The organism is Candidatus Abawacabacteria bacterium, from assembly GCA_016207805.1.
Classification (GTDB): Bacteria; Patescibacteriota; Gracilibacteria; order RBG-16-42-10; family RBG-16-42-10; genus JACQZO01.
This window is the reverse complement of record JACQZO010000025.1, coordinates 1-57,671: the sequence shown is the minus strand read 5'-3', so window position 1 is coordinate 57,671 and position 57,671 is coordinate 1. Positions and strand designations below refer to the sequence as shown.

47 protein-coding genes, 2 tRNA genes and 2 rRNA genes (1 of these 51 running past the window's edge) are annotated in these 57,671 nt (G+C 40.0%); 24 read left to right on the top strand and 27 right to left on the bottom strand.

Annotation, left to right across the window (positions count from 1 at the left end; all coding sequences use genetic code 11):
• On the bottom strand, positions 1-338 hold the 5' portion of the coding sequence (locus HY817_05625) for a four helix bundle protein (protein ID MBI4836705.1). Its footprint begins 25 nt before the window's first position; only the first 338 of its 363 coding nucleotides appear in the window; its start codon is at positions 336-338; its stop codon lies off the left edge, out of view.
• 124 nt (positions 339-462) lie between these two features.
• On the opposite strand from HY817_05625, the gene HY817_05620 reads away from it, so the two are divergent.
• Positions 463-537 (top strand) — tRNA-Glu (locus HY817_05620).
• Positions 538-652: 115 nt separating this feature from the next.
• On the opposite strand, the gene HY817_05615 is transcribed toward HY817_05620, so the two are convergent.
• Positions 653-2,386 carry an S-layer homology domain-containing protein gene (locus HY817_05615; protein MBI4836704.1) on the bottom strand — a complete coding sequence of 578 codons (1,734 nt, stop codon included), beginning with the start codon at positions 2,384-2,386 and terminating at the stop codon, positions 653-655.
• Between the two features lie 109 nt (positions 2,387-2,495).
• Between HY817_05615 and HY817_05610 the strand changes: the two genes are divergently transcribed.
• On the top strand, positions 2,496-2,840 hold the full coding sequence (locus HY817_05610) for an HIT domain-containing protein (GenBank protein MBI4836703.1): 345 nt from the start codon (positions 2,496-2,498) through the stop codon (positions 2,838-2,840).
• Here HY817_05610 and HY817_05605 read toward each other — a convergent pair.
• On the bottom strand, positions 2,830-3,453 hold the full coding sequence (locus tag HY817_05605; GenBank protein MBI4836702.1) for a C39 family peptidase: 624 nt from the start codon (positions 3,451-3,453) through the stop codon (positions 2,830-2,832). The genes HY817_05610 and HY817_05605 overlap by 11 nt on opposite strands.
• Positions 3,454-3,612: 159 nt before the next feature.
• Here HY817_05605 and HY817_05600 point away from each other — a divergent pair, with 159 nt between their 5' ends.
• The gene (locus HY817_05600) at positions 3,613-3,957 is read left to right on the top strand and encodes a hypothetical protein (GenBank protein ID MBI4836701.1); all 345 of its coding nucleotides are present in this window, start codon (positions 3,613-3,615) and stop codon (positions 3,955-3,957) included.
• 6 nt (positions 3,958-3,963) lie between these two features.
• Here the strand turns inward: HY817_05600 and HY817_05595 are convergent, their stop codons facing one another.
• The gene (locus HY817_05595) at positions 3,964-5,031 is read right to left on the bottom strand and encodes a class I SAM-dependent methyltransferase (GenBank protein MBI4836700.1); all 1,068 of its coding nucleotides are present in this window, start codon (positions 5,029-5,031) and stop codon (positions 3,964-3,966) included.
• A 31-nt stretch (positions 5,032-5,062) separates the two neighbouring features.
• Here HY817_05595 and HY817_05590 point away from each other — a divergent pair, with 31 nt between their 5' ends.
• Positions 5,063-10,684 (top strand): hypothetical protein, encoded by a 5,622-nt coding sequence (locus HY817_05590; GenBank protein MBI4836699.1) that lies wholly within the window; start codon positions 5,063-5,065, stop codon positions 10,682-10,684.
• Here the strand turns inward: HY817_05590 and HY817_05585 are convergent.
• The 3 genes from HY817_05585 to HY817_05575 form a co-directional block, all read right to left on the bottom strand.
• Positions 10,659-11,936 (bottom strand): Y-family DNA polymerase, encoded by a 1,278-nt coding sequence (locus tag HY817_05585; protein ID MBI4836698.1) that lies wholly within the window; start codon positions 11,934-11,936, stop codon positions 10,659-10,661. The genes HY817_05590 and HY817_05585 overlap by 26 nt on opposite strands.
• A 54-nt stretch (positions 11,937-11,990) precedes the next feature.
• Positions 11,991-12,389, bottom strand: a complete 399-nt coding sequence (gene umuD, locus HY817_05580; GenBank protein MBI4836697.1) for a translesion error-prone DNA polymerase V autoproteolytic subunit — start codon at positions 12,387-12,389, stop codon at positions 11,991-11,993.
• A gap of 67 nt (positions 12,390-12,456) precedes the next feature.
• Entirely contained in the window at positions 12,457-12,987 is a 531-nt protein-coding gene (locus tag HY817_05575; GenBank protein MBI4836696.1) for a hypothetical protein, read from the bottom strand.
• Between the two features lie 191 nt (positions 12,988-13,178).
• Between HY817_05575 and HY817_05570 the strand changes: the two genes are divergently transcribed.
• On the top strand, positions 13,179-16,301 hold the full coding sequence (locus tag HY817_05570) for a DUF11 domain-containing protein (protein MBI4836695.1): 3,123 nt from the start codon (positions 13,179-13,181) through the stop codon (positions 16,299-16,301).
• On the opposite strand, the gene HY817_05565 is transcribed toward HY817_05570, so the two are convergent.
• Positions 16,298-17,125, bottom strand: coding sequence for a YihY/virulence factor BrkB family protein (locus tag HY817_05565; GenBank protein ID MBI4836694.1), 828 nt, complete (start codon positions 17,123-17,125; stop codon positions 16,298-16,300). The two genes, HY817_05570 and HY817_05565, sit on opposite strands and share 4 nt — an antisense overlap.
• A 130-nt stretch (positions 17,126-17,255) precedes the next feature.
• Here HY817_05565 and HY817_05560 point away from each other — a divergent pair, with 130 nt between their 5' ends.
• Positions 17,256-18,146, top strand: coding sequence for a hypothetical protein (locus tag HY817_05560; GenBank protein ID MBI4836693.1), 891 nt, complete (start codon positions 17,256-17,258; stop codon positions 18,144-18,146).
• 9 nt (positions 18,147-18,155) lie between these two features.
• Positions 18,156-18,803, top strand: coding sequence for a hypothetical protein (locus HY817_05555; GenBank protein ID MBI4836692.1), 648 nt, complete (start codon positions 18,156-18,158; stop codon positions 18,801-18,803).
• A gap of 131 nt (positions 18,804-18,934) precedes the next feature.
• On the opposite strand, the gene HY817_05550 is transcribed toward HY817_05555, so the two are convergent.
• The 5 genes from HY817_05550 to HY817_05530 form a co-directional block, all read right to left on the bottom strand.
• A complete protein-coding gene (locus HY817_05550) occupies positions 18,935-19,708 on the bottom strand; it encodes an ABC transporter permease (GenBank protein ID MBI4836691.1) in 774 nt (257 codons plus the stop codon).
• Position 19,709: 1 nt separating this feature from the next.
• Positions 19,710-20,612, bottom strand: coding sequence for an ABC transporter ATP-binding protein (locus HY817_05545; protein MBI4836690.1), 903 nt, complete (start codon positions 20,610-20,612; stop codon positions 19,710-19,712).
• A 136-nt stretch (positions 20,613-20,748) separates the two neighbouring features.
• Positions 20,749-21,633: an NUDIX domain-containing protein gene (locus HY817_05540; protein MBI4836689.1), complete on the bottom strand. Its 885-nt coding sequence runs from the start codon at positions 21,631-21,633 to the stop codon at positions 20,749-20,751.
• A gap of 184 nt (positions 21,634-21,817) precedes the next feature.
• On the bottom strand, positions 21,818-22,393 hold the full coding sequence (locus HY817_05535; protein MBI4836688.1) for a hypothetical protein: 576 nt from the start codon (positions 22,391-22,393) through the stop codon (positions 21,818-21,820).
• Positions 22,394-22,603: 210 nt separating this feature from the next.
• Positions 22,604-23,332, bottom strand: coding sequence for an NUDIX hydrolase (locus HY817_05530; protein ID MBI4836687.1), 729 nt, complete (start codon positions 23,330-23,332; stop codon positions 22,604-22,606).
• Positions 23,333-23,520: 188 nt separating this feature from the next.
• Between HY817_05530 and HY817_05525 the strand changes: the two genes are divergently transcribed.
• Positions 23,521-23,703, top strand: coding sequence for a hypothetical protein (locus HY817_05525; protein MBI4836686.1), 183 nt, complete (start codon positions 23,521-23,523; stop codon positions 23,701-23,703).
• Here HY817_05525 and mscL read toward each other — a convergent pair whose 3' ends face one another.
• Entirely contained in the window at positions 23,704-24,123 is a 420-nt protein-coding gene (mscL, locus tag HY817_05520) for a large-conductance mechanosensitive channel protein MscL (protein MBI4836685.1), read from the bottom strand. It lies immediately after the preceding gene.
• A gap of 5 nt (positions 24,124-24,128) precedes the next feature.
• Complete coding sequence (locus tag HY817_05515) at positions 24,129-25,649, bottom strand: FAD-dependent oxidoreductase (protein MBI4836684.1); 1,521 nt, start codon at positions 25,647-25,649, stop codon at positions 24,129-24,131.
• Positions 25,650-25,824: 175 nt separating this feature from the next.
• On the opposite strand from HY817_05515, the gene HY817_05510 reads away from it, so the two are divergent.
• Positions 25,825-27,192 carry a GIY-YIG nuclease family protein gene (locus HY817_05510; GenBank protein ID MBI4836683.1) on the top strand — a complete coding sequence of 456 codons (1,368 nt, stop codon included), beginning with the start codon at positions 25,825-25,827 and terminating at the stop codon, positions 27,190-27,192.
• Here HY817_05510 and HY817_05505 read toward each other — a convergent pair.
• Positions 27,179-28,219, bottom strand: coding sequence for a hypothetical protein (locus HY817_05505; GenBank protein MBI4836682.1), 1,041 nt, complete (start codon positions 28,217-28,219; stop codon positions 27,179-27,181). The two genes, HY817_05510 and HY817_05505, sit on opposite strands and share 14 nt — an antisense overlap.
• Before the next feature lie 145 nt (positions 28,220-28,364).
• Between HY817_05505 and HY817_05500 the strand changes: the two genes are divergently transcribed.
• The 5 genes from HY817_05500 (at position 28,365) to HY817_05480 (ending at position 30,536) form a co-directional block, all read left to right on the top strand.
• The gene (locus tag HY817_05500) at positions 28,365-28,814 is read left to right on the top strand and encodes a YtxH domain-containing protein (GenBank protein MBI4836681.1); all 450 of its coding nucleotides are present in this window, start codon (positions 28,365-28,367) and stop codon (positions 28,812-28,814) included.
• Between the two features lie 52 nt (positions 28,815-28,866).
• Positions 28,867-29,016 (top strand): lmo0937 family membrane protein, encoded by a 150-nt coding sequence (locus HY817_05495; protein MBI4836680.1) that lies wholly within the window; start codon positions 28,867-28,869, stop codon positions 29,014-29,016.
• A 42-nt stretch (positions 29,017-29,058) separates the two neighbouring features.
• Positions 29,059-29,391: a phage holin family protein gene (locus tag HY817_05490; GenBank protein ID MBI4836679.1), complete on the top strand. Its 333-nt coding sequence runs from the start codon at positions 29,059-29,061 to the stop codon at positions 29,389-29,391.
• Positions 29,392-29,479: 88 nt separating this feature from the next.
• On the top strand, positions 29,480-30,037 hold the full coding sequence (locus HY817_05485; GenBank protein ID MBI4836678.1) for a low temperature-induced protein: 558 nt from the start codon (positions 29,480-29,482) through the stop codon (positions 30,035-30,037).
• Positions 30,038-30,047: 10 nt separating this feature from the next.
• Positions 30,048-30,536 (top strand): hemerythrin domain-containing protein, encoded by a 489-nt coding sequence (locus tag HY817_05480; protein ID MBI4836677.1) that lies wholly within the window; start codon positions 30,048-30,050, stop codon positions 30,534-30,536.
• A 56-nt stretch (positions 30,537-30,592) separates the two neighbouring features.
• On the opposite strand, the gene HY817_05475 is transcribed toward HY817_05480, so the two are convergent.
• Positions 30,593-31,687, bottom strand: a complete 1,095-nt coding sequence (locus HY817_05475; GenBank protein ID MBI4836676.1) for a glycosyltransferase — start codon at positions 31,685-31,687, stop codon at positions 30,593-30,595.
• Between the two features lie 261 nt (positions 31,688-31,948).
• On the opposite strand from HY817_05475, the gene HY817_05470 reads away from it, so the two are divergent.
• Entirely contained in the window at positions 31,949-33,043 is a 1,095-nt protein-coding gene (locus HY817_05470) for an alpha/beta hydrolase (GenBank protein ID MBI4836675.1), read from the top strand.
• Positions 33,044-33,188: 145 nt separating this feature from the next.
• On the opposite strand, the gene HY817_05465 is transcribed toward HY817_05470, so the two are convergent.
• Both HY817_05465 and HY817_05460 read right to left on the bottom strand, forming a co-directional pair.
• A complete protein-coding gene (locus HY817_05465) occupies positions 33,189-33,983 on the bottom strand; it encodes a hypothetical protein (GenBank protein MBI4836674.1) in 795 nt (264 codons plus the stop codon).
• A gap of 93 nt (positions 33,984-34,076) precedes the next feature.
• The gene (locus tag HY817_05460) at positions 34,077-34,832 is read right to left on the bottom strand and encodes a hypothetical protein (GenBank protein ID MBI4836673.1); all 756 of its coding nucleotides are present in this window, start codon (positions 34,830-34,832) and stop codon (positions 34,077-34,079) included.
• A gap of 135 nt (positions 34,833-34,967) precedes the next feature.
• Here HY817_05460 and HY817_05455 point away from each other — a divergent pair, with 135 nt between their 5' ends.
• Positions 34,968-36,863, top strand: a complete 1,896-nt coding sequence (locus tag HY817_05455; protein ID MBI4836672.1) for a radical SAM protein — start codon at positions 34,968-34,970, stop codon at positions 36,861-36,863.
• Between the two features lie 113 nt (positions 36,864-36,976).
• On the opposite strand, the gene rrf is transcribed toward HY817_05455, so the two are convergent.
• Together rrf and HY817_05445 are read right to left on the bottom strand one after the other, a co-directional pair.
• A 5S ribosomal RNA gene (rrf, locus tag HY817_05450) occupies positions 36,977-37,093 on the bottom strand.
• A 117-nt stretch (positions 37,094-37,210) separates the two neighbouring features.
• Positions 37,211-40,205, bottom strand: a 23S ribosomal RNA gene (locus tag HY817_05445).
• 557 nt (positions 40,206-40,762) lie between these two features.
• Here HY817_05445 and HY817_05440 point away from each other — a divergent pair.
• The 5 genes from HY817_05440 (at position 40,763) to HY817_05420 (ending at position 47,350) form a co-directional block, all read left to right on the top strand.
• The gene (locus HY817_05440) at positions 40,763-41,833 is read left to right on the top strand and encodes a hypothetical protein (protein ID MBI4836671.1); all 1,071 of its coding nucleotides are present in this window, start codon (positions 40,763-40,765) and stop codon (positions 41,831-41,833) included.
• Between the two features lie 14 nt (positions 41,834-41,847).
• Entirely contained in the window at positions 41,848-42,663 is an 816-nt protein-coding gene (locus tag HY817_05435) for a methyltransferase domain-containing protein (GenBank protein MBI4836670.1), read from the top strand.
• A gap of 3 nt (positions 42,664-42,666) precedes the next feature.
• On the top strand, positions 42,667-44,832 hold the full coding sequence (locus HY817_05430; protein MBI4836669.1) for a DUF4012 domain-containing protein: 2,166 nt from the start codon (positions 42,667-42,669) through the stop codon (positions 44,830-44,832).
• A gap of 79 nt (positions 44,833-44,911) precedes the next feature.
• The gene (locus HY817_05425; GenBank protein ID MBI4836668.1) at positions 44,912-46,588 is read left to right on the top strand and encodes a hypothetical protein; all 1,677 of its coding nucleotides are present in this window, start codon (positions 44,912-44,914) and stop codon (positions 46,586-46,588) included.
• A gap of 117 nt (positions 46,589-46,705) precedes the next feature.
• A complete protein-coding gene (locus HY817_05420; protein MBI4836667.1) occupies positions 46,706-47,350 on the top strand; it encodes a hypothetical protein in 645 nt (214 codons plus the stop codon).
• A 26-nt stretch (positions 47,351-47,376) separates the two neighbouring features.
• Here HY817_05420 and HY817_05415 read toward each other — a convergent pair whose 3' ends face one another.
• Both HY817_05415 and HY817_05410 read right to left on the bottom strand, forming a co-directional pair.
• On the bottom strand, positions 47,377-48,870 hold the full coding sequence (locus HY817_05415) for a hypothetical protein (GenBank protein MBI4836666.1): 1,494 nt from the start codon (positions 48,868-48,870) through the stop codon (positions 47,377-47,379).
• Entirely contained in the window at positions 48,867-49,517 is a 651-nt protein-coding gene (locus HY817_05410; GenBank protein MBI4836665.1) for a hypothetical protein, read from the bottom strand. The genes HY817_05415 and HY817_05410 overlap by 4 nt, the downstream gene beginning before the upstream one ends.
• Before the next feature lie 79 nt (positions 49,518-49,596).
• Between HY817_05410 and lepB the strand changes: the two genes are divergently transcribed.
• Positions 49,597-50,190 carry a signal peptidase I gene (gene lepB / locus HY817_05405; protein ID MBI4836664.1) on the top strand — a complete coding sequence of 198 codons (594 nt, stop codon included), beginning with the start codon at positions 49,597-49,599 and terminating at the stop codon, positions 50,188-50,190.
• Positions 50,191-50,403: 213 nt separating this feature from the next.
• Here the strand turns inward: lepB and HY817_05400 are convergent, their stop codons facing one another.
• Genes HY817_05400 through HY817_05385 form a run of 4 tightly spaced genes read right to left on the bottom strand, consistent with a single transcriptional unit; the run spans position 50,404 to position 54,852 of the window.
• Positions 50,404-51,084 carry an ATP-binding cassette domain-containing protein gene (locus tag HY817_05400; GenBank protein ID MBI4836663.1) on the bottom strand — a complete coding sequence of 227 codons (681 nt, stop codon included), beginning with the start codon at positions 51,082-51,084 and terminating at the stop codon, positions 50,404-50,406.
• Complete coding sequence (locus HY817_05395) at positions 51,081-51,641, bottom strand: hypothetical protein (protein MBI4836662.1); 561 nt, start codon at positions 51,639-51,641, stop codon at positions 51,081-51,083. The genes HY817_05400 and HY817_05395 overlap by 4 nt, the downstream gene beginning before the upstream one ends.
• 36 nt (positions 51,642-51,677) lie before the next feature.
• Positions 51,678-52,706, bottom strand: coding sequence for a septal ring lytic transglycosylase RlpA family protein (locus HY817_05390; protein MBI4836661.1), 1,029 nt, complete (start codon positions 52,704-52,706; stop codon positions 51,678-51,680).
• A gap of 4 nt (positions 52,707-52,710) precedes the next feature.
• Positions 52,711-54,852: a UvrD-helicase domain-containing protein gene (locus HY817_05385; GenBank protein ID MBI4836660.1), complete on the bottom strand. Its 2,142-nt coding sequence runs from the start codon at positions 54,850-54,852 to the stop codon at positions 52,711-52,713.
• Positions 54,853-54,948: 96 nt separating this feature from the next.
• On the opposite strand from HY817_05385, the gene HY817_05380 reads away from it, so the two are divergent.
• Together HY817_05380 and HY817_05375 are read left to right on the top strand one after the other, a co-directional pair.
• A complete protein-coding gene (locus HY817_05380) occupies positions 54,949-56,817 on the top strand; it encodes a DUF3352 domain-containing protein (protein MBI4836659.1) in 1,869 nt (622 codons plus the stop codon).
• A 115-nt stretch (positions 56,818-56,932) separates the two neighbouring features.
• A tRNA-Thr gene (locus tag HY817_05375) sits at positions 56,933-57,007 on the top strand.
• The last annotated feature ends 664 nt before the right edge of the window (positions 57,008-57,671 follow it).

Here is a 57,671-nt window from a genome sequence, read left to right as displayed (position 1 = left end):
AGACCGGACATCATCTGGCTTATTTGATGTAGCTTGGTATACAAAATCATATAGTTTGTATCTTCTATTTTCCCTTCAAGCCGAATAATTCTTATAATTGCCACGCACTCATGAATTGAGCCACGAGTAATCACATAAAAGTTCTTTTTATCTTTCTTGCTGTATTTGCCAGCCCCTTCAGCTAAGTTCAGCAAAATACTGGAAGAAGCTCTTTGCAATTGAGATCGGATTTCGGGAACAATTTTATAATTTCTGAGACAACTACCAAGCACAGCCAGATAGAACTCTTCTGCTAAGAGATATACTGGAAAACCTTCAAATGTAAATATGCCTTTCAATTAATTAAAGAAACAGTAGCAAATATATTATGAAATTTTTCTTTTCCCTTTAATTCTCCATTCTACATTCTTCACTCTCCATTCTTTACATTCTTGCCCTGCTTCATTATAGTTGGCGGCGCGTGGGGCCATCGTCTAGTGGTTAGGACGCCAGGTTTTCATCCTGGCAACGGGGGTTCGATTCCCCCTGGCCCTACCACGATTCCGCTTACGGAATCGCTTATTCTTATACTTGGTATTATTCTATCTTGAGCTATTTAAACGTGCCCGAAAAATACGTTAGAAAACGTATATATAAAAAGCCCTGGAAGATGTTACCGACTAGTCTCAGCACAACTACTCATTGCTAGCTCATTTGCATATGTCTTTCCCTCGGCCATAGTTGGCGAGAAACAGAAATCTTGAAAATCAGTCCAAAACCGTTCACCAATTTCGGGAACAAATGCTTGTTGAAGATCTATTAAGAGTTGTCCGCTAAACGATGTCCAAGTAGCCCAGGGTGAGCCATTTTCATCAATACGCGTACGTAGGCGGTCTCGTTCTTCTTTGCGACGGAAACGACTCTCGATACGATGAATCATATCTAAGCCATAGAGCTGCTCAATACGTTGCCAGAAGCAATCACCAGAATTGTAGATACTGAGTAAACTATCAGATCTGTATAAGTATTCATAATTAAAAAACTGGCCATTTATTTCATATCCTCCTTGGCGACAAACCATTGATTGAGGGTGGCCTCGGTCTTGAACATAATTTGCTAACCCTTCATCGAGAAAGCCATAGAGATTCAGTGTCCAGTTGAAACGATGAGTAATTTCATGTCCACCAACTATGCTATCCCAAGCCGCATTTGGTAGGTAACCGGTTTGTGGGCCTTCAAGACGAATTGTTTGCAGATAATGCTCACGAGTACCTGCAGTCCAAATCATCGGATAGCCATCTTCTTCTAAACCACAACATTCGCCGGTAGTACGATAATTCAGAATATGTTCCTCTTTAATACTATTCGGCAAAGCATATGGATCATAGCCTAGCGTGCGACGTACACCAGCATAGGCCTGGCGCAATTGATAGAGAAGAATGCGACCATATTCTTCGGCATCAGGGCTATTATCAGGAAGAGTAATTTGAAACTTCTCACTGATTAAAATTAACTTACCATCATTAGCAACACGGCGTTGATACCCGGGAATATCAAGAGCACGAGCTCGGGTACGCCAATCGACACCAATACAATTTTCTGGACGGCAGCTCGCACTAAGAGTAGGAGTGGCAGGTGCTGGCGTAGGTGTTGGGGTAGGATTCAACGGGTCTATAATCGGCCTGACAGATGGTGACGCAATCGGAACTGTGGTTTCTGTCTCTTCATCATCGGAAGATAGGGATCTCGGCGGATCGCGACCAACACGATTGGTTATATCGGGATGCTGAAATACATAATCACTCAACTTAACAATAATTTTACTCATTTCTGCTCTCGTAAGACCTATATGAGGATGAAAGCTACCACTACTATTCACCACACCCATACTGGCGGCTGTACTAACATAAGGGGCATACCAACTATCAGCCTCAATATCATTAAAGGTTGAGCCATTACCTTGCACCACAATCTCATAGACACCTAAAAGTATTTTCAATGCTTCGGCACGAGTAACAAAATCATTAGGATGAAACACTCGCCTTTGCGCACAACCAGAAGAAGTACCTTGCACGGCACCACGACTATACAGAGTCTGAATATATTGATTACTCCAATCATTTAAAGCAACATCACAAAAAGTATTCGCCGGAGACGCTAAAGTAAGGACCCTTTGGTATTCAGCAATTTTACTTGCCATCTTAGCAAGTTCTGCTCGAGTAATCGGACGATAGGGAAAAAAGTTTGCATTATTAGCAATAATTCCTGCTGCTGCTAATTGATAGGTGTAAGGATAAAACCAATCATTACTACGGACGTCTTGAAAAGTAGCAGCTCGGGTGGCAGGGATTAGAGCAAGAAGCAAAGAAACAGAAATGATAAGTGCAGATACTTTTTTTAAAGACATAGGTAGTAGTCAGACAGAAACAAACTAGCAAAAACACCTGAAGACTGTTAAAAATAAGGGTAAAGATAAGTATACAAAATGTTCTCGTGGTATTAAACAATAGTTTCTTATGCAATCTAAAATTACTAATGACTTTTATTGTGATTTTGTCCTCAACAACAAAATTGTAGTAAAAATGGTGCGTGAAACTAAAAAGGTTTTAGCATTTCACCATACTCAACCAAAGTGGACACTACATATTGTGATTATCCCTAAACAGCATATTACGAGACTGGTAGAGCTTGAAGATATCTCGGTGATTGCCGAGATATTTTCTGTAGCACAAGACATTATCAAAGAGTTTCGACTCCATGAAAGTAATTATAAAATCATTACCAATGGAGGAAGCTTTCAGGATTCTCAGCATCTTCATTTTCATTTAGTATCGGGCAAGAAGCACGAAGTCAATGAATAATAATTCCTTTATTGGCAAAGAACTTTTTGAAATCATTGAAACTTATTTGAGCATATTCCTGTGATTCTGGTGTGTTGCCTGAAGGATTATGCAAGTAAATTATTTTTTGTTGGGCATCGAAGCCGACAATCAATACTAAATGGCCGCCACGTTTGGTAGAAATAGCTGAGGGATTCCTAATCTCAGGAGCCACGGAGGCAATAACTAACTTTTGTTTTGCTAGAGCTTGTACTATTTCCTTCAGGATCATCGGATAGATTACTTTTGCCTGTAATCCATATGTTTGTCTAACAAAATTTACAAAAGGACCATAATACAGTCCTGGAGATGTTTCTAAAGGAAAAGTATAGCCACCATATTTAACGCATTGCTTACATAAAGTTACTAATGGTATGGTAACTTTTTTGTAATAGGCTAAGACCATTTTAAGACAGGCCATACCACAGGCATTCCAACTCCACAAAGCATACTCCTCTGGACTTTCAGCACCTGATGCCAACCATTTAGGATCATTGACCGCCAAAATTCTTTTCTTTAGGATGTCGTCCGCTAGCTCTTTTGACTCCCATTGAGCAAAATATGGTACACCGTTTTGAATATAAGATTTTGGCAACGGACATACGCTAAAGATACATTCTTTAATTTTAAAATTAAGCCAAAATTTTATTTTTCTCAACACGTTTTATTTCTTAATGAGCACAGCTTAGCACAGCATTGACCTGGTCAGTGAAAGATGTTATTTTGCTATTTAACCTTTAATTAATTTCTTTTTATGGCAAGAATCGATGCATACTTAGCTAAATCCAGTGACTTACCAGCAGGTTGGGATGCAGTAATAGAGAATGCTGAAGCTATCAATATAGCCTTAGCTAAAGATAAAATACCACTTGATGTACAAAGGCAGTTGCGCGCAGGTATTATGCGAGCCTTGGAATTAAAAGGTCATGGTGGAACTGCTAGAGCCCATGGCACCAGTTCAAAAATCAGACATGCCGTAGGAGATACAATGGCCAGAGTGGGTCAGCATGATGTATTTATGCAAACAACAGGTAGCGGTGTCCATATTACAAAGATTGTTGCGGCTGGTAATAGAGCTGTACGACGTAGCTCACGTTAGTAACTCTTAGTTTTGTGCACACTGCCAAATAGCATACTGGGAATTATGTTTTACTAGCTCCACTCGTGAAAAGTATTCAAACAGCCGCCTTTTCACTGGTACAGTAGCTTGCACCACAAATAACAAAGCACCATTAGCCTGCAAAAGCTTGGTGCTTTTTTGAATGAGATCTACCAATACAGAAAAATCTTCCTCCTTGCCTTTATGGATGGGTGGATTACTAATGATTAAATCGTATTTTTTATGAGCAACACAATTCAAGTTACTTGCAAGATAGATCTCTGCATTAGGAACATTGATCTTGGCGACTACAGATGCCATAGCGTCATTATCGATCAAATCAAGAGCAATAGTAGGAAACTTTTTTTTCAAAGCAAGTGCAATGATGCCAGTACCACAAGCAAAATCTAAAACATGGGCATTTCCCTCCAAGTTTACTGGTAGAGCAGTCAATAACAATTCAGTGCCTGGGTCTAATTTCCCATGAGCAAATAATGATGGGTATGAACATACTGTTTGCTCCCCTACTGGGGTGGCAAGGCGAAGTGTTTCTTGCCAATCTAGCAACTGAGTTTTCAAGGGTATTTGCTTAAAACTTATAGCCTCAATTACTCGGCAGCGTTTTTTGATCAATATAGTCTCTACCTGATCAAAAAATTGCGCTAACAATTTAACCGTAGATTTAATCCCTTCATCATTAGCACCATAGATGAATACTTTCCCTTGAGGTGTTAGACGGCTTACTGTGGCATGAAGCAACATTTCAAAAGTGGCTCGGGAAATAGGTAGCCTCAAAAAAACAACAGCAAAGGTTTGTTCTGGTACCCACACTTGAGCAGCATGTGATGCAGTGACTTTTCGTTGCCAGGATACTAGCTGGCAAGCAGAATTCTGTCTTTTGATTGCCTGCTCAATAGCATGAGTGTCGTCATCAACAATTAGAACTGGTGAAATAGGGGCAATACTTGGTAACAATTCAAGTATTAAGCTAGCAGCATCTTGATCGCGAGTACTTATTCTTTTTCCCATTCTACCAGCAACAGTAAATAGATCATCAGCATCAGGTATTTTCATAGTTTTTGCTCTATACATACGCTAGCATAGTATGCTAAAATTAAGAGATTACAAAAACAAATCCCCCATCATGAAAGCAGGTAAAAGTATTTACCGGCAAATCAAAAAACTTTGTTGCAGCTTGAGTCTGGTCTTTTTGGTGAGCAGCAGCGTACTTATCAGTATAGTTCCTTCTGGCGGAGTACCAGCTTTTGCTGCTCCTCCGACCACTAGTAATTTTATTTATGTAAATACCGATGGCTTTGCCGGCGGTACTACTAGTGTGGGTTGTACTCTTTTTACTACTAGTGCAGGCTATCCGCCGACTTTCTCACCTTTTGACGATAATAATTGTGACTTGGGAGAAGCTATTAACTTGTTAAACAATTTAGATCCCATATTTGTCAATCCGAGCATGGTAGTAACCATTCGTTTCGCCGAAAGTCTCACGACTATTAACCTTGAGCGGAATCTACCAGCCATTACTTATGCTGGACAACTCGAAATTGATGGGCAACATGATAGCGCACCTGGTTATACTGCCATCCGTGACAATACTGCTGATTCAAACACTTTGGACTACTTTTTTAGAGTAACACCCAATTTGAGCACTTTTTTGACCCAAAGTATTGTAATCAAAAAGTTCGCATTTATTGCTTTGAAGAAGGGCACGGCAAAGGCAATTACTACCGATGATCCGACAACTCCTAGTAACACCGCGACGAACGGTAAAGTTTCCGGTATAGAAGGTGCTTTTTTAGAAGCACTAATCATTGAAGATAACTTTTTTGGTACTAGAGATGGCAGTTCAGTAGACAATGCCAATTATCTTCAAGGAGGAGTGCATATTAATCTGTATCCTCTCAGCGTTACTGGCGACCCTACTATTCGCATCCAGAATAATAACTTTCTCAATACTAATAAGCCGATTTTCGTCGGTACAGCATCGGTACCAGTAGCAAGTGTGTTTCCGGCAAATCAATGCCAACCCAAAATGACCGTTTTCTTAGTAATTGAAAACAACACCATTGGATTAACCAGTGCTGGGACAACACCGGCAGCAGATTTGTTTGATAATAGTGGTTGGACGGATAAGGCAATTAATGTTTGCAATCTGAATAGACCAAGAATACAAAATAATGCCATTGCTAATTCCAGCAAAAATGTAGTTTTGATTTTATTTCTTTTTAATACCGCAATTTATGTGAAAGACAGTGCTGCAGATATTCAGAATAATTACATTGGCGTCGCTAGACCAACGGTCACCGAAGGATTTGTAGCTGAAAGAGCACGGATTACTGGTAATGGCATCACAATTGAAGGTAATTATAGTGATGTAAATAGAACCTTTGTCACTGGTAATAGTATTGGTAATTTAACCGTTCCCAGCACACCCACTTTGTGTTTACATACTCCATCACGCTATGCACCGCGCAATAGCCAAAGTACAGTGTGTGGTGGCACTGGCATATTGATTGAAGGTAGTGAAAATAACTGGCTTTATAATAATCGCATCGGTAGCAGTGAAGCGCCAAATCAAGGCTATGGCATTAGTATCGAGGGTTCTATTACTACCGATCCTGACACGTTTGAATCGCAGTTTCATGCTAGTTATCGTAACAAAATAAGCGCTAATAGTATTAGCTACAATCAAGCTGATGGTATTCATATCAATACTATTACTGATGTAGATCATGTCCATAGTGATAGTAGCTGGCCATGTACCAGCACCATTTCAGGGCAAAGTGTACACAGCAATAATTGTGAAAATGGTATCAGTCACAATACTATTTTTCGTAATGGCACATTGAACGGGGCTGAAGAAGGTGGAATTGGTATAGATTTGAAAGCAGCTGGAGATAGTGAGCAAAAGCGTAGTAGCAGTAGCAGCAATAGTGCTATTGGTACCACTAATGATACGGACTTATCAGACACTATTAGCAGCAATGGTGGTAATACTATGTTAGGCAGGCCAGGTCTGTATGGCATAGGTAATACGGCAGCCTTTCGCTCGACCAATAATACCATAAAGGGCTATCTGCAAACTTCTTTGCCCACAGGAGATTATTGGATTGAGGTATTCACTGTAGGCTGTCCTGCGGAGAGCAGTAGTCCAACAGATGTAAACTCTTTAGCTAGCGCCACTATTAACTGTGATACGGACAGTCCCTCACCCAGTAGCCAAAGCGCCAATCAAAGTATGGGGCAAGGCAAGAAGTTCCTTTGTGGAGTAGTAGTGCACAAGACATCTTCAGCACTTACTAATTGGGAATGTAGTCCCCCCCAATTTGATAGTATTGTTACATCGAAGCTGGTTACAGCAACCATTGCTCAGATCAACGCTCCTAGTAGTGCGAATAGAAGAAACTATGGCTCACTTAGTGGTCAATTTCCGGTGTCATCTTTAGACCTAGGTTTAGCTGGTATTCGCTATAATTGTGAGTTAGCGAACCTGCTCATGACTAACGTGACACCATGTGATGGTCAGCCCAATACTATGGGGCGCAGCTTAAGTCCTGAAGCTTATATTCTGATTCCTCAATTTTTGGGCAACTCATCAGAGTTCGCTCAAAACATATTTCTCGAAGAACCAACCTTCACTGTGAGTAAAACTGTTGCCACTTGTAGTAGCAGCACGGTTTGTAGCAGCGATTTTGGCTCTTCTGCTCCAGCAGCTCGAAATGGCTTTGTGGACTTCCGGATCACCATTACCAATACCACTAATGCTGGCATAGTCCCTCATCTGGATTTACAAGTTAATGACAGCATTCCCAGCAACTTAACCATACAAAACAGCAGTTGTATTTATCAAAACAATTTAACCATTAATACTCCTAACCGTAGTGATCTGGATAATAGTACCGTTTGTCCCTTATCTTCTCCTTTATTGATAACATTAAGTCACCTGGAAGCAGGAAAAACAGCAGCTATTTTCTTGCGTACGCAAATAGCTAATTCTAGCCCAGACTCTATTGCCAATACTGTCACCGTAATTAACGTTAATCAGGACAATAGTGAACGCACTAGTACAGCTACTGTTAGCGTAGAAGGTTCAGCAGCAAATAATTCCTTATCTCTGCAGAAGACAATTACTAGTCCTAATACTGATAGCAATCCTGCCACAGAAACTATTATCAGTGGCAATACGGAACAAACAATACAATATCAAATAAGTGCCGATGCTACTGGCTATGATAATGCCACTATCGCCAATCTGCGTTTACAAGATAATTTCCCCAGATTAGTTGGCGGCCAAAACATTATTTACAGCCTGTGTCGATGGACAGTACAAGTAAATAGTGACACCTTATCAAGCGCCCGTGATTGTCAAAGCAGCACGGAAACAATAAATAGTACCAATACTACCCCAATTATAATCGTCAGTGGCAGTCAAATTGTGGCCGCCCTGGGTAGTAGAACATTAAGTACTAGTGATACTTTACATATAGTCGCTACTTATACAGCTGCTATTCCTCGCAATGCTTTGGGCACTGGTATGGCTACCGAAGAAATTAATAATACTGCTACCTGGGGAGAAAATGCCGTACCATTAGAAGGTCATCAGCGATCCCATGCTACTTTGCTAGTACAGGCGCCGGGTGGTGGTACTACTAGCAATAATGCTACTATTCGTAAATTAGTACGATCCTGTACCAGCAGTACTCTAGCCAGCTGTCAAAGTAATACTTTTGCTAGCTCGATTAATAATGTTGCACCAGGAAGCACGATCGAATACCGTTTAGAAATCACGAACGCTAGCCTTAGTAGCAATGCCGTGGTTACTATTCAAGACAATCAGCCAAATAGTATTAATTTTTTACGAACAGGCACAAACTGTCAATATGTGAACAATGAGACTAATGCCTTGCCGCTCACTGGCGGTAGACCGAGTGGTAGCAGTGATTGTCAATTTGAGGGTAGTAATGTGCGCGTCACCACGTCTATTGGCCCGGCTAGAAAAGGCTATGTATTTATTTTGGCTCAAGTAGGAGCTTCAGCCAGTGGAACTATTAATAATCGCGGACAACTCACAGCTGGTTGTACTACCGACTGTACCAGCGAGGCCTCTATTAGTATCGCTACCGCAAACCAAGATCCAGGCACACTCACTTTAACCAAATCAGCTTCTCGTTCCAGCATAAATATTACTAATGCAGATGAGCGAGTCACTTTTACAATCACTTTGCGTAATACTCAGGGTATTAACCTCAGCAATGTTACTTGGACAGACACATTCCCTACCTTAGGGGGTAATGTGCGTTATGAAAACTGTCGGGTCACGGTAGTTCCAGCTAGCTCATCCTTGCTCAATTGTCCCTCCCCTTTCCCCAATACAGCGGCAACACCACTATTAGCAAATGGTATCACCATCAATGCTCAGACCACGGAAGTACAATTTGTTTATGATGCAGTAATTGCCAGAACACTAAACATATCCTCCGCTACCCCACTTATCAATGTCACTGAAATCAGGGCTACTCGTCAAAGTGATAATGCCACCATCGCCCAAACCCAACAGGTTACCGTAACTATTAGTAAAACAATTACCGGGGCTCCTAGTGTTACTTTGACCAAATCCGCTGATAACAATGTTGGGGGCACTAATCATAGTGCCGAGAAAATTTATAAACCAGGGGGCATAGTTAATTACACGGTCACTTTAACTAATAGTGGTGGTCCAGCCTCAAATATTGCTCTTGATGATCGCTTTTCTAGTTTAGTGGAGAACTTAGTAGTTGATAGCCTGCCCACGGGCGCCACCCAGAGCATCAGCGATACACTTCTCTCTTTAGGAGCAATTACTGTCACAGCTGGCACACCAGTACAATTGCAATATCATGGGACTATTGCCTCAGCAAGAAACTTTGATCTGGACACATTTGATCTTGATGAGAATAGTGATCCGCTAAAAGATACTGATTTTTATTTAGGAGCAGATAGCGACATTATTGATGAAGACATTAGTCGTAGCGGCAATGATCATCGCAGAGCAAAAGAAATACTGGGAGCGCCTGACAATAAGTTCATTTCACTTGGTGAAAATGGCAGCATTACTATTGATTTGGGAACAAAGGTAATTGTTGATGGTAAAAATGAGGACTTTGCTCTCTTCACCATTGATCAGCATGGTGATGACACGGATGAAGCAAATGAAGATGTCAGCGTTGAGGTTTCCCAAGATGGTACTTTATTTAAAAAGGTAGATGCTACTGGAAATTTGAATGGTTATGACTTGAAAGATGCTCGCGTTTCATGGGCGCGATTCATCAAAGTTAGTGACGAAAGTACTAATTCTACGGGCAAGGCTCCCGGTATAGACATTGATGCAGTTTGTTTACTCAATTTGGGAGTACAATTACCTAATCGAGCCACTTTACATTTGGGCACGCCCGAACCATTTGCGGACACGGCAATCACGGTTGATATCACACGTGTATTTGATGAATCTCTTAGTTTAGAAAGTTGTGTAGAGAAAGTAATTCCTCCGATATCATCTCTACCTGCTCCCCCATCACCTCTTAGTAAGGCAGTCCCCACAACTCCTGCAGCAATACCACCAATGCTAGTAAAAACTGGAGCGACACTTTCACTGAGCATCATTTTAATGATAGGAACCTTCCTGTGGCGAGCACACAAGAAACGTTCTATTAAGAAAACAGCGGGAGATCAGTAATGGCAGTAGTATAATTAGGAGATTTGAATGCTTGTCTCATATCCCAGAGATGATTTTTGCCTTGCACAGCAAAATATACTTTTTCTTTACCAAAGCGCTTATTTAACTCAATTAAAGCTTCCGTTAGCCTGGCTGATTCAGTGAAAATAGCAGTACTACCTTCCCATAAGGTGGCAGGAGCAGCTGCTCCAGTCTCAATGCCCAAAAGAAATACACCAGCCTTATGATACGGAGTATATGGGACAAAAGCTTTACGAACTAAAGCAAGTGCTTGTTTGATTAAAGTGTTAGGATTATTGGTAGCTGAGAATAGAGCCATCTGAGTGTGAGACTGATAAGTGACTTTTTCACGAAAACGATTCGTTTTCATAAAAAGAGCCAAGCCTGAAGCTTGAGACTTTTGTTTACTAAGTTTTTGCCAGGCGCGTAAGGTGTAAGTAGCAATAGCTTCTTCCATTTCTGTTAAAGAAATTATATCTCTACCAAAGCCTCGAGTATACATAATCCCCTTACGGGGTTTCCACATGAGTTCCAAAGGAATACACGAAATTCCTTGCAACTCCAAAACGATTCTTTCCCCTAACACCGATAATAGTTTTCGTGCCTGAGAAAGTGGTACTTTACTTAAGTCGTAAGCAGTCAAAATGTCTTGGGCCTGTAGTTTTTTAGCAGATCCCCAACCAATGCCCCATACTTCTTTTACAGGCAATTGACATAAGAAATCTTCTAGCACTAATGGTGACCAAGAAAGAAAGTTGCAACAACCATGGTAGCTTGTATCTTTTTTGGCGACATGATTAGCAATTTTTGCCAAAGTTTTGGTAGTGGCAATACCAATGGATACCGGAATACCAGTCCATCGCTCTACAGTAGAGCGAATTTGGCTGGCATAGTGAAATAATTCAGCTAGTGGGACATGCTCAAGCCCAATAAAAGCCTCATCGATTGAATATCGTTCTACTTGAGGTGAAAATTGCTCTAATACACTCATCACCCGAGCTGACATATCACCATACAAAGCATAATTGGAAGAAAGAACCACTACATTATTACTAGCTAATTGCTCCTTAACTTTAAAATAGGGCGCCCCCATAGGAATACCCAAAACTTTCGCCTCAGCACTACGAGCAATAATACAACCATCATTATTAGACAATATAACCACTGGCTTATGCTTTAAGGCTGGATTAAATACCTTTTCACAAGAAGCATAAAAGTTATTGCAATCGACCAGGGCATAGATAGAAGGCATGGATAATTGTAAATGATAAACTTTACGTTTTAGATGAACCAAAACTCACAATCATCACTGAGCATATAATGAAACTTTACGCACCACTCCTGTCACTACACCCCATAATTCAAAGTCTGTTTCTGCTGTGATAATAATTTCAGGAAAGTCTTGATCTGCCGATCGTAGAATAATTTTATTGTTATTAAAATGATAAAACTTCACCACGAAACTAGACTCTAGCCGTCCCACTATGATTTGACCTGTGTGAGGTACCAAAGATCGGTCAATGACCAGAATATCATTGGCAAAAAAGCCCGCAGACCGCATAGAGTTTCCCGCAACTCGTCCTAAGAAAGTAGCTGCTTTGTTATTGATTAGGTACTTTTCTAGGTCAATTGGTGCTTCTTCGTAATCCTCTGCAGGACTAGGAAAACCAGCATAAACAGGCTGAGAGAGAAATGAAATACACATATAATGTGTTATTACACATCACAATATCCCAGCAGCTTCATTGTGCCTAGGTGAGCGAAAGTCTTAATCAAGCGCTTTGGGACTCGCTGGTTTCCCATTGAGCACGTAGTGATTCATGAACCTGGTGGATACAAGGTACTTTTACTACTCCTTTTAATCTACGTGGTGGCTTCGCTGTGGTAAATCTACGTTTTTGACAGCCTAAACCAAGTGTTTTAGGGTCCTTGCCGGCAATCAAAGTCCACACCTCACCTCTTTTCTCTTTTACTAGAGAAGTTAATTCTTTCAAATACTTTCTATGAATAGGGCTTAGAACTGCACCATTGAGGAGAATAACCAATCGTACTCTACTATAAAAAATCGTGAGAATCTGCTGACGCAATCCAGGTGATACCTTTTGCATAGCCAGATCAAAAGCACGCTTAAATACATACTCAATATGCCAGTATAGAGAAGCAGCATCAGCATTCACTAAACCTTCTCCGATAGGCTTGCCATTCTGCAACATCGCCAACTTTCTTTGGGCCTCTCGGTATGCAGTCCAAATTTCACATAAAGTTAAACCTAATTCAGGTTGGCCTTCGACAAAGCGAAACATACCCAAAGATGCGGCGTGAACTGAATTGGGATCTAAGTGTAAAGTAATTGTTTTTAGTGCTGACCTTTTCAAGCTACTATGATAATAAAAAGTAACGCGAGAGATTACTGGAGAAACGCTGTATTTGCAATAGCATTTATCGTTTTAATAAGCTACAATAAAGGGAAACACCAAAATAAATATTGTCCCTCATGCAGTTTGCTTTGCCTCAACAGAAGTTGATCAGTGGCCAAATAAAACTACTTGTCAGTATAGTAGTTTTATTTATTACCATTCATTACAGCTTTCCTTGGTCATGGCTTAATACATTTCCTATTCAAGCTGGAGATGAAGTCACCTCCAGAATGACTACTTTTTATAGTGGCACAGATTACCCCGGAGGCTCACCGGCCACGACAGCGCTAGTACCTCCTAGCAGTGGTGTGACTATATTCATAGATATTATGAATACCACTACTACTCCTAATGCTCTAGAAAACATGGTGTTAAGTGACGATATTTCTGCGTTTTCTGGTTCTTTGACATGTTCCTATATGGTCACCACTTCTTCTGCAAATCATTTGCTTTTGGACTTTGATGGTAGTGGCAGTATTTGTACTATCAATAGTAGTAATGGTTATCAATTTGAAGGGGCATCCTTTCCTACTTCATTGGCAGCAGGAGATGGGATATTTTTCCGTTTAACTGGATTAACTGTTGACAATGATTCAATTTTACACGAAGTGTATGTCAATGGAACGTTTGCCGGCCAATCATATGGACCTGCGAGGGATCATCAATACATTTTAGTGGGTACCAGGGCAATCACCGGCTACGCCTTTCATGACCTCGACAATAATCGCTTAAATGACAACTTAGACTATCAATATGTTGGCTTAGTTGCGACCTTACGTTCCCATCCAACCGGAACAGCCATAGCCACCATGACCACTGACACCTATGGTTACTATTATTTTACTGAGGAAACGTATCCTGATTTAACTTTGGGGAATAATTTTCGGGTACATATTGCTCCTGATGTAAGTCAATCACTTACCACTGGCAATAATCCCCAAATAATTACATCGCTAACCAATGGCATCACTAATTTAACTGATATTGGTTATTATACTTTATTAACGTCGCAACTCGGAGATAGAATTTGGCTTGATAGTAATTATAATGGCATTCAAGATGGTGACGAGCTTAATGGAATCGCTAACATTGATTTAGATCTTTACCAAGTACGCAGTAGTGGTGATGTGCTTCTAGCATCTACCAGTACTGATTCCGATGGTGATTATAATTTCAATTTTCAACCGAACTTAAATTGTCGTGGCGAACTTACTACTTTTGGTGATAGTGATGCAGATGTTTATGATGTTCGTTCCTGTACAGTAATCTCCGGAGCTACATATTATATATCATTTCGTACTGATGGTTTTTGCGTCGCTGACAATACAGCTATTCGGCTACTAAGTGCTAGCGGAGATACTTTATATGAAGCTGGCTGTGGATCTCGTGCTCCAGACATTGATCACACTTTGGCAGATAATACAGTGTATAGTGTGGGCCCCTTCTCAGAAGACACTAACGGCATAGCTACACTTTCTGCTATCGAAAGTTATGGAGACGTAAGCTTTTATGACGTTCATTGGACATATACTGGCAATATAATTATCAAAAACTATTTAGTAATTAGTAATGTCCCACCTGAATACAGTTTTACTTTAGGAAATCAAGGCGGTGACGAATCTTTGGATAGCGATGTTAGTATCGGTACTCAAACTGACACAGCAACCGTTACTATTGGTGAATCCGTATTGGACTTAGATATAGGCTTCCTTGATACTAGTACATTAGTTCCGGATCTCGTGATTACCAAGAGTGTAGATGATGAAGAACCAACCATCGATACTCAAGTGACCTATACTATTACCGTAACAAATAATGGGATTGGGACTGCTTCTGGAGTTACTGTGCTTGACACTTTACCCGCAGGAACCTCATGGGTAAGCGATACAGGCGCAGGCGCTTATGATCCTGAATTAGGAGAATGGTTAGTTGGCGATTTATTAGCTAATGAATCTACTAGTTTAGATATTACGGTAACCGTCACTGGCACTGAAGCGATTGTAAATACTGCTACTGGTTCAACATTGAGCACGGAACCAGATACTACCAATAATAGTGACTCGGCTACACTCACTCCTCAAGATCCCATCAGCAGTGGAACAGGTACTTTACTTTTTCATCTTTTTACAGATACCAATGGTAACGGCACACAAGACACGGGAGAACCAGATGGAGCAAGTGACACGATTATTACCATTGGCCACAGTTTAGGGGACCAAGATGTAGTTACCGATGAATTTGGCGATATTGATACCGATATGACTGTCAGCAGTGATCCTTACACCATTACACTTTCACCGCCTTCGGGTAGTAGTATTACTGGAGGTGACAACCCCATAACTGGGCTTATTATCAATGTTGGAGAAATTACTGATGCCGGTATTCGTGGAGTATATATTGAACCAGTTGAAGACGATTCAGAAAGTTCTGGAGGTAGTGGTGGTGGATCGGCAAGAGTTACTTGGGGCAATATAGGCCGCGGTAACAATAGAAGCTCAGGCAATTGGTTAAGCAGTGATGGGCGTATCAATTCTTCAACAATTACTATCGATAGTAGTACGGTAGAGAGTAGTGATTTGGCCACAAGTATCAGCTGCTTAGCAATCAATGGTGCGCCACCACTTTCTTTTCCTGATGCTGAAAATACTGAGTATGCTGCTACAATCCACTTTTTGACAACTATCATTGAGCCCCTCAACAATGAACGTTTGATCAAAGGCTATGAGAATGGTGAGTTTGGTACATATATGTCCCTAACCCGCTATGAGCTCACCAAGATCGCGCTAATGGGTAACTGTATCAATCATTCAGGTCAATATCAGGCCAACACAGTATTTAGCGATGTACCCACCAATGATTCTGAAATGTCACTAATTATTGGTACTGCTCAGCATTTAGGAATAGTAGATGGTATAGACGGTAAGTTTTATCCTAATAATCCAGTCACTTTTGGTGAAATGGTGAAAATTCTCTTAGGCAGCAACAGACAATTAAAAGCGACATTGCTTGCTGCTAGAAGTACTGAACCATTGGCTGGTGTCACTGAAAATGGCTTTGCCCCATTTGCTCAATATGCTTATCAGTATAACATGGTGACTTTGGAGAATGGCATATTCCCTCAGAATAAAGTAGTACTGCGCAACCAAATGGCTACTACTTTGGCCACCTATATCAGACAGCTAAAAAGTTTCGCTGATTAATGCATCTTTTGATGATGTACTTTGACTATCTCTAAACCAAAAAGCAAAATTTGGATAGCATAGTAAATCCAGAGCAAAATAATCATTAATACGCTGGCAGCACCATACAAAGACCCTATGGAGCTGAATTGAAAATAAAACGTTAATAATTGCTTGCCAATTAAAAACAGAACAGCTGTGGTAAATGCTCCCCATAATGCACTACTACTACGCAGTGATACAGGTGATAAAACATGAAAAAGAATAGTTAAAAAAACTGTCATTACACTAAAAGACAAGAGAATATCTAGTAGCTTCAACCAACTAATTGGTATAGCTAGCCACTGGACAAGAATATTACTCCAATCAGAAAGAATAGTAGTTAGTAGTAGAGAAAACAGTAAAAAGAGAGCCAAACCAAGTAATAGAAGCAAACAAATAACGATTCTCTCGAGAACAATAATTCGGCTTTTAGGTACAGATTTCACCTGCCAAATAAGAGCGAATGTTTCTCGAAACTCACTGACAAAACTGGTCGCTGCCACTATCGTTACTGCGCTACCCACAGCAAAAGCAAGCCGATTTACTTCTGGCCTAGTCACCTCCGCCAATAATTGATGAAAAAAATCTCTCCCCTGCTCACTTACCCAAAAGTTAATTTGCGCTAATACAAACTCCTTCACCTCAGCTCCGTGGTAAAATTGACCAATTAAAGAAAAAATTACTATTAGTGAAGGTGCCAAAGCAAATATGCCATAGAAAGTAAGAGCCGCTCCCAAGCGTTGTGCATTGTCCTGATGCCAAGCAACAGCTGCCTGGCTAAATAGTTTCAAAATAGGCTGCATACAGTTAGAATTCCATCTGCATAGTGAAAGTATTCTAGGTAAAGATCAAGCACAGAGGAGAAGTCAGAAGGCAGAGGGCAGAAGGCAGAAATAAAAGTTAGAAGTTGGGAGTAGTTTTAAATTAGGGATTATGCATACTTTTTGTGCTGACGTTTCTCGACAAAATCAGGAAAGTTTTCTCGGGACTGCTTCTCCGGTTCGCTTTTGGCTTATGATTGAGTGTCCAGAACCATGGGGAAATAGCGCGTTGAAAGAAAGTTCTTTAACTGAGGGAGTTAAGCAGCATCTATTGAAACTTTATGATGGTAGCAGTGCTGTCCGGATCCAACTAATCAAGAAAAATGACCAGCCGGCATCACTATTAAATATATTTTGGGCAGATTGTGCTGCACAAAAGGACAGACTTTGGCATGGTCAAGTAAATTCTTATCAAGAACTACTCACTATCGACTTTGCTGATTTTATTAGCAAATCGCCTACCGCTCCTTTTCAAGAAACCGCTCAAACACATTTCTTTATTTGTACCAATGGTAAACATGATCCCTGCTGCGCCAAATATGGGAGCAATCTCTTCCTGACTGTAGCTAGCCAGTGTGACAATGTATGGCAAACCACCCATTTGGGGGGCGATCGGTTTGCAGCTAATGTACTTTCTTTGCCCCATGGAGCTTATTATCGTCGTGTAGATCAGCCCGGTTTGGCCAGTATTATCGCCAATGAAAAAGCGCAAAAGGTAACTTTAGCTCACTTTGCCGGCCGCTCTTGTTACTCTCGAGCTATTCAAGCTGGTGAATGCTTGGTACGAGAGAAAGCACAATTGTATGGCTGGCAAGACTTACAACTTGAGCAGTTTGAAGGTGATGAAAATGCTGCACAGATTATATTCAAAGCCAACAATGCTCAGTATCATTGTGTTAGCATCAAACGAATCCAAACCAATCAATTCGCCCGATTTACTTGTAATGCCAGTGAAGCAGACCAAATAGCTCGCTATGAATTAATAAGTTATCAACTACAATAATTATTTATTATGTTTTCTATTTTCAAAAGACATTCTTATTTATGGCAACAAAAAGATTTTATTATTTCTACCGTCTCTGGCAGTTTGTTTTTGCTATTGAGTATCGTACTCAATTATCGTGCGGGGACCTATGCTTTTCAGAATATTAGTAATGGAGTCAGAGACCTTATCCTCGATCATTTGCCAGTATTTGATATGCGCCTCATTTTTATTGAAGGCGCAATTGTGATGGTCATTTTTACCTTTTTGGTTACCCTCTATGAACCGAAGCACATTCCTTTTCTACTCAAAGGTATTGCTTTGCTTTACCTATTTCGTTCATTAGCAATTATTTTGACCCATCTTGGCCCCCCTTTGGAGATCACCAATTTATCTTTAGCTAATTCACTGACAGAGCGCTTTGTCTATGGCGCCGACTACTTTTTTTCCGGTCATACTGCCCTACCCTTTTTGATCTCGCTCACTTTTTGGCAGCGTAAATACTTGGGTTACTTTTTCTTAGCCATTACCATACTTTTTGCCATTAGCTCTTTACTAGGTCACCTACACTACTCTATCGATGTCTATGCAGCCTTATTTATTGCTCATAGCACGTTTATTATAGCTAAAACTATATTTAAGAAAGATTACGAGAGAATTCGGAATTCGGAATTCTGAATTCTGAATTGAGGCAGGAGTCTATGCCGTTTTTTTTCAATTTTGTTGAAAAAGTTATACGTCATTGTTTGCTCAACAACTTTTGTCCCCCTGTCCATTCCGAATTTCGAATTCAGAATTCCGAATTTACTTTATTGTTTCAGTCCAATTCCTTTCTTAAACAGGTAAATATTCGCTCCCAGTAAAATTATGGTCATGGTGAGTAACACGGCAATACTTACCCAGGGAGAAATGTCAGCCTGACCATAAAAACCGTAACGGAAACCATCGATCAAATAGAGAATAGGATTAAAATAAGATAAGGTCTGCCACAATGCTGGTAAGCTTTTTACTGAATAAAATACGCCGCCCAAATAGGTTAATGGGGTGAGAATAAAGGTAGTAAATATACTAATATCATCAAACTTCGTAGCGAAGATAGCATTTAATAGACCGCCCAAGGCAAACACTAAAGCAGTACAAACAATAAATAACAAGATGATCGCTAAACTATAAATTTGCGGCGCTACAAAAAACATTGAAAGGGCAAAGACCACTATACCAACCAAGAATCCGCGCAGCATTCCTCCTAAAGTAAAACCAGCAATAATTACCCAAGAAGGTGTAGGTGAAACCAGTAATTCTTCAATGTTTTTTTGAAACTTAGCACCAAAAAATGAACTAACGACATTGGAATAAGCACTGTTGATTACACCCATCATCACTAAACCGGGAACCAAAAAAGCCATATAGGGAACACCATTCACTGGCGGAATTTGCGAACCAATAAAGGTACCAAAAATAATAAAATACAGTGATTGATTAATTAATGGTGGTAGAATAGTCTGCGGCCAAATACGCAAAAAGCGAACAACTTCTTTTTGGGTGATTGTGACCAATGATATCCAATTGAGAGATTGCAGCATATTACTGATTCAAAAGATTAAGAAAAAATGTCTCCAAACGATTTCCCTTGGCACGAATATCTTGCACAGCAATATTGAGACTTTTCAGTTCCTCAACTAATTCGGTCACAGTCTGATGAGTTAGATCCGCCTCCAAGGTAACATCGTCTATTCTTCTAACTGTAATCGTGGCCAATTTGATATTTTCTGGTAATGGGGATGTGGTCAAAATCAATGTGTGTATTTCCAAAGAACTAATCACATTCTTGATGCTATCCTTTTTAACTATTTCCCCCTGCTTGATGATTGCTACATGGCGGCACAATTCTTCTGCCTCTTCCAAATAATGAGTAGTAAGCAATATCGTTGTCCCCTGAGCATTCAACTCGCGCAAATATTGCCACATACCACGACGCAGCTCTACATCCACTCCAGCAGTAGGTTCATCCAAAATAAGAAATTCTGGTTCATGGACAAGCGCTCTGGCAATCATTAAACGGCGCTTCATACCACCAGAAAGAGCACGCGATGGTTGGTCTTTTTTATCCCACAACTCTAATTTCTTAAGAACCTTTTCTGCTCGTTCTTCTGCTATTTTTCTAGGAATACCAAAATAACCGGCTTGCCAAACTACAATATCAAATACCTTCTCAAAAATACTAAAATTGAACTCTTGGGGCACCACACCAATTAATCTTTTAATTTGATTATGAGCACGATCTAAATCAAGACCAAAGACCGATACACTACCAGCAGTTTTATTCACTAATCCTGTCAGAATACCAATGATAGTAGTTTTACCAGCACCATTAGGACCAAGTAAAGCAAAAAAATCCCCTTTTTCAATTTCCAGTGAAACGCCTTTTAATGCCTGCTTCCCATTAGCGTAGGTTTTGGCAAGATCTTTAATAACAATAGCAGACATAGATAGTGACAAAAATTAAACCAATATAGTGTCCATTGATCGATATAGCAGCAATTACTTGATTTGTCTAAATATGAATATGCCCAAAAAAAGCAGATACAATGTGCCTGCTTTTTTTGAATGTCTTCTTTTAGATTTAGTTTCTAGCAAAAGAAATTTTATTCAGCTTCAGAAATTTTAGAATCATTTCTCTTTGCGTAGGTGCCAAATTATGAGGCATATTATTGAGATCAAACCATTCCCAGTGGTCTACATCATCAGGTTCACCGTTGATCAAAGGAATACTTTCATCAAAATCTTTAATTAAGTAACCAAAATGCAGGTAATGCTTATTTGATAAGGTAATTGGTTGCTCGACATACGCAAACTGCAAAGCATGAGTAGCAATAATACCAGATTCTTCTTCTAATTCACGAATGGCACATTCTTCAAGAGTCTCTCCTACATCCAAATGGCCACCAGGCAAACCCCAATTTCCCTTGTCATAAGGATCTTTGCGTAAGCCCATTAATAATTGACCTTTCTTATTGATAACAAAGTCTTGAACACCAATTTTGAAATGAGGATGGATATAATTATAAAGATTGTTTTCTTGTTTCGTATCTTCTTTTTTCAAACGACTGACCATGCGCTCAACAATTGGTTTATGGGGAAGATAAATGTCAGCAGGTAATTCATTGATATCAAAGAATTTCCATTCACTACAATACTTATGCTCTTTCAACTGCAAGATACCTTGCCATTTGGTAGAAGCGTATCCCAATTCCACCAATTGATAATCCAAACCAGTATCGACTATTTCAGAAACATCAACTAATTCCATTGCCTCTAATTCAATATTCACTTCAGCAAAAACTTCTCTTTTGGCACATTCAAAAATACTTTCACCCAGCTTTTGATGACCTCCAGGAAGTCCCCAAGTATTTTCCCCTAAAACATTTTGTCTTTTACCAAGAAGAATTTTTTGGTCGGCATCGGTGATGATCACACACACACCTGTCTTGATTTTCGTTGCGTTCATAGATAGCTAATTGTCAATTGATATATGGGAGCGGCCATTTTAGGCCAAATAATAAAATTTGCAAGGGGCTTAAGGCCACTAAATATTTTGCACTAATTTTTACGCAACCAATTCACTAAGCCTCATATCATCCAAATACTCATCACTTAGCAGGGTAATTAGCAGCTATTAAACTAAGCTAGACCTAAATATCATGCATTAACTTCTTTTGCATGACCAAAAACTTCTTAGCCAAGTATTCCAAAGCCTCATCCATATCGTCAATAGAATGCAACAAATGATTGCGCTCAAAAAGATCATAAGCCATAACAGCAGTTTTCAGTGCCCAAGCAGCTGCTTCAGGACTAATATTTCCCAGTTTAATGTCTTTCTTGGCGGCCTGATAGCTCTTTAACTCTTTTGCTAGCTGATCAATTGGCGATACATTCATTTGTTGAGAGACATTGAGAGATGAAAGCTCTTTTTCAGTTAATGGACGTACTTTAAATTGGGTATACTTTTCTTCAGGTAACTTTTCTTTCAAGAGTAGATAGGTTTTGCCTGGTTGCACTTTCGCTTCTTGAAGAATCGCATGTTGTTTTTCAGTAGCAAACCAAACCTTTTTGTTTTCTTGGTCACCAACATCAAATACTACGTACATATACGACTTGGTACCATATTGTTCATTCAAATACTCTTTGCCCAAAACACCATCAAATTGAATAGCAACTGGAATATTGTCTGCCAACTTAAGGGTAGGAAGCTGAGCTGTTTTTTCCATAACTATACAAGTTAAGTGAAAGACATTATCTCATGAAAATGGTGGAGAGTTAAGCAAGTAAGAAATTCAGAATTCTGAGTGCTGAATTCTGAATTGAGGCAGAAGGCTACGCCGCTTTTTTCAATAAAGTTGAAAAAGTTATACATTACCGCCTACTCAACAACTTTCGTCCCATTGTCCATTCTGAATTCAGCTTTCTGCATTCAGAATTCAAAACTCCTTTATCACCCTCACATTTTCTCTAAAATGAATACTTATTGTGTTTTCCGATGACTTTTTGCTTCTTTCATTTAAAAACATTGGTCTTTGCCAAAAGCCGGGAAAAGTTTTTTGCTTCTTCAAATTGGCAGCAGTGATCCAAAAGTTCTCTACTCCCTCTTCTGGATTATGCATGATTAAATCACCCGAGATATTAAAGCCATTAAATACATAAAAATAAATATCTCGCAAAAAATCCCCATTTTCTTTGTAATCTATATAATGAAATATCGCTACCAAATGGAGATCGGCTTGTACACCAGCCTCCTCTTTCAACTCTCGTGCAGCTGCCTGATAAATACTTTCCCCTTCTTTTACCTTGCCGGTATGAAAACCGACATAATCTAAAAAAGGTTGCTTCAGACGACGATTGGCTAAATAAAAAGCCTGACCATGTTCTTTTTTTTGACAACGCACCAAAACCCCTCTTTTGCCCTGAGTTTCAATTTTAGCCGTACGTTCGTCAATTCGACCCACATATTCTTTTCCCTGATCAGTCAATTCATATAAACTGTCACTATTTTTCAGTAACAAACCCTGTTTGATTAAAGCTTTGATATGATAGGTCACATGGTCAGTAGCCAAACCCTCTACGCGTAAATCACGAAAGCGAGCAAATGGTAATGACATCATTTTATGAAGCATTACCATTTGAAGAGGATGAAGATTGTCATAGTGCATAAAGATATTTAGTTCGCGCTCATCCTAGAAGTTACCAATACCCGCTATCAAGTGAAATTGATTTCACTAATACAATTAGATACTAGGCCCTTAATTCCCCTATCATCCTGGCTCATGGTCCAGGCTGCTTGCTTCACAAAGCATTCCCGAAGCGTATAATTCCTTTTTGGTACTATTAACCTTTTCTTATGCCACAAGCTAAAAAGTCTACAAAACCACTGCGCGGTGTTGATGCCAAAGAACAAAGAATGTATGAGCACATTAAAGAGAGCGCTGAAAAAAGCGGCCGTTATGGCAAACGTGCCGAAGAAGTCGCTGCTCGCACGGTCATGAAGCATCATGGTCAAAGTGGCCATCGGCGGGGCGAATAATCATTTTTTGTTGGCCAATAAGTCACGAATCTGCGTCAGCAAAATAATGTCTTGAGGAGCTGAACTCGGTTTTACTTCCTCCTGTTTTTTTAGCCGTTCTTTGAAGGTATTAATCATCTTGACAGCGACAAACATAGAAAAAGCAATAATCAAAAAGTTAAATAGCGCACCAATAAAAGAACCATAGTTGAGAAATAACGGTGGTGAAATTACTTTACCAGCAATATCAGTAAATTCTGGTCTCAATAAGACTTTGTAATCAGCAAATTTAACACCGCCAATTAATAAACCTAAAGGGGGCATAATAATATCTTCGACCAGAGATGACACGATACGATTGAAAGCCGTGCCAATCATAATACCGATAGCCATATCAATCACATTGCCTCTTACCGCAAACTTTTTAAATTCCTCTAAAATGGGTTTCATAACTTTTCTAAATTAGTATGTGCCGGCCCATTGAGCACTTCTCCTTGAGCATTGAAACGCGAGCCATGACAAGGACAATCCCAGGTCGTTTCCGCTTTATTCCATTTTACAATGCAACCGAGATGAGGACATACCGCTGAAAGTTTTTGTAATTTACCCTGCTTATTCCTATATACAGCTATTTTCTTGATCCCCTTTCTGATCACAGCCCCTTCGCCAGGGGCAATGACTTTACTGTTTTTCACTTCTCCAGGACTGATAGTATCAAGATATTGCTTAGCAACATTAAGATTCTCCTGGGCAAACTCACATGCTGCCCACCAATTCTTTCGTGCTGGCTGATAGAGTTTTTCCCAAGGATTATTCCTTTTTAAAATAAGATCAGATATGAGCTGCCCAGCGATAGTACCATGGGTTAAACCATGACCAGAATCTCCGGTAGCAATAAAAGTTCGCTTATCCCCTGGATTTAAGCCAATGAAGGCCAAGCTGTCCACCGGTTCAATGATCTGACCGGACCAGCGATATCGACATACTCCTAAATTAGAAAAATATGTTTGCGCCCATTGAATTAAATCAAGAAACCTTTTTTCGGAATTATCATCCTGACCAGTTTTGTGATCCTCGCCGCCAACAATAAGTATATCGCTGGTCTGATCCTTTCGTTCATAGATACGGACATAATGATATGGCTGGTGCATATCCCAATAAAGCGCAGTAGGAATGACTCCTTTAGCTATTTCCAAACCGACAGCATAGGAACGATATGCTGCTTGCTTGGTATGCATGGTCACTTTGTCATTAAACGGTGTATTGGTTGTGATTACAGCGTATTGAGCGCCTATGCACCTACCATCGCGAGTGGTAAGTATTGTCGCCTCTCCTTTTTCTTTTACTTCATTAATATATGTATTGGTGAATATCTCTCCTCCCATACTGCTAAATCTTTTGCTTAAACCAGCTAAATACTTAAGGGGATGAAACTGGCCTTGCTTAGCGAATACTAAACTCTGATATCGGCTGAGTTTGGCTATCGGTAACTTTTTGAATTGCGCCTTTAGTACATTTACCTCAGCTAACACCTCAGCTTCTTTTTGTAATTCGGCAGCTTCTTCGTCAGTGGTAGGGAATAGATAGCCCTCTAACCAAGCAAAGTCACAATCAATCTTTTCTTTTTTAGTCAGGTTAGCAATAAAATCAATTGCTTCTTGATGACTTTGTAAAGCCAGCCTTAAACCATCAATACCAAATAGCTTTTTCAAATGGGCAAAACCATCATCTAGAGCACTAGCCAAATGGGCTGTCGTCCTAGCGGTTTCTCCCGAACCAATATTTCCCGCTTCGACCAAGATCACCTTTTTGCCGGCTTTTTGCAATAAATAAGCCACTGTCAGGCCGCTAATACCAGCACCGACTACACATATCTCCGCAGTGATATCAGTGGTTAATTTAGGATACTTTTGTTTCCAGTCAAAAGTATCTAACCAAAGTGATTCATGTATTCCAGTAGCCGCCATAGACATTTGGTTAACTCTCTTTTTCATACACCATAAGCCCCCATGGGGCAAGAATGGAGAATTGAGTGTGAAGAATGATAGAATGGGAATAGAATAGGTGTAGATGGTGAGTTGAAAAAAATAGCCATTTGCTTCATTCTTTCCGCCCATTCGGCAATATTCATTTTTGTTTTGTATGCGTTTTGCAATAGTAGATATAGAAACTACTGGCTCACGATTATCTCAAGATCGAGTACTCGAAATAGGAGTACTGGTGATCGAAAATAATAAACTCCAAAAAACTTTCACAACTTTAATCAATCCGCGGCAATATATTCCTGAGATGATTTCTGAATTGACTGGTATCACCAGTCACGATGTGAAAGATGCTCCTTTGTTTCAGGATGTCGCTCAGGAACTCTTAGACACTCTCGAAGGAGCAGTGTTCGTGGCGCACAATGTTGCCTTTGATTATGGTTTCATTCGTGCTGAATTTGAACGAATGGGAATCACCTTCCAAGCCAAAACTCTCTGTACTGTCCGATTATCTCGCAAACTTTTTCCTGAATATACTCGGCATAGTTTAAGTCATCTCATTGACCGTTTTAATATTAGCACTGAAGCAAGACATAGGGCCCTTGCTGATGCTCAAGCCTTATGGGATTTTTTACAAATTCTGGGCCAACGTTTTGAACCGCAATTCCTCGAGCAGGCTATTACTGAAATTATCAAAACCCAAAGAGTTCCTCCTCAACTGGCACCACATCTCATTCGTGACTTACCCAAAGGACCGGGGGTATACATTTTTTATGATCACGAAAATACGCCACTATATATTGGGAAAAGTATTAATATTCAGGAACGAGTGAAGCAGCACTTTCAAAACAGTGTACGTTCCAGTAAAGCAATGAAAATCTTTACTAGTTTAGCAAAGATAGAAACGGTACCAACTGCAGGAGAATTAGGTGCTCTGTTATTGGAAAGCAAACTAATTAAGGAAAAGTTTCCTTTATATAATCATCAATTGCGTCGGGTAAAAAAATTATTTGTGCTCTTTAAAGTAGTTGATTCTCATGGCTATTGGAGTGTCAAGGGAGATTATATTGAAGAGATCTCTACTACTGATTTGGAGAAGGTAATGGGAGTATTTACTTCGCAAAAGCAAGCTCAGGATTGTTTACTATTTCTTAGTTCGGAACATCAGCTTTGTCAGAAATTACTTAATTTGCAGAAAACCACAGGTTGCTGCTTTGGTTATCATATTAAGCGCTGCAAAGGAAGTTGCTTACAACAAGAGCCCATAGAAGAATATAATGCACGCGTAATCCGAGCTTTCGAGAAAACACGTATTGCCCAGTGGCCATATGATGGGGCTATTACCATTGAAGAAAGTTCTAACGATGGCTATTTGAAAGAAACTTTTACTATCGATCGTTGGTGTATCACTAGTCACATGAATAATGACCGTCTTTTTCCATTGGTTGATCAAACACAAAAGTTCAATCTAGATCAGTATAAAATTATCTATTCTCATATAAAAAGGGGTAAGGTTACCTTAATTTGATCGCAACACTATCTCGCTCTCCCAAGTTCATCGGCAACAAGTTAGCCATTTGAGCCAGACAGTCTCGAGATGAGCCTTCATGAATTGCCATAATTTGGCTTATTGTTTGGCGGACATCGGCTTGATAACGCTGCACAACATACTTTTCTATAGCAGCTTCATCATCAATTGGCAGCCAGCAATACTCAGCCGACGACAGATCACTATAAGCTACTGCAACCAGGGGGTGGTAAAACAAATAAAAAAGCATCCATGTCTGTTTTCCTTTTCTGGATATACCACTAGAAACAAATAGTTGTTTTTGTCTGAGATCAGAGAGAGAAGCATCCAGGGGAAACCCGTGCATTATTCTTCGCAAAACTTCCGCAAATGAATAATGAATATGTTCATCTTTCTTATCATGTGGATAATGAGGTAAAGCATACTGATCATCTTTGGTAAAGAGTAGTATTGCCTTACGGATTGGATCATAAAAAACCGGTTTAATTACGATTTGACTATGAGGCGTAGCGGTAACCACGGTTCCCGTTTCAATGCTACGACGTAAAAGTAGCCATAAATCCTCACGTACTTCTCTTTTCAATTCCAGTCCAGGCTGACCTCCTGATGGTCTCACGACTAGATGATCCTCTATCCCTACCCAGCGAAGGCCGGTGTGATCTGTGTGTCTATGATCGATTTTAGGGACATAGCCTAAAGGTAAAGCAGCTAGAAATCTCGTAATAGCTAGGCCTAGTTTATCTCCTGTCCTTGCCACGCGAAAGTGTCTCAGCTCATGGAAATCATCACGTTCTAAGTTAAATTCTCGTAATCCTAATAACTCTTCATTAGCTTCACCTAATGCACTTTCAACTGGATCTTCAATTTCTTGCTTTCCGTTAATTTCTTGAGACTTCCCTTTGCCACCTATCGGCTGCCAATCACCATTTGGGTGCAAACCTAATAGAATTCGTTCGCTAATGGGATCTATTAAAAATGTATTTGCAACTGGTTGTACTAAAGAATCTTCTCCTGGCCTATGATGCATGGGCTTATAGATAATAAACTGCTCACAATTTCTTTTTAGATTAATACAACAATCTTGCTCAAAAATCTAGTAAGATTTTAAATTAGTTATTTGCAAAACAATTTTAATAGGCATATCGTAGAAGTTGACTCTTAACCACTCCATTATGAATCACAACACATCTGTTCGTCATGTAAATGGTGTTGCATTCGGTGCATTAGGGTTAGCGGTAGCCACCGCTTTGGGAGCGGCTATTGGCTTAGCATTTGCACCTCAATCAGGTGCCAAGACACGTAAAGAGCTTTGGCAAAAAGCTCAAGGTTTAGCAACGACTTTCCAGCAGAGCAAAGAAACTGTACAAAATCTGCTAGCTGAAGTATTTGGCTCAGTGGACGATCAGCTTGAGCAGGCATATCTTGAAATCCGGGGCCATATTTTGGCAGCAGTGGATGATATTTCCGATAAGCGGCAATTGACCCAAAAACGCTTTGACAAGATTGTCGATGATGCCATTGCAGAGGTGACTAAAGGCAAGGATTGGGCTGAGGACCAAGTAAAGGCTTTGGCCGAAAGACTCAAAGGAGAATGGGAAGCTATCCAAACTCAACTAAAATAAGCACCTGGAGAAATCCTCGGTGCTTTTTTTAAATTATTTTTAACCATATCCTATGAGTATTCTTGATCTTTTGCTTGTTATCCTACTCATTTCCTGGTTAGGCGGTTTCTTTTTCCAAGTTGGCGGAGATTTAGTGCATTTGCTACTTGTAGTAGCAGTAATTCTCTTTATTTTGCGCCTACTTGGAGTCCGCACTAGTTAAGAATTTATTACTCTTTTCTTCTAATTCTTAATCTTTAATTTTATGGCTTTTATTATCAACTGGCTACTCTCTGCCTTAGCTATCATTATCACCGCCTATCTTTTGCCAGGTGTGCGGGTGACCAATTTTGGGACTGCTTTGATAGCCGCATTAGTAATCGGTGTACTCAATGCCGTAATCAGACCTTTACTCATACTACTTACATTGCCAGTAAATATTTTGACCTTAGGACTCTTTACTCTAGTAATTAATGCCGTACTTATACTCCTTGCCGCACGAATAGTTCCTGGTTTTCAGGTAGATGGGTTAATCTGGGCAATTATTTTTGCCATAGTATTATGGATTATCAATTCCATTTTTAGTACAGCAGCTTAGATTAATCTCAAACATTGCTTAGGCAATATGACTTTATTTCCCTATAAACATCTCCTCATGATATTTACTTACAATTTACTAAAAACTTATGCATACCATCATTATCGCCCTCTTCTCTGATCGAATCGATGCAGATACAGCTATTGATGAATTAAAGGCCAATGATATTCCGGTAAAAGATATGTCATTGATCATGCGCGAAGGTAGTTATGTTGATACCAATGCTCGGAGCACAGCTGATAACATTGCTAGTGGCGCTGCCGGTGGAGCAGCTACTGGTGGTGTACTTGGTGGAATTGCTGGCCTCTTAGTAGGACTTGGCGCTTTAACCATTCCTGGCATTGGAGCTCTCTTTATTGCTGGACCAATTGCAACCGCTTTGGGCTTAACAGGCGCAGCAGCAGTTACGGCTTCAGGAGCGATCACAGGAGCATTGGCTGGAGGCTTGGTAGGTTCATTGGTCGGCCTAGGAGTCCCTGAAGAAGATGCTCGCCAATATGAAGAGCGCATCAAGGCTGGTGAAATTCTTCTAGCAATTCCCGCAACAGACCGAGACATGGATAAAGTAAAAACTATACTAACAGATAATCAGGCCCAAAGTATTCGCACTATGCACTTATCTGATAAGCAATTAGCCCATACTTAACAACTATTTTATGTCAATTTTTACTCTCTTAAAAGCTGATCATAGAAAAATTGAGCGCTTGTTTGAACGATTGAGAAGTATGGATTTAAGTTTATATACTGCCAGACACAATCTTTTTCAAAAGTTCAAAGAAGAACTCACATTACATAGTCATGCTGAAGAAAAGTTCTTTTATCCAGTATTAAAAAATATGGTTCGTAGCCATACTCTGGCATTAGAAGCGTATGAACAACATCATGCGGTACAAATGCTTCTCCATGAACTCACTCAATCTCATGATCCCGAAGAAGTATGGGAAGCTAAGCTTGAAGTTTTGGCTGAACAAGTACTGCACCATATTCATGAAGAAGAACATGGCCTTTTTCCATTAGCAGAAAAAGCACTTAATAATGACCAGTTACAAAATATTGCTGAGCAGATACAAACATGGCGAAAGCAGGTAGAGAAATCCCACTCATTGGGTATTTTCCATCGCTTTATTCATGCTTTATCAGCATAGCTGCCATAACAAATCTCCAAGATACAGACTATGGAATCACAACCATAGTCTTTTTCTTATTTGAGTAAACTATTCACATACTCTTTCATTTGCTGTTGAAAGCGCAATACAGAAAATTGCTCCGCATGCTTACGAATAACATGATGATCAAAAGTGCGATTATCCAATTGCTGCAACTCTCTTACAAAAGCATCCACAGTTTGTGCGCCTACCAATATTCCTGTATCAGGAGTAACTGTTTCCACTACCCCACCACGGCCATAGGCAATAACTGGTGTACCACAAGCCATAGCTTCCACCGGCACAATACCAAAATCTTCCTCAGCAGCGAACAAAAAGGCCCGGGCTCTCTGCATATAGGATCGCATATCTTCATCAGAAACATAGCCCAATATCTCTACTGTGGGCCCAGCAATCTTTTTGAGATAACCAATCATAGGACCGCCACCAGCAACTTTAAGAGGCACCTTAGCTTGATTAGCCACTTGTACCAATAAATCTAGTTTTTTATAAGGAATTGCTCGTGACATAGCAAAAAAGAAATCTTCTCTAGCAACTTCAGGATTCAAAGTAAAGTATTCGGTATTTACTGGTGGATAAATAACTTGTGCATCCCGGCGATAATATTTTTGAATACGTTGAGCAACAAATTGTGAATTAGCAATAAAATGATCGACTCGTTGAGCGGCCAGATAATCCCATTGTCGCAATTTATGAATGGCACGAGGCATCATAAATTTTGCCAAGGGATTCAAGATGCCAAACTCCATTCTCTGTTTATATTCATGGTAGTCACTCCAATAATAGCGAGTAGGAGTATGACAATAACAAATATGTACAGTATTGGGTTTGGTAATCACTCCCTTAGCTTCAGCATGACTGGAAGATATCACTACATCAAATTCCGAAAGGTCTAAATCTTCAAATGCCCGGGGCCGTAGCATCGGGATCATCTTATGTACTTTGGTAGCAAAAGGAAGCTTTTGGAGATAAGAAGTACGAATATCCCGAGCAGCCAAACGACTCATCTTCTTTTTATCAAACACTGAAGTATAGATGGGCGCTTCAGGATAAATGTCAGCTATCGCCAACAAGACTTTCATTTCGCCCCCCATTGAGGTAAGCCAATCATTTACTAGAGCAACTTTCATAAAAAATATAAACAAGACTGGAAAAGTATAATGCAGAATGCCCCTCGATGGAACTCGGAGTAAATGCCAGGTAGAAAGCAGAATTTGTTAGAGGACAAAATGCCTTTGTATTATTATTAAGTATGGATCACATTTATTGGTTTCAAAAAGATTCGATTTCGCCCGGCTCCACCATTTTTAGGAATGGCTCACCAAAAATGAATTCATCACCGCTTGGTATTCATAATGTTGCATATTATAGTAATATCAATAAATACTTGTATGAAACTAATATTTGATCCATTACAGTGGCACTCATGTAAAGCGACTGACTGGCAAAGTTGCAGTGAAAATGCGAATTGCTATGCATACGCACTCAACAATCCTCATTATCATTGGGCTGTGCCAGGATTGGGTTACATAAAATCTTTACCTCAAAAGTATTTTGCTAGTTTTAATGAATATTTCAAAAACGTTTCTCTAACTGAATACCGAGAGTGTATTATTAATGGTGCGATTGCAGATGGTCTAATATCTACGGCTGATCAAACTGACAAAGAAGGTTATTATTTGGTGGCATTACGTTTTAATGCTGATCCCATAAATTTTGATTTTGACTGGTGGAGAAAAGATGATGATGGCACGTGGAGTCATAAAGATGGATGGCATGAACCCACTAATATGGACGCAAAGGGTAAGCCTGTTCTCGATCCGCGTCTCATTGAAGATGCGACTTACCCAGTTTTCGCCAGCTTTTTTCTAGTTCCCAGAAAAGGCATCCTTCTTACCAAGCAATTTAATTTAGCCAAAAGTAACTGCATTATTATTCATGGCTGTCCTTCTGACAAAGAAAAAGCAATGAATCCTGAAACCAGAACATATGATAAACATTGGATTCCATGGACTAAACAAAAACTCACTGCTATTGGCATTCGCACAGAGACGCCATTGATGCCTAATCCCTGGAATCCTAATTATGATGAATTCAAAAAGGTTTTTGACCAATTGCCCATTTCAGAACAAACAGTCCTTATTGGTCATAGTTGTGGGTGTACTTTTCTAGTCCGCTGGCTAGGAGATACAAAGAGATCGATTCAAAAGCTTATTCTTGTAGCTCCATGGAAAATCCGTCCGGAAAGTGATCCGCTTGAAATAGCATTTTATACTAATCCGATTGATGTGAGTATTCCTCATAGGGTGAAGAGTATTATTATGTTCACAGCAGACAACGAAGCCGATGATGGGAAAGCCGGCCTTAGTATGTTCCATCAAATATTAGGAGGAGAAGTGATTAATTTAGTAGGAAGAGGACATTATACTTTGAAAGATATGGGAACAGAGCAATTTCCGGAGCTTGTGGATGCTGTACTTAAATAGAGCTCGTAGTTCTATCCTTTCCCATTCAGTAATAACAACTGCTCACGGAAGAATCTTAATTCCTCGCTGTTTATAATTTCTAAACCAACTTATTCACCAAATCCACCATTTCTTAGAAAATCGCAATAGTAAGAGATTTCAACACTCAACCTGACCTTTTAGTGCATGCAGCAATTCCTCTGCGAAACGAATGAACCTCACCATGTTCTATTGGCAAAACAACTGCATGACGAAGATTGGAACGTGCAGTTATTGTTTTTACTTCTGCTATTTTACTCAAAGGAACTTCGATTAACTTCACACTTTCTGGGGGGATTACTTTAGCTGTTCTAGATTCAAAGAAATTCAATCCGTGAGGAAGTGGTAGACAAGTTACCGCATCTATTTCAACTCCAAAAACGACTGGGTGATTTCCCTGAATAGTGGCTCTATTGACCAACCATCGTGCTGTATGATGCTTTACATCCATGACTCGACGGATATCTGCCAGTGAAAAACGTGTCAGCAGATGTTTAAAGGCAGTAGGAAGATAGGGGGCGTTCACTCTACTCTTCATGGCTCTGGAAGTTTCACCAAAGAAATACGGTTGCCATCCTTCCATTGAACCAAATACATATGCTAGATCCGTACTACCTTGATCATCGCTTCCAAAAAACTCTCCATAACAACGTGCATAGATCCTTTGTCTGGTTAAAGAAACTGTTTCAGCGCTTCTCAAAAGTAATCTAGCTATATGATCAGCTTGCGGCTTAATACCTTCGTTGGCTACTGCAGTTAATATATCTATTAGTTGGCCATTGGGATGAGATTTATCACCACCTGCATACCCCCAATGCAAACGTCCAGTACCATGGAAAAGTACATTCTGATAAAGAGCATTATAAAAACCGATATCAACCTCATTGAGTAAATCTCTAGTCGGTATATCAAATCTAATCATGCTTGGATCCATATATAGGCCTTAAACAAGCTACATAACATATCAGAAACAGCACTAAAAAGCCACGTAAGTTCTGTCCTCGCCGGAGGACAGTTATTCATCTAGCTTTTCCCACAATGCTTGAAATATCACTCTTTGTAAATCAGCATATTCTCGAGATTGAATAATCACGGCTATCTTTTCTCGCCATGAGGTAATCAAAACCTTGTCATCATAAACTTTAACTTCCGGATACCATATATCCGCTGGATCAGGTAAAAACTTTGTCCGGCGCAATTCAGTAAGATCATGTGAAGCTCGTTCTTGACCTGCAGCATTATTGACAAAAATAGCATCGGTAGGAATACGCTTCGCTGCACGGCGTTGAAAGTAAGCAGGAAAAAAGTTAGGAAATACTTTTACCATTTCCTCAACATTCGTATATGCCAAGATTTTATCTTTTGTAGTCAAAGTATCTTCATATGCTTCTCGCATTCCCTTCTCTCCTTCGAAAAATTGTACCTTTGGCCTTGTTGTATTACTACGAGATAAAGATTGTAAAACAGGCAAGAGTTCTTGCATTTGTCTTTTCTGGTTTTTGAGGCGAGTATCAACTTCTACTAATTCACGCTCCAGATATTCAATTAATTTCTGTGGATCTTGAGCATTAAAAAAGGTGATATTTCTTTTCTTGTATTTGCTAATAACCCCCTTATGAATAAGTTTTTCGACTACGTCGTAGATAGTGGGACGTGTATACCCAGTATAGCGTGCTAATTCAATTGATTTAGAGGCACCTAAGGTTAGTAACGCTAGATAAATGGTTGCTTCCCTTTCAGAGAAACCAAGAGCATATAATGACTGCTTCATGTGATTGTTGTCGAAAAGTACTCGACAATACTCTGACTTTAGTAAGCCAATAAGTCAAAGGTTAGACACAGCAATCAAGGCGAGTATCGTCAACCTTATTAGGACAGTTATGATGTCGTATATTGATATACTTTTATGTCACACCACGCGATCCAGGATCTTCCTGCTATTAGCGATAAGATCCTACATCTTTTACAAACTACAAATACATCACAGTTAAAGTTTGTTGAGTATCATGGTTTTCAAAAAAGCCGATTACCCAATTCATTGTTAGTAAATATTCTTCAGCCTCTTGGTTTTACTGCCAAAGATGTTCAAGTAGAAATCGTGAAAGTTGAAAGAGATTTGAAAGATGAGATCCACTACCATGAAAGTTCTCATGCCTTTATTTGTATACTCGGCAACAAATATCACTTCCCCCAGCCTCACAAGGCCTTTGCTTTTATTAATAGCAAGTGGAAAATGATAGAAGAAAACGAGCAATGGGAAATCCCGCCCATGACACCACATGGTTTTAGAGTTAGACAGAATGGATACGCATGCTTCTTGTCCATCCAAACCCCACCAATTATGAAGGCAGATAGCGATGACTATCATAAAGTTTCTACCTCATGGAACAAAAGCATTATACTCTTGAACCAATATGGTTTACCTAAGAATCTCAGCGACATTCATTCCGTAGGCCTTCATAAAACAAAGGATCTATTAGGAGGCAGTCATTCAGTGGTCACCTATCCACCACTTACTTGCCTAGAGCAAGTAAAGACATCAACAGTCATAGATAGTATCCATACATCTCCGGTGCACCTTTATTTTCACATTCCTTTTTGCGAAACACGCTGTACCTTTTGTCATTATATAGTAAGCCTTTACCGTGGAGAAAGCAAAAGTAGTAATGCTGAAAACGCTGCAGTAGAGCATTATTTGTCCCTATTACACAGAGAAATTGCTATCTATAAAAAGTTATTTCAAAAAAACAATGTGCAAGTTGCTTCTCTCTATATTGGCGGAGGAACGCCACTTATGCTTAGCCGAAAACAACTAAAAAAACTTATAGAAAAAGTCCAGCACTCTTTTTCTTGGTTAAATAGCGCCCCCATCTGTGTTGAAGCAAGTCCACTCAGCATTCTTAACAATACAGGTAGAGATAAGTTAAAGATGTTGCAGCAAATGGGTGTGAGTAGACTTAGCTTCGGCATCCAGTCTTTTGACAATCAAGTATTACGGGTTGCAGGCCGTGGCTATACCTCGGAAATTGCTATACATGCTTGTAAGCTCGCTTCTCAATATTTTCAAAACTGGAATATTGATTTAATTCAGGACCTGAGTAATGGATCAAAAAAAGAAATAGAACTCAATATAGAGCGAATTAAAGCGCTGCGCCCACCACATATCACCTGGTACAATGGCCGCTTCTCTGCCACACGGCCTCAAGGCATAATGCTGCGAAAAAACGCAGAAGCGTTTTCTTCTGAATGGGAAACTTTACTGGGAAGAGCTTTTATTTGGCAAGAATTGAAAAAACTTGGCTATAAACAAATAGATGGCAATAGATTTGTACTCAAGAAACAATACGAAGATCCTTTTAAACAAAGTCGGACAGCAATAAATAACACACTTATTGGCCTAGGTGTATCAGCATATTCACATACCGAAAAATGGTTCTTTCGTAATACTTGCGATATCCAAACCTATCAGCATCAGCTAAAAAACGGTCAATTAGCCATTGCTGTAGGGAAAGAGTTTACCACTGAGGAAAAGATTGCCGCCACATATGTAATCGGCCTTAGAAAAGGAGACATAATTCCTAACGATGTAGAAAAAATCGGACATCAGAAAAAAACCCAAGAAACTTTTGAACACTACAACCATTTAATCACCGAGCTTGTAAAATTAAACATTCTTGAGCAAAAGTCTGGCAAACTTAACTTAACTTTTTTAGGAAGACTATTCGAAGATGAGGTATTAGCTTTGTTTTATAGTCCAAGCGTGAAAGAAATTCTAAGTTCAAGACAAAAAATTCTCGATTAATAAAAAGGCTAACTAGATTTTGATGAAACAAAAAAAGACCCTCTTCACTTATAAGACGGCCTACAATTTCTAATTCAGAATTTAGCATTCATAATTCTCTCTTACCTCCTCTGTCCTGGCGACTACCTACTCTTCCACAGGCAAAGCCAGCAGTACCATCAGCCCAGATAAGCTTAACTACTGAGTTCGGAATGGGATCAGGTGTGGCCTCATCTGGCATAATCACCAGGACAGAAAAGGTAAGGAAAGAAATTATTTCCAGGTTACTAGTTTAAACCTAGGCTAGGTTTGTGGATGAAATTGTCCGTCCCTAAGGAAGAACACCTTCATCCGCGAACCTATGTATATAAAATAAATCAAAAAATCTTTTAGTAAGGATCGGCTCAACCCTTCACAGGGCTTACACCTTCCTCCTATCAACCAGGTAGTCTCCCTGGGATTTTATGGAACAACTAATCTTGAGGCGTGTTTCCCGCTTAGATGCTTTCAGCGGTTATCACTACCGAACATAGCTACCCTGCACTGCCGTTGGCACGACAACAGGTACACCAGAGGTTCGTACATCCCGGTCCTCTCGTACTAGGGATCCGTCCTCTCAATTGTTCTAACGACCACAGTGGATAGAGACCGAACTGTCTCACGACGTTCTGAACCCAGCTCGCGTACCGCTTTAATTGGCGAACAGCCAAACCCTTGGGACCTTCTCCAGCCCCAGGATGCGACGGGCCGACATCGAGGTGCCAAACCGGGCCGTCGATATGAACTCTTGGGCCCGATCAGCCTGTTATCCCCGGAGTAGCTTTTATCCGTTGAGCGATATCACACCCACGTGTAGATATCGGATCATTTTAGCCTGCTTTCGCATCTGCTTGACGTGTTAGTCTTGCAGTTAAGCACCCTTACGCTAATACACTATCAGACCGATTTCCATCCGGCCTTAGGGTACCTTTGCACACCTCCGTTACTCTTTAGGAGGCAACCGCCCCAGTTAAACTGCCCATCAAGCACTGTCCTTGACGTCGGTTAAAACGACGCAAGTTAGAATCGACGTAAAAAGAGGTTGGTATTTCACTGGCCGCTCCACCACCGCTAGCGCGGGGCTTCAAAGCGTCCCAACTATGCTACACACTTTTCACATCAATCCAATACCAGACTACAGTAAAGCTTCACAGGGTCTTTTCGTCCTACTGTGGTTAATGAGCATTTTCACTCATAATGCAATTTCACCGAGTTTCTTCTCGAGACAGTACTCACACCATTTAACCATTCGTGCGGGTCGGAACTTACCCGACAAGGAATTTCGCTACCTTAGGACCGTTATAGTTACGGCCGCCGTTCACTAGGGCTTAGATTCGGAGCTTGCACCCCTCCTCTTGACCTTCTAGCACTGGGCAGGTCTCACTCCCTATACTTCCACTTGCGTGTTTGCAGAGAGCTGTGTTTTAGATAAACAGTTGCATGAGTTCTTTAACTGCGCCATGTACCGTTATGGTACATGGAAGTCTTATCCCGAAGTTACGACTGCTATATTGCCGAGTTCCTTGAGAAGAAGTGACTCGATCACCTTAGTCTACTCGACTCACCCACGAGTGTTCGTTTGCGGTACGGATACTACTAATTCTCGACAACGAAGTTTTTCTTGGCAGATGAACCATGAGAGATTGAGTTCCACTAAAAGCAGAACATTCTTCGTTAGCTCGACTTAACAGAGATACGGATTTACCTATATCTCACGCCTTGCTTTTCGAACGCAAATCCATTGATGCGCCCCTCACTTCCTTCCGCGTCCCTCCGCGTCTAATCACAAAGTCGCAGTAAGGCACTTTCTATATTCCCCCGAAGGGGATCATAAAACAGTAACCTCACATAAAACTAAGTGACTCTTTTCGAATTAATAGTAGTTACGGAATATTAACCGTATATCCATCGACTACGACTTTCGTCCTCGCCTTAGGACCGACTAACCCCGGGTCGATTGTCGTTGCCCGGGAAACCTTGGGTATGCGGTGTGGTTGGTTTTAACAACCATAAAGTTACTCATATCTACATTCGCACTTCTCATCGCTCCAGCAAACCTCACGATTCACCTTCACTGCTGATGAGAACGCTCCTCTACCACCTATATCTAAAAAAGATATAGATCCGTGTCTTCGGTACAAGTCTTGAGCCCCGTTACATTTTCGGCGCAAGATCTCAATAGACCAGTGAGCTATTACGCACTCTTTAAATGAATGGCTGCTTCTAAGCCAACATCCTGGCTGTTTATGAAATCTCACCTCCTTTACCACTTAGACTTGATTTAGGGACCTTAGACGTCGGTCTGGGCTTTCCCCCTTGTGACGATGGCGCTTAGCCGTCACCGTCTGACTCCCATGATTTCACCCCTGGCATTCGCAGTTTTTCAAGGTTCGGTAAGCTCACGCTCCCTAGCCTTAAAAGTTCTCTACCTCCAGAGGCTACCACATGAGGCTAGCCCTATAGCTATTTCGAGGAGAACCAGCTATCCCCGAGTTCGATTGGAATTTCTCCCCTACACACAGTTCATCACCCGTTTTTGCAGCAACGGTGTGTTCGGTCCTCCCCCCGTATTTCTACGGAGTTCAACCTGACCATGTGTAGCTCACCCGGATTCGGGTCTAGTGTGCCGGACTTAATCGCCCTATTCAGACTCGCTTTCGCTTCGGCTCCTTCCGTCTTAACGGAATTAACCTCGCCCGACACAACTAACTCGTAGATTCATTATACAAAAGGCAAGCAGTCACCCCGCCGAAGCGAGGCTCCTACTCATTGTAAGCATACAATTTCAGTATCTATTTCACTCCCCTTACTGGGGTTCTTTTCACCTTTCCCTCACGGTACTTGTTCGCTATCGGTCGCCATATATTTTTAGCCTTGGAGGGTGGTCCCCCCAGATTCAAGCCGGATTTCACGTGTCCGACCCTACTCAGGATACTGCTCAAGCTGTTTTTCTTTTACCTACGGGACTGTTACCCTCTATGGTGACTCTTTCCAGAGATCTTTGATTAGAAAAACAAACTCTAAATGCAGTCCTACAACCCCGTGTACCATTACGGTTCACGGTTTGGGCTATTCCCAGTTCGCTCGTCACTACTATGGGAATCTCAATTGATTTCTCTACCTTGGGTACTGAGATATTTCAGTTCTCCAAGTGTCCTTCTCGCAAAAGCGAGACTCCACAATTTAATTATGGAAAGTTCCCTTATTCGGAAATCCCCGGATCAAAGCTTGTTGACAGCTCCCCGAGGCGTATCGCACGCCTACTGCGTCCTTCATCGGAATATGGCGCCAAGGCATCCATTGTATGCTCTTAAAGTAACTTATTTTATACACCTAAGTTTAAACTAGTAATCTAGAAACAATCTTAAATTACATTGAAAATACATTTTCATTAACCTTACTATTTTCTGTTAGAAATATCATATTTTTCATACAAATATGATAACCAAATTTTTAAGGGGCAAGTCCGAGGGCAAAGTTCCTAAATCGATAAGAAGCAATTCTTATTTACAAGAGGCATTGCTTATTCTCAAACTTTTTTGCTTCGTATGAAGCGCGACCATAGTACGGAAGGAAGAAAAGATTGTCAAGGAAATTCTGAGTGCAGAATTCTGAGTGAAGAATTAGCACGAAAGCGAGCGCGATTCATGAAGCAATTAGACACAATTCTGAATGCGGAATTCTGAATTCAGAATGGACAGTCGGATGAAAGTTGTTGAGCAAACAATGATGTATGGCCTTTTCAACAAAATTGAAAAAGGCGGCGTAGCCTCCTGCCTCAATTCAGCATTCCGAACTCAGCATTCAGAATTCATTTTACGCCGCCTAAAACATTCTCTATACTGCCAACGTTTTTTATTATTACCTTTACTCTAACTATTATGGAGATCTCGGCACTTTTTAGTCCCATTTGGCGACAAAAATGGCATATCATTATATTGAGCATCATTACAGGATTACTACTCCTTATATATAGTCAGTTTTTTTCTGCTCCCAATTATTACTCCTATGTATTCTTCACCGTATCCTATCGGGACGAACAGAAACCAGTAACTGAATATGACTATGCCAATTATTATGGCAATTATGCCAGCCTTGAATTTGCTCGCACAGTTAGTGCGTGGCCCAAAGATCCCTACTTCATCAAGCAAATCTATGACGATGCTGGAGTAGATCAAGTCACTGATCAAGGCCTGGTAGACAAACTCTTGGGCAATTTTTCAGTAAAACGTGAAGAAAGAGCTAATTTAAAAGTAAATATTCGTTCAAAAACCGAAGAGAATTTAAGAAAGCTCACGGCCAGTTTCATCAAAATTCTCAGAGAGAGAATGGACTCATACAATCGTCAGAGCGCAACACAATATCAATTGGTTAATCTTACTAGCACCCCTTACATCACTATTCTTCAACCAGAAGAAGCATTACCCTTAGGTATTGCTCTCGGTATATTGCTAGGTGTTTTGTTGGCTTATATTAGAGAATCTTGGCAAGGACGATTAGCAACTGCACATCAATTAGAGAATGTCTTTGAGCAAAGTGTTTTTTGGTCGAGAAAAGGGACAAAAAATGATGTTCGTCCGGTAGTCGCCTTGTTAAACTCGCGCAGCAAAAAAGAAGCGATTATCGTCAATAATAGAAGTAATATCACTGGCTTTCTTAAACACTTAAGTACTTATCTAACCGAACCGGTAACTATTGTTACTGCCAATGCCACTGAATTAAAGAAACAGCTTGCTAAATACAAGCACATCGTGGTTACTCACGAAGTACCAGCAAAAAAACCAACTAAAGTTCTTTATTTGCTCGATTTCCCAGAAGATAGTATTGCCCTAGTAGAGCATGAGACAACTCCCATGCTGATTGTCGCCCAAAGAGGGAAAAGTCGCCTTGCTGAATTACATGCCTTAAAGGTGCTTACTGCCAATTCTCCTAAAGCGATAGTCCTTCTCTAAAATACCTTATTAGTATGTTTACTTTTTCAGGTATTAATAAAGATGAATTAGCCACTTATATTAATGATCACACTCCCCGCTTAAGCGCTATTTATAATCTTATTAATACCCACACTCCTGCTCAAGGGAAAGTATTGGATATTGGGGCCAAACCTTATGTGCTGAGCTATATGCTTCACAAGGCCGGCTTTCACTATACTGGTATTGGTGTTTCTCAAGAGAAAAAAGATTTACGTGAAGATCCTATTCAAGCCTGTGAAATAGTACCCACCAGCAATCAACCCTTTACCGTAAATCTGAAAGACAATCATCATGACATTCCTCTCACAATCTATGAAACAAATATTGAACTCAATACCTGGCCCTTTCCGAAAGAGTATTTTGACACTTTAGTTTGGACAGAGACTCTAGAACATCTTACTTTCGATCCTAGCTTTGCCTGGCATCAAGCTAATATTATTTTGCGCAATCAAGGTATATTAATTTTTTCTGTACCGAACGCGCTGTATTGGATCAGAGCAATACAACTACTTTTGGGTAAGAACATTGATGATCCCTACTCTTGGCATGGCCCTTTCGGTAGACATAATCGCTTGTATACTACAACTGAAATTTTAACTTTAGCGAAATTACATGGTTTTGAGCCGATTAGTCTTACCACCCAAACCTTTTTACCTGAGCATATCTCTTCAGGAAGTAGAGTACTACGAAACTTAATCAATCTAGTAAGCACTATCTTCGGCAAGAGAAAAGGGAAGACTATTGTTGCTGTATTTCAAAAAGTGCGAGAAAGTAAGGAGGTGATTCGCCCCTCTTTTCTTTATCACTAAGTAATGAAACCAGAAAAAGTAGCTCGAGACATTTGGACTAGCTTAGCTAAAACGATCAAGATTGTTCCTCATAGAACAGTTCTTTCCAGTAATTCTTTGCTGAAGAATACTAATAACCAACGCAAGGTTGAAGATATTATTAAAGGGAGCAATAAAAACGTAAATTTAGATCAAAGAAAACAACATTTTCTTGCCCCAGCACCAATTATCAAGGCACGTTCCCTCGATCCTATTTATGATGAACCCCAAAGACCAATTAGAATTAGTGACGGCCATGAAGAAGATCCGTTGACCTTTCCCCTTTTTCATTACATACGAGAAATTGCAGTAGTAGCAATCATTGTAGTAGTAGTAGCGCAAAGTATCTTTATGCTCAATGCCGGCACTAAGTTTAAAGACACACTCTTTCAACAAACATTAGCCGGGATAGAGGAGCTAAAAGCAGCCAAAAATGAAATCAGCCAAGCTCATTTTGGGGAAACATTAGAACACTTCTTAGCAGCACAAAGTTTATTTACTAGCGCCAAGCAAGAGATTGGTGGCATTAATGGCGGTAGAAGTATTTTACCATCTTCATTACTTAATATTAGTAATGATTTGCTGAACCTAGGGGAAGCTATCGCCGCTATTGGTGGTAATTTAACCAAGGCAATAGATATTTTAACCACAACAACAAATTTCAAAGCAGCATTACCGGAAGTAAAAAAAGCCCAAAATGCGCTTAGACAGACAAGCAGGACACTAGCCAATTTAGATCTTTCCATTTTACCCAGTGAATATCAACCACGTTTTCAAGAGATACAAGCGGAATTACCCCTATTAAATAATGGGCTAGACTTTTTTGATGACATCACACCAGCGCTGCTCAATTTCACCGCTGATCAAGCAACCAAGAGATACCTTATCATGCTGCAGAACACCACTGAACGTAGAGGCACAGGAGGATTTATGGGGAGTTTCATTGAAGTAACTTTTCAAAATGGGCAATTATTCAAAGCTGAACCCAAAGATGTTTATAATATCGACTGGCAACAATTTAAACGCAAAGAGACCCCAGAGTTTTTACGCCCCTATATGAAGCGCTTTGCTTTACGAGATGCTAATTATAATCCCGATTTTTTCGCTACAATGGAAGAAATCGCTTGGTCATATGAAGCTTCTCGCCAAGGAAGTATTGATGGGGTGATCGCCATTGACCAAAGTATAGTGCCTCAATTATTAGAGATTACTGGGCCTATTTATTTACCGGCCTTTGACACTACAGTGACTAGAGATAATTATTTCACCATTCTACAGTTTTTTATTGAGACCAATAAAGATGATACCAGTACCCCAAAGAGAATTTTGATCGATCTTATTCATGAAGTAGCCCAGAAGCTGAATAATTTAGATAGTGTATTGAAACTTGTGCAGTTTATTCCTCAACTAATTCAGGAACGCCACATCCAAGGGGGTTTTTTTGATCATGACTTGCAAAGTGTGATTGAAAAATATGCTTTAGATGGCAAGTTATTAGAACCCACACCGGAATTAGATTATCTACACATTAATGCCATGAATATCGGCGGCAATAAAGGCGATCGTTTATTGACACGAGATTATCAGCACAATGTCAGCATTGATAAAGATGGTGCCATAACGGTAACGTTGATAGGCATTTGGCAGCATCATTGGGATAGCAAAGAAGAGCAATCAATTCAGGCTTTATTTCCCCAATTAAATAAATTATCTAAAGCAGCAGCAGGTAATTTTTGGCATGTGATTGGTAAAAGTCCCACTAAGCATGCTGTACGTTTCTTCGTACCTAAAGGTAGTACACTATTAACGAATAAAGGGCTTAATTACGAACCTTTATCTGGTGAAGAAAATGGTTATCAAGTATGGTATGGCGAAGTCGATGTAGCACTAGGTGGCACAACAGATTTCACTATTAGTTATAAACTTCCCTATCAACTTAATGTTCAATCTGGAGACACGTATCGGTTTTTATTACAAAAACAAGCAGGTGCAGAGCGAGAGACATTGACCCATCAAGTAAACTTGGCAACAGAATTGGAACCCTTGGCCAATTATCCATCTATTGCCAGTCAAGGTGCAAGTAATCAAAAAATGACTACAGATATAAACACCGATAAATATTTCGAAATGTTGGTAAGGAAGAAGTTCTAAATATAAAAGCCGTATTACAATAAATGGATTTGTTGCATCTTAGCCATTTTGCTATTGTTGCTATAGAAAATACGTTTCCATGATTACCCCTTGTCGGCAATGCCAAACCGATTTTGAAGTTACTGCTGAAGATAAAGAATTCTATCAAAAGGTTTCACCGATATTTAAGGGTATTTCTTACCATTTACCATCCCCCACCTTTTGCCCTGAATGTCGCGCTCAAAGGAGACTGGCCTTTCGAAATGAAAGGAAGTTTTATACTCGTCAATGTGCATTATGTACTAAGGATATTATTTCTATTCATCGCACCACCAATCCAGTCACTGTATATTGTCAACGCTGTTGGTGGAGTGATCGATGGGATCCACTGTCATATGGGAGAGATTTTGATTTTTCTCGACCATTTTTTGAACAGTTTGAAGACTTGTATCAGACTGTCCCCCAAATTGCTTTGATGAATGACAATGGCGTAGCAAGCGAGAATTGTGAATACACCCAAGATTTTGCCTTTGGTAAAAATTGCTACCTTGCTATTGCCAGCTGGAAAGTAAAAGACTGTATGTATTGTGATGCTGTATATAATTCTGCCGATATAGTGGATTCCACAAATATTGTCAGTGGCAGCGAACTAGTCTATGAATCCATCCACAGTCTAAATCTCTATAGTTGTGCCTTTTTAGCGCTTTCAGAAAATTGTAGCAATTGTTGGTTTGGACTTGACTTAAAAGGATGCAAAGATTGTTTTTGCTGTTTTGGTTTGAGGCAAAAACAGTATTGCATTTTTAATCAGCCTTACAGTGAATCCGAATATAAAGAAAAAGTGCAGACATTCGATACTGGCTCCTACCAAGGATTAGAAACTATCAAAGCTCAATTTACTGAGTGGCTCAAACAATTCCCTAAGAAATATCTCCACATGAGCAACTGCGAAGAGTCCTTAGGAGATAATTTAATAAATTGTAAAAATACTTTTAGCTTTGATTTATTAAAAGCGGAACATTGCAAATATTATGTACGTGGTGAGGATGCTCAATGGTGTTATGACATCCATCAAAGCGGCTGCCTCCAATGGTGCTATGAGGGCATCACTCCCGACAATGCTTATATGGCACTATTCACCCTTTGGTGTTGGAAAAGTAAATTCACTCTCTATAGTGACAATTGTCATAGTAGTGAGCATGTTTTTGGTTGTACTGGTTTAAAAAGAGGGAATTATTGCATATTGAACAAACAATATACCAAAGAGGCTTATGAAGAATTGGCAGCAAGAATTATCCAACACATGAAATCAACCAATGAATGGGGTGAATTTTTCCCCATTTCCTTGTCGCCTTTTCCATACAATGACACCTTGGCTCAAGAACACTATCCCCTGACTCAAGAAGTAGCAAAGAAAAGAGCTATTCGCTTTGAAGAAGAGCCACTGAAAGAAAGTATTGAAAGTATAAGTAATGACTTACCTGACAATATTAAAAATATTCCAGATAGTATATTTAAAGAAACTCTATCGTGCTTAACCTGTAATAAGAACTATCGATTGATTGAACAAGAGTTAGCCTTCTATCGTAAAATGCAGCTTCCTATTCCCAGAAAGTGTTTTCATTGTCGTCATTTTGAAAGACTCAAAAGACAAAATCCCCGCCAACTTTTTGCCCGCAACTGCAGTGAGTGTGATATATCCTTAATGACTACTTACCCCTTGGTAAGAGAGCCCAAGGTACTTTGTGAGCCTTGCTATAATAAGCGGGTATATTGAGGCATTTTTCTAACAAATCATCACTTCGTCAGCAATTTCAGATCTCAAATCTAGAGTGGCACTGGCAAATAGCCAACAAGAAAGAAATATGGTAATTTGCTATTCAAAATATTACTCATGTCTATTGAGAGAAGAAAATCACTACGCTTGGTAGAAAGGCCCACAGAAGGGCAAAAAGTGATTACCCTATCAGGAACATGGGATCTTATACAACAGATCGGCCGCATAGTATGTGGCTATTCTGAAAGTAAGAAAGTCGGTGAATGTTATAGATTAGCTAAGATTTCAGTAAAAAACTTTGCTGTTGTCTCGGCACAAGCAGAAATCATTGTAAGCCTAATAACTCCTCATACACCTGCGGGCCATACAGCAGTGGTAATTGAGAATAGTCGTCAGCGAGAAGATGGAATTACTTTGTCCGTAAGCTCAACCTCAATTGTAGGGTTCTATGATAATGTCGGCACAAAAGGCATCTCTATAGAATTAGAATTTGATGATGAAGATCGCTCTGAAAGTGATTCACAAGAGCCGACAATTATAAGCATTATTGATTTTAGTTCGCCACTAGTGGAGATAATAAATGGGTCCACAGCACAGTTCTGGCAGATACTGAGTAGAGATTTGGGTCGCCAAGCTTCAGAAACAGATGCTGTAGCGTTTTTCCTCGCAGAATGTCAGGTATTGTACCCTTTACTTGAGCAACTAAAAGAAGCCCTAACTAGATATCCCACACGGGCAGCTATCAAAGCAGCTTTAAAGTAATTCGGCTGTTCTTGATTGAGGAAATGTTACCTTTTTTTCTCTGTCACCATCCATTCCAATCTTTTGCCCAAAGCCAATCTTGTCTGAGCATCAATGGCTGGAATAGCACCAAATATTATGGTGACAAATGGCGAGAATATCCATTGGACTACTTGCATCACATGTTGCCACCATGGATAACGCTTTTTGGGAGCCGGCAGGAGCATGATACTGATCACCAAGGCGCTCGAAAGGCCCAGCATGGCCAAGGTAAGCAAGTTGCTAGTAATAATGGGCAGGTTAAAGGCTAACACTGTATTACGAAAGCTCTCATTTAAAAGTGGAAACCAACCAGACACAAACAATAACAGTGGCGCTGTCGCGCGAGGTATATGGCCAGCTAAAAGCCTTAAAGTTTCCTCAATTTTAATATTAAGAGGGATTTTTTTATTTCGCAAAAATTCCGGCATAATCAAAGCAAAGTCTGAGGCCCCCCAAGCCCAGCGACGCAGCTGGACATATTGGCCAATATAAGTACGAATGTAACCTTCATTGAGCACGGCATCTTGATACACTGGCGTAAACACGGGTAATACTTTGTGCTTGCCAGAAAACGCTACCAAATGACGCCAATACTGTACTCCATCTTCAATAATACTAGTCTTATCCCAGAAATCATCACATTTTAAAGTTTCAAAGCTCATGCCATAGCAAGCAAAGGTCTTCAGACTTTCGGAACGGTTTGCTTCCATCATAAGCCAAAAAGAAGAGCCAGTAGCTACTACTCTCATCAATGCCGGTACATCCCAGATATTATTGTGATACATGGGAATAAACTGATAAATAGTATTGGCGTTTTTACCATTTTTTAGCGCTTGGAAAGCAAAACTTGCACAATGATGGGGATGAAGCTGCACATCGCCATCCATCACACTTACTAATATGTCAGAGAATGGTATTCCTTGCGGGACCAAGAAATCACGCTCAAAAGATTGCGCAGCATACATCATATTAGCTCCCTTGCCCTTCACTTCACCAACTATGCCGTCAGGATGAACGTACAAAAATGCCTCACCGAATGTATCCTTGAACTCAGCCAACACTTTTTGGGCATTATGCAATGTTTTTTCTCCTCCTCTTTCCTCAATCGCTAGAATAAAAAAAATCTTTGCCAAAGGATACTGCTGCTTCTTTAGAGCTTCGAGAGCACTATGCATAATTGCTATCGACTCTTGATAATACGGTAATATGATTAAATGATACGGCCATTGATTCTGATCAGGATATTGAGCCCTTAATTCTGCTGGCCAATCGGTTTGCAAGGATTTTTGCAGACGACGATAAGATTGCACCAAGTCAATATTTAATCGCACCGATCGAAGTAACCAGTAAACATCAAATAAAATAACAAAAATTGCTACTTGAGCTGGGACATAAAAGGAAAGGATAAAAGGCAATAGCAAAATTGACCAAGTAATCAGGGCTGGTATTATTTCAAATAAACGAATTTCCCATCGCGGAATTAAACTGCGCTCAATCATTTCTTTTTCTTTATATCTTTTTGTTTCATCACCATCACTTGATGTGCCTTCACATTAAAAGAAACGGGATCACTTTCTGGAGTTACCGCCAAAAGATTTTGCAAAGCACTTTTGAGTTGATCTATCTGTTCTTGTTTAGCATCCTCAGATTTGGGAGCCACCTCCTCTTTCGCCGCTAGCACCATCTTTTGCCATTCACGAACTTTGGGAACCATACTTAATACTAGCTCCGTATTAGCACCAGTTACTTTCAGGTCACCAAACTGAAAAAAGGTCGGAATTATCCCCTTGATCTCATAGGAAACTCCTTCCATATTTTCAAAATTTAAACGCTTTGCTTGACTATGAAAAAATCCATGCCAGTCAATATTGATCACACATGACTTACTTACCAACAAGGCATCATAAAACCAATCGATAAAATCCTGCAAGAAAAGGATCACGATATAAATAACCCAGATTGCTAAAATAGGCGCTAACATGGGATGCCAATAGAGCCACAAGATCATCCCAGGAAACACTAAAGCTAAGGCGACTAATTTGATCAGTGCTTGGGCGACAGCCCACCAATGTTTGTGGATCACATAGACAATCTCCTCTCCATCTTCTAGGAACTTTTGAAAAAACAAACGATCTAAAAAATTCATACAAAATTTACCTTTAGCAGGGTAGCAGAAAGGATAGAGAGTTGGTATACTTGACGTACTAAAATTGTCCTCATTTGCCATGCTAGAGAATAGAAGCCGCTTACGGGAAAATCTAAAAATACTCGCTGATCTTCTTTATAATATTGCTATCATTGTAGTAATCGTAGCAGTAGTACGCTATACATTGATTTCGCCTTTTCAAGTAAATGGCAGCAGCATGATTCCCAATCTACAAAATGCTGAGTTCCTTATGGTCGATAAATTAAGCTATTACCTACATGAGCCGCAAAGAGGAGATATCATTGTCCTCATTCCCCCACCCGATACTGATCTTTATTACGTTAAAAGAATTATTGGCCTACCGGGAGAAAAAATTGAGTTTCTTGATGGTCAGGTAATTATTCATAATGACGCGCATCCAGAAGGCAAAAAACTAGATGAGCCTTACCTGTCTGCTGAGAATGAAAAAACCTATTGGCCGACCCATGAGAATAAAATTATTGATATCCCTCCTGAGAATTATTTTGTCATGGGAGACAATCGTAGAGCTAGTAATGATTCCCGTTCATGGGGCATACTCAATAGACATAACATTGAAGGCCGGGCTTGGTTTGTATTTTTGCCTTTAAATGGCATACGGCTTTTATCACACCAAGATTATACGAACACTTAGGTGAGAATTGGCTAAAAAAATGAAGGGCATTTTGGCAGCCCGAGGCAGACAAAAATTGCCAACTAGATCTGCATCAGATCTCTCCACGAGGTCGAGATGACATTGGAGAAGGTTTAGTTGATAAGTGTATTCGTCAGTTTTTATTTTAATAGGAAAAAACTGACATAATTGTTAGGATAACCAATACATTAAAATGAATCTTCATTATTCACTCTACCGGCCAGGATATCGTGCCTGGGGTAAGTCTGACTTTACTTTTCCATCTTCCAAAAAGATCACTCTTTCTTGAAAGAAATTAACTACCTCGGGATCATGTGTAGTCAAAATTACTGTTGTACCTTGGCCATGAATTTGCCGTAATAAGTTGAGAATTGTGTCAGTTCCCTCAGGATCTAAATTACCAGTTGGCTCATCTGCAATAAGTAACCTTGGTCGATGGACTAAGGCTCTAGCTATCGCCACTCTTTGTTGCTCTCCGCCTGAAAGTGTCAGTGGGAAAGCATCACGAATATGGGACAATTCGAGTTTTGCTAGCACTTCATCTACTTGGCTTTGAATAGTTGCTTCAGGAACGTCAGTTACCTCAAGGGCAAAGGCAACATTTTCAAACACTGTTTTTTCTGGTAATAAGCGGTAATCCTGAAATACCATACCTACTTTTCGACGAAACTTTTGTAATGTGCCTGGTCTCATCTCTGTGACAATCAAGCCATCAACACTCACCACACCCAGATCCGTTTTTTCTACTCCTAAAATTAATTTGGCTAAGGTAGTCTTACCCGCTCCACTTCTACCAACAATCGAGACAAATTCACCAGCTTCAATGGTCAGACTAACATTGTCCAACACCGCTCTACCACCATACATTTTTACCACTTGCTGAAAACGAATCATACAATCAGTGCTTGAGCTTTGATTTGTTCACTTTCGCCATCAAGCTCAGATGCTTTAATAGTAAGCTCTTGGACTGAAGCCATTGGTGGTGGGGTAAGATCTTTGATCAAGACCTCTTTATCAGCACTGACACAATAGACAATATAAGTCGGTGCTAAATGTGAAATTGCCTCTTGGACATTGCTTTTGTTAGCCTCATCGGTAACCCAAACCATTAACCCAGCGACATTACTCAGATACTCATTATCTTTATCTAATGATTTAAGAGCAGTATCTACCGCTATCAACCAATATTTGCCTTCTAAAGCAATGACAAAACAACCCATGTGTAAACCAATGATTGAGGTATCACTACGTTCATATTCACCTGGCCAATCACAAATTAGCACTTCTCTATTACTTTTAGTGGTTTTTGTTTCACTGAAGGTAACCACTATTTTCACCTCAGGAAATTTGTTAATAAGACCATTGATCTGACTAGGATTAGGAATAAACAATATTGGGGCATTGCTTGTTTTTGCCAACACATTTTGGTCTGAAAGACTACGCAGTTCCATAGGAAAAAGCTGATAAATGACAATCGGATGATACCATTACTCGACAATGAGATCCAAGCGTACGGACACTACCCCACTAGAAAGTGAAGCTATTTGTTGAAATGCCGCCGGAGTGAGATCAATCACTCTACCAGTAATGTAGGGACCGCGATCAATAATTTTAACCACGACACTTTTACCATTATTCACATTAGTCACCTTCACCAAGCTACCAAAAGGTAATGTTTTATGAGCAGCGACCATTTCAGTGAGCCTAATAGGAGGTCCTGAGGCAGTACGGCTACCATCTAGACTAGCACTATAAAAACTCGCTTTGCCATTTTCTATTGTTTCTGTTTGTGCTGGCATTTTGGTACCAACTTTGACAATTTCATCTTGCGGCTCAGATAGTATCTCTGTTCTTAGTAATTTCTTTTCTTTTAATTGATCGCCAATATACACCAGATTATAGGTCTCTTCTTTTTTCCCTAACAATCCCTCTTGTTCAACTATTCTTTTACCAATAGTCAGTGTGGCATCTCTTTTCTCTACCTTTTTGAAAGCAATATCTACTTTCCTTTTCAATTTTTCTTCTCTCTCCGCCAAAATTTGAATTTTTATCTCAGGTTCTAGCCAGGCAGAAACTTCCGGAATCACTCGCTGCTGATCAGTAAGAACTATTTCTTGTTCATTCAAAACATCTCCTACCGTGGTGCCACGACTAAAAACTTTGCTCTCCTCCCCCAGGACATTGATAAGCTGCACCGGCACAGCATGACGAATAATGACATGCATGCCAGATTCCAGGGATGTAGTCATTTCTGGCCATAAATAATCTTGCTCATAGACAATGATATTTTCTTTTCGCAAACAGACACCGACAGTATCATCACTGCATAGCAAGGCATAATTAGCACCATCAATAGTCAAGGTGTACTCTTTAGCTTCTGCTGTAATCAAAGTGCTGTTTCGCCAATTCAGGTACCAAGCACCAATGACAATAAAAAAAGCAATTAAGGGCAAACCATACATTAATTGTTTACGCTTGCGTGTTTTTTTGATCCGAGGATGCAGCACTGAAGACATACAATTAAGCCAATTTTTCTAACGGTGCGATCGAGGCCGCTAATTTTTTAACGCCCTTTCCAGGAAAAGCGACACTAATCACATCCCCTCTAACCTCAACTACCAAACCATCACCAAAACTTTTATGCCTTACTTTTTCTCCAGTTTTGTATAGCACCTCAGCTGTAATTGTCTGCACCTGTTGAATAGAAATTTGGGCATTACCCAAGGACCCCAATCGCGGTGAACTTCTTTCACTTTGACTGACCAAATGTTGGGGAATTTCATCAATAAATCGCGACCGAGAATTGGACTGAATATTGCCATAGATAGAGCGACGCCGAGTGTAAAAGAGATACAATTTATGAGCAGCTCTCGTCATAGCCACATACATTAGCCGACGCTCTTCTTCACTTTGCTCAGGATCAAGCTGCGTACGTGAATGAGGAAAAATATTTTCTTCTAGACCAGCAATATAAACTGTGGAAAATTCCAACCCCTTAGCGGCATGAACCGACATTAAGGTCACACCATTTTTTTCGTCTTTTAAATTATCCATATCAGAGATCAGCGCGACTTCTTCCAGAAAAGTAGCTAGCGAAAATTCTGGAGCTAAATGATCATATTTCTGTGATACAGTTAAAAGTTCTTGCACATTTTGGTAACGCTCCTCACCTTCTTCGGTACCATCCAGAAGATATTCTTTGTAACCAGTTCTCTCCACTACTGCTTTGATCAATTGACTAGCAGTCATTTCCTGACCAAGCTCTTGTAAACGCTGTAACAATTGTAAGAAATTACCTATCGCCTGCTTCGTCCCCGCATTCAGTTCACCCATTTCGTAAGCACGGGCCAAGCCTAGATTGACAGCGATAGGTTCTGTACCAAAATAGATTTTAATTTTATCCCAAGCGATTTTACCAATCTTTCGAGGAGGAACATTGATAATTCTTTGTAAAGCAATAGTGTTTTGAGGGTTCACAATTAAAGAAAGATAGGCCAATACATCTTTTATTTCTTGTCTTTCGTAGAAACGCACTCCCCCCACGATTTGATACGAGATACCCAATCGCAACAAGGCCTCTTCCAAAGGACGGGATTGTGCATTAGTGCGATAGAGCACTACTTGATCACGTAGAGCACATTCAGCAGTGCGAATTTTTTCGGCAATCAGCATTGCCTCTTCTCGCTCATCATAAGCTTCAACTACTTCAATCAAGTCACCTTGCTCTCGATCAGTCCATAATTTTTTATCCGTACGAGTACGATTTTTTTCAATAATACTATGAGAAGCATCCAAGATTAATTGAGTAGAACGATAATTCCGTTCCAACTTAACCATTTTTGCTTCAGGGTAATCTTTTTCGAAATTTAAAATATTCCGAATATCGGCACCACGCCAACTATAAATTCCTTGCCAGTCATCCCCCACCACCATCAAATTACGATACTTTTCTGCCAGCAACTTGAGAAAAGTATATTGGGCATGATTAGTATCTTGGTACTCATCAACCAAGAAGTAATGAAAGCGCTCTTGATAACGATCTAGCACTTCAGGAAAATGTTGGAATAACTGTACGGTTTTAAAAATAAGATCATCAAAATCCAAAGCATTATTGGCATGCAATGCTTGTTCATACAAAGGGTAAATCTGTGCTACCGTCTCTTCAAAGTAATCTCTTGCTTTTAGTTTATATTGATCTGCCGCAATCAGTTCTGACTTGGCTTGTGAGATGCAGCCCAAAACAGCCTGAGGAACAAATTTCTTAGGGTCTAGATTTAATCTCGCCAATACTTCTCTCAATACTTGTAATTGATCATTGGTATCATAAATTACAAAGCTATTTTTAAAACCGAGATAATGAATATCTGCCCGTAGAAAACGGGCACAAATGGAATGGAATGTACCTAATAACGGAGTGCCACTAGCAGGCCCCGCTTCTTGTAACAATTTCTCTACCCGATTACGCATTTCTTGGGCCGCTTTATTAGTAAAGGTAACTGCCAAAATACGATTACCATCAATACCGCGATCAGCCATTAAATAGGCTACTCGATAGGTTAGCGCTTTAGTTTTGCCTGAACCAGCACCTGCTAAAACCAGCAAAGGACCGCCAAGATGGGTCACAACTTCCCTTTGTTGTTCATTCAAAGTCTCAATATTCATAAATAACAGAAAATAGCTTATAGATACCAATTCTGCTGTATTTTACTTAAGTTTGATTAAACGGTAAACTCCCCATGATGTCATTTACCCTATTTTATGCGACGTCTTGCGACAATTGTGCTTAGTATTGTCATTATTCTTGGCTTAGGTAGTGCAACGTATGCTTATGTAGCCAATCAAAGAGCATGGTGGCCATTTACTAATTCTACTGTTTCGACCACTGCTAGCAATAATTTTGCCGAATTGCTGCCTCCCGATCCCGTGCTATACGCCCATCTAGATTTAGCAAATCCTAGTGTAATGAGCAGATTAGCTAGCAACGCTGAATTGTTGAAGAATATCAATACCCTTAAGGGCGGCTTGCAACAAATGGGTAATTATATTTTGCAAAGCTCACTTAATGCTAGCCTAGCGACTGATACTAGTACTCAGGCCGAAGTGGAAGGTAAAGTGGTGCAGGCTTTAGAGTATTTGGCAGGTAAGAAAATCCATATTGGTTGGGTAGCAGATGCCGTTCAGCAAACTGAGATGAGTAGCGATATCATTATTGGTATCGAGAGTAAATCAGCCGAAGAAGCTAAACAAACAATCGTTACCTTAAAAGGATTTTTAGCAAATAATGAAGCCAATTTAGTAACCAAAGAAATCCAAATCAACAATCACGCTGTCACTGAAATTACTCACAACAGCACACCAGTCCCCACCGCAACTGATATCACTGGCCAATCAACAGTATTACCAGTACCCACTGTTGAAACTAGTACCGCTACTTTTATCACCAATATCAATAATCAATTGGTAATGCTGACTGCTAATCGAGCAGCTATGGAGCAAGTGTTACAAAAAAGCACTAATCCTGCACTACCAAATTTCAAGCAAAATCCTCAATTCAATAGTTTGATCACTAAAATCAGTGGCCCCCAATTAGGTATTGTTTATCTAAATAACAACAAATATTTAACCGCATTTCAACAACCCGGCATGAATACTGGCGGTACTGAAGCACTTAATCAAGCTCTCTATCAAGCTCTGGCTCAAAATCCAATGTACCGGTCACATTCCATTAGTGGTATCACTCTCAACGATAAGGGTCTATATAGTGATACATTTATGGCCTTTGCCGATCCAGCAATTGCTCAAACCTATGCCAATGCAGCTTCCACTTATGTTACCAGCATTCCCGAAAATACCCTTTATTTTATTGAAGGTAATAATTTGAATCAGCAATTGGGCATGGTGATTGGCCCACTATTGCAAGCATTAGAGACAGAGGCTGCTACTATGGGAGACCCAGGTCCAGTTAGTATGATTCGTGAATTTGAACAAGCTAATAACATTAGTATTCAAGCAGACATTGCACCTTTATTTGCCAAGACTACAGCACTTACGTTTCATCGCAATGAAAGTATCTTGATGCCATTGGCTCTAACGGTTATTACTGAGGTACAAGATATGGTTCGCGCTCAAGCAACAATGGATAAATTAACTAATGCTATTGTTACCGAAGCTAATACTTTAGCAGGGATACCAATGCCAGCTCCTACTACTGAAAACATTAATGGTGTTACTGTTCATTCATTTGGTTCTCTCGACGGCACGGAAACGCTCTACAATTATGGCTTTTTGAAAGATAATAAATCTTTGGTGATCAGCAGTGCCCAATCCGGCATCAAAAAGATCATTGATACCCTCGCTCAGCCCACTACATCATTGGGCCAATCTGGTAAATATCCTGCCTTATTGAAACAGATCAATGGCGCGAATAGTATTATGTATTTTGATATCAAAGGTTTAGCTGACGCCTTCTTACCATTTGTTACTATGGCAATGGAACAAGAACAAATTCAAATCTATACTGAACAAGTCAAACCTCTAATCGATATACTAAACAATTTAGCAGGCTACAACGTGGTAGAAGGAGGTATGCTTAAGAGTGTGATGCAGTTACAGTTGGTGTCTCAATAAATGATTGTCAGCAGGTGATAGCATGAAGAACTATTACCTGCTTTTTTGTGCCGACCTAGCTCAACGGTAGAGCGACAGTATCGCCCGCCTTCCATAGTACAACTTAATCAACCGTGCCGATGTAGCTCAGTGGTAGAGCGATCCCTTCGTAAGGGAAAGGCCGGAGGTTCAACTCCTCTCATCGGCTCCAATATGTACGGCGGACAGGTAAACTGTAGGTTGAGGGTTCAAATCCCTTGGTCGGCTCCACGAGCATCAAGGGTGCTCGAAGAATCAGATTGAGAATAAAAGAGACTTGATTAATATTATTCACATGGCTATAGATCCCAACAGATGGTATCCCGAATATCGCAGAGAGAGTCATCAGCCTGAAAGGCGAAACATTGTAGCTTTAGTAAGTGCTATTTTAATAGGAGGTTTGTATTTAGACTACAGATATTTTCCTGAAAAATTACCACAAATACGCCATCAAATTATATCCATACTACACTCCCATAGGGATTGACCGAAAATGGTCAGGAAAACCTATAGACTTTGCTCTCTACCTCGTTTACCGGTGCTCTTATTCTTTATTTGTTATTTTTACCCTTTTCTATTCGCTCAGAGTTAGTTCCGCGAGTAGGAAAAATAAGGGAAAGCTCGTTTTTGGCAACCCGTCCATTAATCATATTTACGCAAGTCGGCTCAAGATAACAGCAAGTTCAAAAGATTCAGGTTAAATTAACGAATGAGTTGGAGGAAGTTAATATTTGAGTGACCAAACTCAATTAACTTCCCCTTCAAATGTATCATACGATCTTGCGCAGAATAATATCTCATCCCCAGTACGCACTTATACTTGTCAGAAAGCTCGT

Excerpts from the sequence above, each read along its gene's own strand:
- HY817_05615 (MBI4836704.1), bottom strand. The coding sequence starts at position 2,386 with ATGTCTTTAAAAAAAGTATCTGCACTTATCATTTCTGTTTCTTTGCTT.
- HY817_05610 (MBI4836703.1), top strand. The coding sequence starts at position 2,496 with ATGCAATCTAAAATTACTAATGACTTTTATTGTGATTTTGTCCTCAAC.
- HY817_05600 (MBI4836701.1), top strand. The coding sequence starts at position 3,613 with ATGGCAAGAATCGATGCATACTTAGCTAAATCCAGTGACTTACCAGCA.
- HY817_05595 (MBI4836700.1), bottom strand. The coding sequence starts at position 5,031 with ATGAAAATACCTGATGCTGATGATCTATTTACTGTTGCTGGTAGAATG.
- HY817_05590 (MBI4836699.1), top strand. The coding sequence starts at position 5,063 with ATGCTAAAATTAAGAGATTACAAAAACAAATCCCCCATCATGAAAGCA.
- HY817_05585 (MBI4836698.1), bottom strand. The coding sequence starts at position 11,936 with ATGCCTTCTATCTATGCCCTGGTCGATTGCAATAACTTTTATGCTTCT.
- umuD (MBI4836697.1), bottom strand. The coding sequence starts at position 12,389 with ATGTGTATTTCATTTCTCTCTCAGCCTGTTTATGCTGGTTTTCCTAGT.
- HY817_05575 (MBI4836696.1), bottom strand. The coding sequence starts at position 12,987 with ATGTTTCGCTTTGTCGAAGGCCAACCTGAATTAGGTTTAACTTTATGT.
- HY817_05570 (MBI4836695.1), top strand. The coding sequence starts at position 13,179 with ATGCAGTTTGCTTTGCCTCAACAGAAGTTGATCAGTGGCCAAATAAAA.
- HY817_05565 (MBI4836694.1), bottom strand. The coding sequence starts at position 17,125 with ATGCAGCCTATTTTGAAACTATTTAGCCAGGCAGCTGTTGCTTGGCAT.
- HY817_05560 (MBI4836693.1), top strand. The coding sequence starts at position 17,256 with ATGCATACTTTTTGTGCTGACGTTTCTCGACAAAATCAGGAAAGTTTT.
- HY817_05555 (MBI4836692.1), top strand. The coding sequence starts at position 18,156 with ATGTTTTCTATTTTCAAAAGACATTCTTATTTATGGCAACAAAAAGAT.
- HY817_05550 (MBI4836691.1), bottom strand. The coding sequence starts at position 19,708 with ATGCTGCAATCTCTCAATTGGATATCATTGGTCACAATCACCCAAAAA.
- HY817_05545 (MBI4836690.1), bottom strand. The coding sequence starts at position 20,612 with ATGTCTGCTATTGTTATTAAAGATCTTGCCAAAACCTACGCTAATGGG.
- HY817_05540 (MBI4836689.1), bottom strand. The coding sequence starts at position 21,633 with ATGAACGCAACGAAAATCAAGACAGGTGTGTGTGTGATCATCACCGAT.
- HY817_05535 (MBI4836688.1), bottom strand. The coding sequence starts at position 22,393 with ATGGAAAAAACAGCTCAGCTTCCTACCCTTAAGTTGGCAGACAATATT.
- HY817_05530 (MBI4836687.1), bottom strand. The coding sequence starts at position 23,332 with ATGCACTATGACAATCTTCATCCTCTTCAAATGGTAATGCTTCATAAA.
- HY817_05525 (MBI4836686.1), top strand. The coding sequence starts at position 23,521 with ATGCCACAAGCTAAAAAGTCTACAAAACCACTGCGCGGTGTTGATGCC.
- HY817_05515 (MBI4836684.1), bottom strand. The coding sequence starts at position 25,649 with ATGGCGGCTACTGGAATACATGAATCACTTTGGTTAGATACTTTTGAC.
- HY817_05510 (MBI4836683.1), top strand. The coding sequence starts at position 25,825 with ATGCGTTTTGCAATAGTAGATATAGAAACTACTGGCTCACGATTATCT.
- HY817_05505 (MBI4836682.1), bottom strand. The coding sequence starts at position 28,219 with ATGCATCATAGGCCAGGAGAAGATTCTTTAGTACAACCAGTTGCAAAT.
- HY817_05500 (MBI4836681.1), top strand. The coding sequence starts at position 28,365 with ATGAATCACAACACATCTGTTCGTCATGTAAATGGTGTTGCATTCGGT.
- HY817_05495 (MBI4836680.1), top strand. The coding sequence starts at position 28,867 with ATGAGTATTCTTGATCTTTTGCTTGTTATCCTACTCATTTCCTGGTTA.
- HY817_05490 (MBI4836679.1), top strand. The coding sequence starts at position 29,059 with ATGGCTTTTATTATCAACTGGCTACTCTCTGCCTTAGCTATCATTATC.
- HY817_05485 (MBI4836678.1), top strand. The coding sequence starts at position 29,480 with ATGCATACCATCATTATCGCCCTCTTCTCTGATCGAATCGATGCAGAT.
- HY817_05480 (MBI4836677.1), top strand. The coding sequence starts at position 30,048 with ATGTCAATTTTTACTCTCTTAAAAGCTGATCATAGAAAAATTGAGCGC.
- HY817_05475 (MBI4836676.1), bottom strand. The coding sequence starts at position 31,687 with ATGAAAGTTGCTCTAGTAAATGATTGGCTTACCTCAATGGGGGGCGAA.
- HY817_05470 (MBI4836675.1), top strand. The coding sequence starts at position 31,949 with ATGAAACTAATATTTGATCCATTACAGTGGCACTCATGTAAAGCGACT.
- HY817_05465 (MBI4836674.1), bottom strand. The coding sequence starts at position 33,983 with ATGATTAGATTTGATATACCGACTAGAGATTTACTCAATGAGGTTGAT.
- HY817_05460 (MBI4836673.1), bottom strand. The coding sequence starts at position 34,832 with ATGAAGCAGTCATTATATGCTCTTGGTTTCTCTGAAAGGGAAGCAACC.
- HY817_05455 (MBI4836672.1), top strand. The coding sequence starts at position 34,968 with ATGTCACACCACGCGATCCAGGATCTTCCTGCTATTAGCGATAAGATC.
- HY817_05440 (MBI4836671.1), top strand. The coding sequence starts at position 40,763 with ATGGAGATCTCGGCACTTTTTAGTCCCATTTGGCGACAAAAATGGCAT.
- HY817_05435 (MBI4836670.1), top strand. The coding sequence starts at position 41,848 with ATGTTTACTTTTTCAGGTATTAATAAAGATGAATTAGCCACTTATATT.
- HY817_05430 (MBI4836669.1), top strand. The coding sequence starts at position 42,667 with ATGAAACCAGAAAAAGTAGCTCGAGACATTTGGACTAGCTTAGCTAAA.
- HY817_05425 (MBI4836668.1), top strand. The coding sequence starts at position 44,912 with ATGATTACCCCTTGTCGGCAATGCCAAACCGATTTTGAAGTTACTGCT.
- HY817_05420 (MBI4836667.1), top strand. The coding sequence starts at position 46,706 with ATGTCTATTGAGAGAAGAAAATCACTACGCTTGGTAGAAAGGCCCACA.
- HY817_05415 (MBI4836666.1), bottom strand. The coding sequence starts at position 48,870 with ATGATTGAGCGCAGTTTAATTCCGCGATGGGAAATTCGTTTATTTGAA.
- HY817_05410 (MBI4836665.1), bottom strand. The coding sequence starts at position 49,517 with ATGAATTTTTTAGATCGTTTGTTTTTTCAAAAGTTCCTAGAAGATGGA.
- lepB (MBI4836664.1), top strand. The coding sequence starts at position 49,597 with ATGCTAGAGAATAGAAGCCGCTTACGGGAAAATCTAAAAATACTCGCT.
- HY817_05400 (MBI4836663.1), bottom strand. The coding sequence starts at position 51,084 with ATGATTCGTTTTCAGCAAGTGGTAAAAATGTATGGTGGTAGAGCGGTG.
- HY817_05395 (MBI4836662.1), bottom strand. The coding sequence starts at position 51,641 with ATGGAACTGCGTAGTCTTTCAGACCAAAATGTGTTGGCAAAAACAAGC.
- HY817_05390 (MBI4836661.1), bottom strand. The coding sequence starts at position 52,706 with ATGTCTTCAGTGCTGCATCCTCGGATCAAAAAAACACGCAAGCGTAAA.
- HY817_05385 (MBI4836660.1), bottom strand. The coding sequence starts at position 54,852 with ATGAATATTGAGACTTTGAATGAACAACAAAGGGAAGTTGTGACCCAT.
- HY817_05380 (MBI4836659.1), top strand. The coding sequence starts at position 54,949 with ATGCGACGTCTTGCGACAATTGTGCTTAGTATTGTCATTATTCTTGGC.